50 protein-coding genes and 1 pseudogene (1 of these 51 only partly in view) are annotated in these 56438 nt (G+C 66.8%); 30 read left to right on the top strand and 21 right to left on the bottom strand.

Annotated features, from left to right (window positions below; translation table 11 throughout):
- The first annotated feature begins 51 nt into the window (after positions 1-51).
- Positions 52-753 (top strand): tellurite resistance TerB family protein, encoded by a 702-nt coding sequence (locus A7V84_RS14165; RefSeq protein WP_033535024.1) that lies wholly within the window; start codon positions 52-54, stop codon positions 751-753.
- Between the two features lie 12 nt (positions 754-765).
- Here the strand turns inward: A7V84_RS14165 and A7V84_RS14160 are convergent, their stop codons facing one another.
- From A7V84_RS14160 to A7V84_RS14145, 4 genes are all read right to left on the bottom strand, one after another.
- Positions 766-1725, bottom strand: a complete 960-nt coding sequence (locus tag A7V84_RS14160) for a Bug family tripartite tricarboxylate transporter substrate binding protein (protein WP_033535023.1) — start codon at positions 1723-1725, stop codon at positions 766-768.
- A 112-nt stretch (positions 1726-1837) separates the two neighbouring features.
- The gene (gene nadC / locus A7V84_RS14155; RefSeq protein ID WP_025515690.1) at positions 1838-2728 is read right to left on the bottom strand and encodes a carboxylating nicotinate-nucleotide diphosphorylase; all 891 of its coding nucleotides are present in this window, start codon (positions 2726-2728) and stop codon (positions 1838-1840) included.
- A gap of 97 nt (positions 2729-2825) precedes the next feature.
- A complete protein-coding gene (locus A7V84_RS14150; RefSeq protein WP_101605099.1) occupies positions 2826-3752 on the bottom strand; it encodes an NUDIX hydrolase in 927 nt (308 codons plus the stop codon).
- A gap of 67 nt (positions 3753-3819) precedes the next feature.
- Entirely contained in the window at positions 3820-4635 is an 816-nt protein-coding gene (locus A7V84_RS14145; RefSeq protein ID WP_033535021.1) for a winged helix-turn-helix domain-containing protein, read from the bottom strand.
- Positions 4636-4721: 86 nt separating this feature from the next.
- Between A7V84_RS14145 and A7V84_RS21190 the strand changes: the two genes are divergently transcribed.
- The 4 genes from A7V84_RS21190 to A7V84_RS14135 all read left to right on the top strand — a co-directional run bounded on the left by A7V84_RS21190 (position 4722) and on the right by A7V84_RS14135 (position 6324).
- Entirely contained in the window at positions 4722-4901 is a 180-nt protein-coding gene (locus tag A7V84_RS21190; protein WP_127070893.1) for a hypothetical protein, read from the top strand.
- A 6-nt stretch (positions 4902-4907) separates the two neighbouring features.
- Positions 4908-5126, top strand: coding sequence for a hypothetical protein (locus A7V84_RS21365; RefSeq protein ID WP_127070895.1), 219 nt, complete (start codon positions 4908-4910; stop codon positions 5124-5126).
- Positions 5101-5874, top strand: a complete 774-nt coding sequence (gene nudC, locus A7V84_RS14140) for an NAD(+) diphosphatase (RefSeq protein WP_063491544.1) — start codon at positions 5101-5103, stop codon at positions 5872-5874. The genes A7V84_RS21365 and nudC overlap by 26 nt, the downstream gene beginning before the upstream one ends.
- Before the next feature lie 84 nt (positions 5875-5958).
- Positions 5959-6324 carry a cupin domain-containing protein gene (locus A7V84_RS14135; RefSeq protein ID WP_025515684.1) on the top strand — a complete coding sequence of 122 codons (366 nt, stop codon included), beginning with the start codon at positions 5959-5961 and terminating at the stop codon, positions 6322-6324.
- A 20-nt stretch (positions 6325-6344) separates the two neighbouring features.
- On the opposite strand, the gene A7V84_RS14130 is transcribed toward A7V84_RS14135, so the two are convergent.
- Entirely contained in the window at positions 6345-6782 is a 438-nt protein-coding gene (locus tag A7V84_RS14130) for a universal stress protein (protein ID WP_025515682.1), read from the bottom strand.
- Positions 6783-6994: 212 nt separating this feature from the next.
- Here A7V84_RS14130 and A7V84_RS14125 point away from each other — a divergent pair, with 212 nt between their 5' ends.
- A complete protein-coding gene (locus A7V84_RS14125; protein ID WP_063491545.1) occupies positions 6995-7942 on the top strand; it encodes a M14 family metallopeptidase in 948 nt (315 codons plus the stop codon).
- 28 nt (positions 7943-7970) lie between these two features.
- Here A7V84_RS14125 and A7V84_RS14120 read toward each other — a convergent pair whose 3' ends face one another.
- Together A7V84_RS14120 and A7V84_RS14115 are read right to left on the bottom strand one after the other, a co-directional pair.
- Positions 7971-8627: a DsbA family oxidoreductase gene (locus A7V84_RS14120; RefSeq protein ID WP_033535019.1), complete on the bottom strand. Its 657-nt coding sequence runs from the start codon at positions 8625-8627 to the stop codon at positions 7971-7973.
- A 105-nt stretch (positions 8628-8732) separates the two neighbouring features.
- Positions 8733-9716 carry a zinc-dependent alcohol dehydrogenase family protein gene (locus tag A7V84_RS14115; RefSeq protein ID WP_063491546.1) on the bottom strand — a complete coding sequence of 328 codons (984 nt, stop codon included), beginning with the start codon at positions 9714-9716 and terminating at the stop codon, positions 8733-8735.
- A gap of 96 nt (positions 9717-9812) precedes the next feature.
- Here A7V84_RS14115 and A7V84_RS14110 point away from each other — a divergent pair, with 96 nt between their 5' ends.
- The 6 genes from A7V84_RS14110 (at position 9813) to A7V84_RS14085 (ending at position 14897) form a co-directional block, all read left to right on the top strand.
- Complete coding sequence (locus A7V84_RS14110) at positions 9813-10706, top strand: LysR substrate-binding domain-containing protein (protein ID WP_025515674.1); 894 nt, start codon at positions 9813-9815, stop codon at positions 10704-10706.
- Between the two features lie 122 nt (positions 10707-10828).
- On the top strand, positions 10829-12019 hold the full coding sequence (locus A7V84_RS14105; RefSeq protein WP_025515673.1) for a mandelate racemase/muconate lactonizing enzyme family protein: 1191 nt from the start codon (positions 10829-10831) through the stop codon (positions 12017-12019).
- Positions 12020-12058: 39 nt separating this feature from the next.
- Positions 12059-12721: a 4-carboxy-4-hydroxy-2-oxoadipate aldolase/oxaloacetate decarboxylase gene (locus A7V84_RS14100; protein WP_025515671.1), complete on the top strand. Its 663-nt coding sequence runs from the start codon at positions 12059-12061 to the stop codon at positions 12719-12721.
- Between the two features lie 14 nt (positions 12722-12735).
- Positions 12736-13131 (top strand): carboxymuconolactone decarboxylase family protein, encoded by a 396-nt coding sequence (locus tag A7V84_RS14095; protein WP_033535018.1) that lies wholly within the window; start codon positions 12736-12738, stop codon positions 13129-13131.
- Between the two features lie 57 nt (positions 13132-13188).
- A complete protein-coding gene (locus tag A7V84_RS14090) occupies positions 13189-14187 on the top strand; it encodes a Bug family tripartite tricarboxylate transporter substrate binding protein (protein ID WP_063491547.1) in 999 nt (332 codons plus the stop codon).
- A 17-nt stretch (positions 14188-14204) separates the two neighbouring features.
- Complete coding sequence (locus A7V84_RS14085; RefSeq protein WP_063491548.1) at positions 14205-14897, top strand: RraA family protein; 693 nt, start codon at positions 14205-14207, stop codon at positions 14895-14897.
- A 17-nt stretch (positions 14898-14914) separates the two neighbouring features.
- Here A7V84_RS14085 and A7V84_RS14080 read toward each other — a convergent pair whose 3' ends face one another.
- From A7V84_RS14080 to A7V84_RS14070, 3 genes are read right to left on the bottom strand one after another with little or no spacing between them, the layout of a single operon-like run.
- Complete coding sequence (locus A7V84_RS14080) at positions 14915-15826, bottom strand: DUF1932 domain-containing protein (RefSeq protein ID WP_063491549.1); 912 nt, start codon at positions 15824-15826, stop codon at positions 14915-14917.
- On the bottom strand, positions 15826-16611 hold the full coding sequence (locus A7V84_RS14075) for an RraA family protein (protein WP_082832936.1): 786 nt from the start codon (positions 16609-16611) through the stop codon (positions 15826-15828). Before A7V84_RS14075 ends, A7V84_RS14080 begins: the two co-directional genes overlap by 1 nt.
- 9 nt (positions 16612-16620) lie before the next feature.
- Positions 16621-17592 (bottom strand): Bug family tripartite tricarboxylate transporter substrate binding protein, encoded by a 972-nt coding sequence (locus A7V84_RS14070; protein ID WP_033535016.1) that lies wholly within the window; start codon positions 17590-17592, stop codon positions 16621-16623.
- A 142-nt stretch (positions 17593-17734) separates the two neighbouring features.
- Between A7V84_RS14070 and A7V84_RS14065 the strand changes: the two genes are divergently transcribed.
- On the top strand, positions 17735-18646 hold the full coding sequence (locus A7V84_RS14065) for a LysR family transcriptional regulator (RefSeq protein ID WP_025515658.1): 912 nt from the start codon (positions 17735-17737) through the stop codon (positions 18644-18646).
- 10 nt (positions 18647-18656) lie between these two features.
- Here A7V84_RS14065 and A7V84_RS14060 read toward each other — a convergent pair whose 3' ends face one another.
- The 3 genes and pseudogenes from A7V84_RS14060 to A7V84_RS21515 form a co-directional block, all read right to left on the bottom strand.
- Positions 18657-19502: a beta-keto acid cleavage family enzyme gene (locus A7V84_RS14060; protein ID WP_051348260.1), complete on the bottom strand. Its 846-nt coding sequence runs from the start codon at positions 19500-19502 to the stop codon at positions 18657-18659.
- Positions 19499-19927: pseudogene (locus A7V84_RS21705) on the bottom strand (aminotransferase class III-fold pyridoxal phosphate-dependent enzyme); the annotation flags it as partial. The pseudogene A7V84_RS21705 and the gene A7V84_RS14060, both read right to left, overlap by 4 nt.
- Before the next feature lie 214 nt (positions 19928-20141).
- Positions 20142-20378: an MlrC C-terminal domain-containing protein gene (locus A7V84_RS21515; protein ID WP_063491551.1), complete on the bottom strand. Its 237-nt coding sequence runs from the start codon at positions 20376-20378 to the stop codon at positions 20142-20144.
- Between A7V84_RS21515 and A7V84_RS21510 the strand changes: the two genes are divergently transcribed.
- Both A7V84_RS21510 and A7V84_RS14040 read left to right on the top strand, forming a co-directional pair.
- Positions 20368-20910 (top strand): LysR family transcriptional regulator substrate-binding protein, encoded by a 543-nt coding sequence (locus A7V84_RS21510; protein WP_063491552.1) that lies wholly within the window; start codon positions 20368-20370, stop codon positions 20908-20910. The genes A7V84_RS21515 and A7V84_RS21510 overlap by 11 nt on opposite strands.
- A 263-nt stretch (positions 20911-21173) precedes the next feature.
- On the top strand, positions 21174-23477 hold the full coding sequence (locus tag A7V84_RS14040) for a mechanosensitive ion channel domain-containing protein (protein ID WP_157988194.1): 2304 nt from the start codon (positions 21174-21176) through the stop codon (positions 23475-23477).
- Positions 23478-23488: 11 nt separating this feature from the next.
- On the opposite strand, the gene A7V84_RS14035 is transcribed toward A7V84_RS14040, so the two are convergent.
- Positions 23489-24907, bottom strand: a complete 1419-nt coding sequence (locus tag A7V84_RS14035; RefSeq protein ID WP_257792242.1) for a glycoside hydrolase family 32 protein — start codon at positions 24905-24907, stop codon at positions 23489-23491.
- 259 nt (positions 24908-25166) lie between these two features.
- Here A7V84_RS14035 and A7V84_RS14030 point away from each other — a divergent pair, with 259 nt between their 5' ends.
- Positions 25167-26030 carry a hypothetical protein gene (locus A7V84_RS14030; RefSeq protein ID WP_025515648.1) on the top strand — a complete coding sequence of 288 codons (864 nt, stop codon included), beginning with the start codon at positions 25167-25169 and terminating at the stop codon, positions 26028-26030.
- A 190-nt stretch (positions 26031-26220) separates the two neighbouring features.
- On the top strand, positions 26221-28077 hold the full coding sequence (locus tag A7V84_RS14025; protein ID WP_231886782.1) for an esterase/lipase family protein: 1857 nt from the start codon (positions 26221-26223) through the stop codon (positions 28075-28077).
- Positions 28078-28088: 11 nt separating this feature from the next.
- Here the strand turns inward: A7V84_RS14025 and A7V84_RS14020 are convergent, their stop codons facing one another.
- On the bottom strand, positions 28089-28952 hold the full coding sequence (locus A7V84_RS14020; protein ID WP_033535015.1) for a DMT family transporter: 864 nt from the start codon (positions 28950-28952) through the stop codon (positions 28089-28091).
- A 119-nt stretch (positions 28953-29071) separates the two neighbouring features.
- On the opposite strand from A7V84_RS14020, the gene A7V84_RS14015 reads away from it, so the two are divergent.
- Entirely contained in the window at positions 29072-30454 is a 1383-nt protein-coding gene (locus tag A7V84_RS14015) for an aminotransferase-like domain-containing protein (protein ID WP_025515644.1), read from the top strand.
- Here the strand turns inward: A7V84_RS14015 and A7V84_RS14010 are convergent.
- A complete protein-coding gene (locus A7V84_RS14010; RefSeq protein ID WP_033535013.1) occupies positions 30444-32426 on the bottom strand; it encodes an alkyl/aryl-sulfatase in 1983 nt (660 codons plus the stop codon). The genes A7V84_RS14015 and A7V84_RS14010 overlap by 11 nt on opposite strands.
- Before the next feature lie 146 nt (positions 32427-32572).
- On the opposite strand from A7V84_RS14010, the gene A7V84_RS14005 reads away from it, so the two are divergent.
- Positions 32573-33334, top strand: coding sequence for a hypothetical protein (locus tag A7V84_RS14005; RefSeq protein ID WP_025515639.1), 762 nt, complete (start codon positions 32573-32575; stop codon positions 33332-33334).
- 2 nt (positions 33335-33336) lie between these two features.
- On the opposite strand, the gene A7V84_RS14000 is transcribed toward A7V84_RS14005, so the two are convergent.
- On the bottom strand, positions 33337-36897 hold the full coding sequence (locus tag A7V84_RS14000; protein WP_063491553.1) for a BTAD domain-containing putative transcriptional regulator: 3561 nt from the start codon (positions 36895-36897) through the stop codon (positions 33337-33339).
- A gap of 150 nt (positions 36898-37047) precedes the next feature.
- Entirely contained in the window at positions 37048-37992 is a 945-nt protein-coding gene (locus A7V84_RS13995) for an AraC-like ligand-binding domain-containing protein (protein WP_025515636.1), read from the bottom strand.
- A 98-nt stretch (positions 37993-38090) separates the two neighbouring features.
- Between A7V84_RS13995 and A7V84_RS13990 the strand changes: the two genes are divergently transcribed.
- From A7V84_RS13990 to A7V84_RS13965, 6 genes are all read left to right on the top strand, one after another.
- On the top strand, positions 38091-39569 hold the full coding sequence (locus A7V84_RS13990; protein WP_231886781.1) for an MFS transporter: 1479 nt from the start codon (positions 38091-38093) through the stop codon (positions 39567-39569).
- Positions 39570-39603: 34 nt separating this feature from the next.
- Complete coding sequence (locus A7V84_RS13985) at positions 39604-41061, top strand: flavin-containing monooxygenase (protein WP_063491554.1); 1458 nt, start codon at positions 39604-39606, stop codon at positions 41059-41061.
- An 11-nt stretch (positions 41062-41072) separates the two neighbouring features.
- Positions 41073-42050 carry an alpha/beta hydrolase gene (locus tag A7V84_RS13980; protein WP_063491555.1) on the top strand — a complete coding sequence of 326 codons (978 nt, stop codon included), beginning with the start codon at positions 41073-41075 and terminating at the stop codon, positions 42048-42050.
- Between the two features lie 38 nt (positions 42051-42088).
- Positions 42089-43246 carry an iron-containing alcohol dehydrogenase gene (locus A7V84_RS13975; RefSeq protein ID WP_063491556.1) on the top strand — a complete coding sequence of 386 codons (1158 nt, stop codon included), beginning with the start codon at positions 42089-42091 and terminating at the stop codon, positions 43244-43246.
- A gap of 403 nt (positions 43247-43649) precedes the next feature.
- The gene (gene mdlC / locus A7V84_RS13970; RefSeq protein WP_025515626.1) at positions 43650-45284 is read left to right on the top strand and encodes a benzoylformate decarboxylase; all 1635 of its coding nucleotides are present in this window, start codon (positions 43650-43652) and stop codon (positions 45282-45284) included.
- Between the two features lie 132 nt (positions 45285-45416).
- Positions 45417-46361 carry an AEC family transporter gene (locus A7V84_RS13965; RefSeq protein ID WP_033535006.1) on the top strand — a complete coding sequence of 315 codons (945 nt, stop codon included), beginning with the start codon at positions 45417-45419 and terminating at the stop codon, positions 46359-46361.
- Positions 46362-46464: 103 nt separating this feature from the next.
- Here the strand turns inward: A7V84_RS13965 and A7V84_RS13960 are convergent, their stop codons facing one another.
- From A7V84_RS13960 to A7V84_RS13950, 3 genes are read right to left on the bottom strand one after another with little or no spacing between them, the layout of a single operon-like run.
- Positions 46465-47775, bottom strand: a complete 1311-nt coding sequence (locus A7V84_RS13960; protein WP_063491557.1) for a TRAP transporter large permease — start codon at positions 47773-47775, stop codon at positions 46465-46467.
- A 24-nt stretch (positions 47776-47799) separates the two neighbouring features.
- On the bottom strand, positions 47800-48309 hold the full coding sequence (locus tag A7V84_RS13955) for a TRAP transporter small permease (RefSeq protein ID WP_025515620.1): 510 nt from the start codon (positions 48307-48309) through the stop codon (positions 47800-47802).
- Between the two features lie 3 nt (positions 48310-48312).
- Entirely contained in the window at positions 48313-49305 is a 993-nt protein-coding gene (locus A7V84_RS13950) for a TRAP transporter substrate-binding protein (RefSeq protein ID WP_063491558.1), read from the bottom strand.
- 529 nt (positions 49306-49834) lie between these two features.
- Between A7V84_RS13950 and A7V84_RS13945 the strand changes: the two genes are divergently transcribed.
- The 5 genes in view from A7V84_RS13945 to A7V84_RS13925 are tightly spaced (at most 3 nt apart) and all read left to right on the top strand, a layout consistent with a single transcriptional unit that may run on beyond the window.
- Positions 49835-51517: a thiamine pyrophosphate-binding protein gene (locus A7V84_RS13945; protein WP_025515617.1), complete on the top strand. Its 1683-nt coding sequence runs from the start codon at positions 49835-49837 to the stop codon at positions 51515-51517.
- Positions 51514-53589, top strand: coding sequence for a hydantoinase/oxoprolinase family protein (locus tag A7V84_RS13940; protein ID WP_033535003.1), 2076 nt, complete (start codon positions 51514-51516; stop codon positions 53587-53589). Before A7V84_RS13945 ends, A7V84_RS13940 begins: the two co-directional genes overlap by 4 nt.
- Before the next feature lie 3 nt (positions 53590-53592).
- Positions 53593-55212, top strand: coding sequence for a hydantoinase B/oxoprolinase family protein (locus tag A7V84_RS13935; protein WP_063491559.1), 1620 nt, complete (start codon positions 53593-53595; stop codon positions 55210-55212).
- On the top strand, positions 55209-56426 hold the full coding sequence (locus tag A7V84_RS13930; protein ID WP_063491560.1) for a pyridoxal phosphate-dependent aminotransferase: 1218 nt from the start codon (positions 55209-55211) through the stop codon (positions 56424-56426). Before A7V84_RS13935 ends, A7V84_RS13930 begins: the two co-directional genes overlap by 4 nt.
- Positions 56423-56438 carry the 5' portion of a LysR substrate-binding domain-containing protein gene (locus tag A7V84_RS13925; RefSeq protein ID WP_063491561.1) on the top strand. The gene runs 956 nt beyond the window's last position, so 16 of the gene's 972 nt are visible here — the first part of the coding sequence; the start codon lies at positions 56423-56425; the stop codon falls past the right edge of the window. Before A7V84_RS13930 ends, A7V84_RS13925 begins: the two co-directional genes overlap by 4 nt.

Below are 56438 nucleotides of genomic sequence, written 5' to 3'. Positions count from 1 at the left end.
TTTCGCGCGCCGGGGCAGTCGTACCTTACCCAAAAATTCAGGAGGTTCTCCATGAGCGCACGGCAACTGCTCGACCAATTGCTGCAATCCGGCCGCGGCCTGATGCAGCAGACCACCGAACAGGTCCAGAACACCGCCAAGAGCGGCAACGGCGGCTCCTTTCTCGCCGGGCTGGGTGGCGGGGCCCTGGGTGCGGGCGCGCTGAGCCTGCTGCTGGGCAGCAAGAAAGCCCGCAAGATGGGCGGCAAGGTGGCGATGTACGGCGGCATGGCCGCCCTGGGCGCGCTCGCCTACCGCGCCTATGGCCAATGGCAGGAGAACCAGGCCCGCCAGCAGAACACGCCGGCGCCGGCCGCGCCCCGCACACTGGACCGCCTGCCCGCCCCCGAAGCCGAGAAACACTGCAATGCGGTCCTGGTGGCCATGATTGGCGCCGCCAAGGCCGACGGCCACATCGGCGCCGAGGAGCGCGCCCTGCTCGAACAGGAACTCTCCCGCCTGTCGGGCGACGCCGCCGACCGCCGCTGGCTGGAGGCCGAACTGAGCCAGCCGCTCGATCCGGCCGCCGTGGCGCGGGCCGCGTGCACGCCGGAGATGGCCGCCGAGATGTACCTGGCCAGCGTGCTGGTGGTCGACGAAGAAAGCTACATGGAGCGCGCCTACCTGGACGAGCTGGCACGCCAGCTCAAGCTTGAGCCCTCGCTGCAACGCGAACTGGAACAGCAGGTGAACCAGGCGATGCGCGCCGCCTGATCTGCGTGCCGCTCAATCGGCGCGCAGACCGATGCTGGCCGTCAGGGCGCGAAACCGCTCGATGTCGTCCAGCACCAGTTGCTGGAACGCCTGCGGGCTGCTGCTCACCGGGTTGAACCCCAGGGCCTGCAATTCGGCGCGCATGCCCGGGTCCGCCATGATGGCCACCAGGGTGCGATTGAGCAGCCCGATCACCGCCGGCGGCGTGCCCGCGGGCGCGAGCAGGCCATGCCATTGATCCAGTTCGTATTCCGGCCAGCCCTGCTCGGCCACGGTCGGAACATCAGGCATGAGGGGCGAGCGCTGCGCCGAGGTGACGGCCAGGGCGCGCAGTTTCCCCGAGCGGATGAAAGGCGCCGCACTCGAGGCCGTCACGATGCCCATGGGGACCTGTCCGGAAAGCACGTCCGTGAGGGCCGGGCCGCAACCCCGGTACGGCACCTGCTGCAAGGCCGAGCTACTCAGCTGGCGCAGGCGTTCCCCGGCCAGGTGTTGGGGCGTGCCGTTGCCGCAGGTGGCGTAAGGCACCGGATCTTCGCGCAGCCCCAGCCGCAGGGCCTGGGGCAGCGATTCCAACGGCGAACCGGGCGGCGTGATGATCACCGAAGGCACGAAGGCCACGTTGATCACGGCGGCGAAATCCCGTTCGGGCGAAAACTCCAGATGTTGGAAGACCCCCGGGTTGATGGCAAAGGAGCTGTTGACCATCAACAGCGTATGGCCATCCGGCCGGGCCTCGGCCACCGCTCGCGCGCCGATGTTGCCGCTGGCGCCCGGGCGGTTCTCCACCACCACGCTTTGTCCCAGCTTCTGCTGCATCACCGCCCCCAGCTTGCGGGCCAGCAGATCCGTGCCGCCGCCCGGCGGGAAAGTCACGATGATGGTGATGGGCCGGGAGGGAAAGGGGGCTTCGGCCAGCGCGGAGCCGGCCAAGGCCAGCATCGCAAAAAGACTGAAGATCAAACGTCGCATGGTGGTGAGTTCCGTTGCGTGAGGATGCAGGCCGCCCCACCGGCCCGCCAGGGCAGTGTGAAGCGCAGGTTCAGGTAGACAGGGCCTGCCTCGCCGGGCAGGCCCCGCGGGATCAGCTGTCCAGACCGATGTCCAGGACGCGGGCGCTGTGGGTCAACCAGCCGATGGCCATCAGGTCCACGCCGGTTTCGGCAATGGCCGGCGCCGTCTCGGGCGTGATGCGGCCCGAAGCCTCGGTAATGGCACGGCCCGCCACGCGGCGCACGGCTTCACGCAGGGTGTCGTTGTCCATGTTGTCCAACAGCAGCACATCGACGCCGGCTTGCAGGGCTTCATCGAGCTGGGCCAGGGTATCGACCTCGAGTTCGATCTTCACCATGTGGCCGATGTGCGCGCGAGCCAGCGTCAGCGCCTGGGCCACGCCGCCGGCCAGGGCCACGTGGTTGTCCTTGATGAGCACGGCATCATCCAGGCCGAAGCGGTGGTTGCTGCCCCCGCCGACGCGCACCGCGTATTTCTGCACCGCACGCAGCCCCGGCATGGTCTTGCGGGTGCAGGTGACCTTGCAGCGGGTGTGCGCGATGGCATCGGCGATCGAGGCCGTGGCGGTGGCCACGCCGCTCAGATGGCCCAGGAAATTCAGGGCCGTGCGTTCGGCGGTCAGCATGCCGCGTGCGGGGCCATCGATGCGGGCGATCTCGGCGCCAGGCTCCAGGCGCGCGCCATCGGCCAGCAAGGCGTGAAAGCGGATCTCGGGATCGATCAGGCGAAACGCCAGGCGGGCCAGGTCCAGCCCTGCCAGCACGCCAGCCTGGCGCGCCACCAGCCGGGTCTGCCCCCGCGCCTCGGCAGGCACGATGGCATCGGTAGTGAGATCCCCGGCACGGCCCAGATCTTCGAGCAGGGTGGCACGGACAAGCGGCTCCAGCATGACCTGCGGCAGGGCCGGCACGACCTGCGCCGTCTCCGGGGCGCGAGTCGGGCTGATGATATTTATGCTCATTTTGAGTATATATGAAGATAAAAAAAAGCGGTTGCGCGTTTATTTATGCTAAACCTGAGCATAAGTGTATGTCAAGCACGCCAGCCGCAGGCGAGGCTCAGAACTGGCGCGCCAGAGGCAGCTTGCTGCCGGAAATCGCACGTTCGAGCATGACGTCGCTGCGAAAGCGAAACAGCTTGGCCGGGCGGCCAGCCGAGCCGCTCGCCATGCCGCCGGTCTCTTCGACCAGATCCTGCTGCTCCATCATGCGGCGGAAATTCTGCTTGTGCAGCCCGCGCCCGGCCAGCGCCTCGACGGCGGTCTGCAGTTGCAGCAAGGTAAATTCGGCCGGCATCAGCTCGAACACCACCGGCCGGTATTTGATCTTGGCACGCAGACGCGCAATGCCCGTGGCCAGGATGCGCCGGTGATCATGGCGCATGAACTGGCCGGGCAACTGCCCGCCGGCCTCCGGCACCAGGCCCGCCTCGTAGAGCAGCTCGTAGCGTTGCAACACCATGTCTTCGTTCCAGGGGGCCCCATCCAGGCCGAAGCTGTAGGCCAGGCGCTGGCGGCGCTGGGCGCGCAGGGCAGGATCCGCCCCCGCCCACTGACGCAGCTGCGACTCGATGCCGGCCAGCATGGCAGGCATGCCGCCCCGCCAGTCTTCCCAGGGGAAATAGTGATACCAGTCCTGCCAGCCGACCTGCGCCACCCCGGTGGCGCCCGCCTCGCGCGTGAGTCCCAGATAACTGACCGAGATGACCCGCGCGCCCGCCTCGTTGGAGCGATCGCGGTCGGCAAAGGTGTAGAGCTGCTCGACATAGCCCAGGGGGTGATGGGTCTGCATCTCGACCCAGGCACGCAAACCGGCCTGCAACGAGCGGTGGCTCAGCTCAAAGGGGCCGGCCGGCAGCATCTGGCCACAGTCGGTCGTCAGCACGCGCGGCTGACCCGCCGTCACCGCAACGAGCACCGCCACGAGTTCGGCGGAAAGCGAACGATCGGAAGAATGAGTCAAGGCAGCCCCGGAAAACACGGCCATTGCGACACATCCGCAATGAGACCGTCACCGATTATAGAGCCGTGCCTGATCGTCGCCGGGCGGTCGCTTACTCGCCGCCGCTGAACATGTAACCCCAGCCATGCACCGCCCGGATGGGCAGGCGCAACTGGCGCTGGGTGGCCTTGCGACGCAGGCGGCAGATCAGGACATCGACATAGCGCAGGCGACTGCGCTCGGCACGCCCGGGACGCACATCGACCACCTCGAGCAGGTCTTCCCGGCTCAGGCGCTGGGTGGGCGCCTGCACCAGTGCCTGCAACAAGGCGCGCTCGGTGCCGGTCAGGGTCAGGCGGGCATCATCGGGGCTGGCAAGCACCCAGCCGTCTTCAAGCAGACGCCAGCCCCGCTCCAGGCCGACCGCCTCGGAAGGGGCAGCCGCCCCGGCCGGGGTGGCTGCCTGGATACCGTCAGCCAGCATGGACAGCGCGCGCGCCGGCGCAGCCTGGGCCATGCCGCGGCGCGCCAGCGCCTGCAGCACGGCGGCGATTTCCTCATGGCTGGCGTGTTCTTCGAGACAGTTATCGACGCCGCACAGCAGCAGCTGCACCCGCGCTTCGGCCGACAGCGGTGCCGTCAGGGCCACGATGCCCACGCCCGGCGACAAGGTGCGCAAACGCGCCGCGGCCGCCAGCACTTCGTTCTGGCTCGCGTGCAGAATGGCAAAGCCATAGCGTGCGCAAGCCTGCAGCTCGTACATGGCCGGCAGAGTCTGGCAGCGGCTGACCATGAAGCCGGAAGCCACCAGCGCCTGCGACAGCGCAAACCCCTGGCCGGGATCGGCCGACAACAACAGCACGCCCGGGCCCAATCCTTCCGCCACGCTTTCGGGCACGTGCGCATAGGCATCAAACGAGGCACGCATGGCAACCTCCCTGCTGTTTGCCGGCAATATCCGCGCCCGGCGCCGGACCTGAACGCTCTGGCTGACGCAAGAGATTGCCGTGAATCGTGAAAAAGATCGCCATGCCACCCTGCCTCATTTTGCACCTGCGCGTCGGCATTCCGACCGGCCCCTCAGCAGGCGAGCAGGCAGGAATGAATCGAAAATTATTGTTTCCCCAGGTATACACACAAGCAGGCACGGCACGCTCTGCGAAAACGCAAGAAAAGTACACAAAACGGCAATGAGTGTGATTGATTCGCGCTGCCGGCCAGCCTGCCAGACACGGCAAAGCCAGGAAAAACATTCTCGACAGGATTGCAACAATTGAGGAATTTTATTTCATTTTGATTCAAAAGCGCCATCCCTGGCTGTCGCCGCACAGGCTGCAGACAGGCAAAAACGCTAGACTGACAGCCTTCTCCCGCCCCGACCAGGAAGGCCAGCGTGAACTTCATTTTCCGCGGCGATGAGCTGCTGATCCGCGAAACCACCCTAGAACTGCCGGACGCCACTATCTGTCACCTGCTGGGCATCCGCATCGAGAGCATGCAGCCGTTGTGGTTTCAACGCGAACCTCAGCATCGCAGCATCCAGATCGCGCGCGATGTCGAACCGCCGGCCGGGTATGCCTTTCTGAAGCTGCGCGCCCTGCTCGGGCAGTTGGGCGAACAGGCGGCGCTGGCCGGGCGCGCCTTCCAGATTGCCGAGTGGGTCCGCACTCATCGTTATTGCGGCGCCTGCGCTACACCGATGCAGCATTCGGCCCGCGAACTCTGCCTGCAATGCCCGAACTGCGGCCTGCACGCCTATCCGCGCATCTCGCCGGCCATGATGGTGCTGGTACGTCGTGGCCAGCACATCCTGCTGGCGCGCCATACCCGCTACGCCACCGCGCGCTATACCGCGCTGGCCGGCTTCGTCGAGGCCGGCGAGAGCATCGAGGAGGCCGTGCACCGCGAGGTCGCCGAGGAGGTGGGGCTGCGGCTGCAGAACCTGCAGTATTTCGGCAGCCAGTCCTGGCCCTTCCCGCACTCTTTGATGGTGGCTTTCACGGCCGACTATGCCGGCGGCGAACTGTGCATCCAGGAAGACGAGTTGAGCGATGCGCGCTGGTTCGGGCCGGGCGATGAACTGCCTGCGCTGCCCATGATGGAGTCCATCGCCGGACGCCTAGTGCGCGCCAACCTGCCGCCCGGCCTGCGCGTGCCACAGCCCTGAGCGCGAGCGCTTGCCCGGCCGGGCCGGCTACGGCTACGATCGGCGGCCCGGGCCGGTCTGTCGGCCCTACCTGAGGCTACATCGATGTCCGACGCTCTGCCCGGCCTGGTCCGTATCCCGACCGGCCCCCTGCAAAATCCAGAAATCAGCCAGCCGCGCCGCCCGATCGAAGGCGATACGCAATTCCGCAGCGTCAACGCCTTCGAGGCGAACGCAGGCCGGATGCTATCCGGCGTCTGGGAAAGCACGGCCGGCAAGTTCCGCTCGGATACGACCGGCTATGTCGAGTTCGGCTACATCCTGGAAGGCCAGGCGCGGCTGGTCGATCCGGACGGCACCGTGCACGAGCTCAAGCCGGGCGATCCGTTCATCATGCCGGAAGGCTTCAAGGGCCATTGGGAAGTCGATCACTTCGTCAAGAAGGTCTACTTCATCAGCCATACCGGCTGAACCGCGCCGGCCCCTGAGGCCTAGCGATACACCAGCACAGGCAGCTCGGAGTGGGTCAGCACCTTCTGTGTGACGCTGCCCAGCAACAAGGCCGACAGGCCGCTGCGCCCGTGCGAGGCGATCACGATCAGATCGCAGCCGCGCTCGACCGCGGCCTTGACGATGGCCTCATGCGGCAGCACGCTGACGGCCGTCACAGCTTCGCACGCCAGGCCGCTGTCCTTGGCGCGCTCGGCTGCCTCGGACATCCATTGTTCAATCTGGGTATGCTCGGCGCGCTCGTATTCCTGCAGCGTGGCGCGCAGCTGCACCGACTCGCCAGCCGGCGGCTGCAGCGGTTGCACCACGCGGATCAGAGTGACGCGCGCACCCAGCTTGCGCGCCAGGCCCAGGCCGCGCTCGACCGCGCGCTCGGCCAGTTCGGAGCCATCGGTGGGGATCAGGATGTGTGAATACATGGGGGCAACCTCAGATCGGAAAGGTGGCGGGCCCGCGCCCGGGGAGCCAAACGGTAACGCGACTGACGTCAGCGTATCTTGCGCCCGATCAAGTCACAGGACAAACCTTTTCCCACAACAGCCCTCGGGCGCCGGATCCATCCAGGGAAACCCTGAATTCCGGGGCGTCAAACGCGCGCTATCCTGAATCGTGTCCCTTTTCAGGCGTCGCCATGTCCACCTTCGTGTCAGAAGAACCGCCCCTGGAAGTCCTGCCTCGCGATATCACCGCCTACCGGCAGGGCAATACCGGCATCGACTATGTGCACCGTTTCGAGTCAGGCCAGCCTGGCCCGCATGTGCTCATCAACGCCCTGACCCACGGCAACGAAATCTGCGGCATGGCCGCCGCGGTACATATCCTGGAGCAGGGCCTGCGGCCGCTGCACGGCACCTTGACCGTCAGCTTCGCCAACGTGCAGGCCTACGAGGCGTTCGATCCGGCGCGCCCCTACGAGAATCGCCAACTGGTGCACAACCTGAACCGGATCTGGTCGCCGGAGATGCTCGACGGCGCCGAGGACAGCCCCGAACTGCGCCGCGCCCGCGAGCTGCGCCACGTCGTCGCCGACGCCGACTATGTGCTGGACATCCATTCGACCAGCCAGGCGGTGCCGCCTTTCTGGGTGTATTACGACCTGCCCCGCAACGTGGCGCTGGCCACCGCCGTAGGCGCGCCCGCCGTGCACCTGCTCATGCCTCCAGGCAAAGGCCCGGGTTCGCCCGTGATCGGCCATGACCGCCACGGCCGGGCCGACTCCAGCAGCCTGGGTTCTCTGGTGGTCGAGTGCGGCCAGCACTTCGCCCGCTCGGCCAGCGAACTGGCGATCGACACCAGCTTGCGTTTTCTGGGGCACCTGGGGCTGATCGAGGCGCCCGAAAGCCTGCAGCATCCGCCCGAGCCGCAGCGCTTCCGCCTGCTGGAAATCCACCTGGTGAAGTCGGAGAGCTTCTGGTTCACCCGCCCGCTGGTGGGTTTCGAAACCTTCCACAAGGGCGAGCGGATCGCGCGCAATGGCGATGAGGACATCATCGCCCCTTGCGACAACTGCACCATCTTCATGCCGACGCGCCAGCCGATCGTGGGGCGCGAAGCGGTCTACCTGACGCTGCCCGTCTGAAGCGCCAGCCCGCTCTGCGGGCCGGCGCTCAGCCTTCGGCCTGCTGCGCCAGCTGGCGCAGCGCCTGCTCGAACACCTCCGGCGGCTGGCCGCCGGAGATCAGGTATTTGCCATTGAGCACCACCGATGGCACCGAGGTGATGCCGCGCTCGCGCCAGACGGCCTGCTCGGCGCGCACCTCGTCGGCATAACGGCCGCTGGCCAGTACCTCGCGCGCCTGTCCGGCGTCCAGCCCGGCCTGTGCGGCAGCCTGCGCCAGCACCTCGGGATCCGCCGTATCCAGATTGGCTTCGTGGTAAGTCTGCAAAAGCGCACGCTTGAGCGCGATCTGCTCGGCCTGACCGAGTTCCCCTGCCCACTGCAACAGACGATGCGCATCGAAGGTGTTGTACGAGCGCTGCGCGTCGACCTTGCCCATGGGCATCGCCACGGCAGCGGCACGTTCGAGGATGGTCTCGCGGTTGGCCAGCACCTGCTCACGGGTGAGGCCGTACTTTTCCATCAGCCGTTCCAGCGTATTGCGGCCGCCCGCCGGCATGTCCGGATTGAGCTCGAAAGGGCGCATGCGCAGCGCCACATCGGCCTCACCCTGCGTGCGCTGCATCGCGGCCAGCAGCCCGCCCAGGCCGACCGCGCACCAGGGGCAGGCAACGTCGGAAACGAAATCGATGGTGATCTTGGGCATGCGGGGCTCCGGGTGACTTGATCAAGGCGGGGGACGCGCGGGACGCAGACCGACCCTCGCGCCTCGATCATCATAACCTTGGGATACGCCCCGGCAGTCGAGCGCTCAGGCGATGTCGATCACGACCTTGCCCAGCACCGAACCGGACTCCAGCCGGCGATGGGCGTCGCCTGCCTGCGCCAGGCTGAAGTGCGCCGCATCCAGGCAGGGACGCAGGCGCCCGGCATCGACCAGCCCGGCCAATTCGCGCAGAATGCGACCATGGCGCTCGCGCTGCCGGTTGTGCAGCATGGGGATCAGCATGAACACCACATACAGCGACAGCGCCTTGGCGTGCAGCGGGGAGAGATCATGCGTGCTGCGCGCGGCCGTCGCGGCCACCCGGCCCTCGAGGCAGGCGGCCTGGAAAGCGCGATCCAGGTTGGCGCCGCCCACGGTGTCGAACACCATGTCGAAGCCGGCGCCGCCGGTCAGGCGCTGCACGTAATCGGCCACCTCTTCCTGGTCGGCGCGGATGACATCATCGGCCCCCAGGGCGCGGGCAAAGTCGGCCGACTCCTGCGACAGCACCGTCGTGGCCACGCGCGCGCCACGGGCCTTGGCCAGCTGGATCGCAACGTGCCCCACGCCGCCGGCGCCGCCGTGCACCAGCACATGCTCGCCCTGGCTCACGCCGCTGCGCGCCATGGCATCCCAGGCCGTGATGCCCACCAGCGGCAAAGCGGCAGCTTCGCGCATCGACAGACTGCGCGGCTTGGGCGCGACCAGACGCGCGTCGGCCACCACATACTCGGCCAGTGAGCCGCCCACGCCTTTGACGCCGGTCGCGCAGCCATAGACCTCATCACCGGGAGCAAAGCCGTTCACACCCTCGCCCACCGCCTCGACCACACCGGCCAGGTCGCAACCGATGGAGGAAGGCAGCTCCGGGCCGATCGGCAAGCCCTGGCGGATCTTGATGTCGATCTGGTTGACCGAAGTGGCCGCCATGCGGATGAGCAGATGGCCGGGACGCACCTCGGGCCGCGGCATCTCCTGCAGTTGCAGCACGCCGGCGTCGCCGTGGGAAGTCAGGATGATGGCTTGCATGATGGGCTCCTCGAGGGTTGGATTTTGATGGCATGATAGGAAGCCCAGATTCAAATCAAAAACGAATAAATCAAATACCATCCAGAAAGGTTTCTAATGAACCAATCCCGTCTGCCCGATCTGGAAATCGATTTGCTGCGCGCCTTCATCGCCGTGGCCAACAGCGGCAGCTTCACGGCGGCCGCCGACGCCATCAATCGATCGCAGTCGGCCGTCAGCCAGAAGATCCTGCGGCTCGAAGAGCGGCTGGGCTGCCGGGTGTTCGAGCGCACCAGCCGCTCCCTGCTGCTGACCCAGGCCGGCGAGCATCTGGCGGGCTATGCGCAGCGCATCCTGGAGCTCAATGACGCAGCCATGCGCGGCATCGCACGCCCGGCGCTGGGCGGCAATATCCGTCTGGGCATCTCGGAGGATTTCATTCCCGGCCAGCTGCCCGCCCTGCTGTCGCGTTTTTCGCGCCTGCACCCGGGCGTGCATCTGGCGCTCAAGACCGGCCTGAGCTGCGATCTGCTGCAAGCCTATGACGAAGGCGAACTGGATGTGGTGATCGCCAAGAAAGACCGCTCGGCCCAGCGCGGCCGGGTCATCTGGCGCGAACCGCTGGTCTGGATGTGCGCCGCCGATTTCGAGCTGGATCCGCAGGCGCCGCTGCCGCTGGTGCTGCTGCGTTCGCCCTGCACCTACCGCCAACTGATGCTGGAAGCGCTCAGCGCGCGCGGCCAGGACTGGAATATCGTGTGCACCGCCAGCAGCCTGATGAGCGTGCAGGCCGCCGTCGCCGGCGGGCTGGGACTGACGGTGCTGGGCCGCTCGTTCATGCAGGCAGGCATGCGCACCTGGCAGACGCCATCAGGCTGGGCGCCGCTGCCCAAGACCGAGATCACGGTCATCGGCGAGGAATCCGCCGACAGTGAGATCGTCGCCCCGCTGGTGGACTTCCTGACGGAATACCTGGCGGCAGGCCGGGCTCAGGCTCCGCTTCCCTCCTGATGAAAAAAAAGCATCGCAAAGACAGAATTTAATTCGCTTTAATTCGCCACATGGCAGTGGCAGACTGCCATCCCAAGACAGACGCGCCCGGTGCGAGGCGCCTGTGACGGAGACAGTCAGCCATGAAAATTGCGCGTATCGAGACCTTCTTCTTCTACCCGGCCAGCGGCAAAAACCTGCTGTTCTGCCGCATCGAAACCGATGACGGTCTGTATGGCTGGGGAGAATCGTATGTGGGGGTGAAGAAGGAAAAAGTCGTCGACGAGTATCTGCGTTCGATGGCCCCCTACCTGATCGGCCGCAGCCCCCTGAACATCCGCCATGCCGGCCAGGTCATGTTCGACGACTTCGCCATCCGCCGCTCGTCGGTGGACTTCCTGTGCGCCTGGAGCGCCATCGAGCTGGCGCTGTGGGACATCGTCGGCAAGAAAGCCAACCTGCCGGTATGCAATCTGCTGGGCGGCGCCTGCCGCGAGCAGGTGCGCATCTACGCCAACGGCTGGTGGTACGGCGTGAGCAACATCGACGAGACCGTCGAACGCGCGCTGCAGGTCAAGGAGATGGGCTACACCGCGATGAAGTGGGACCCCTTCCCCGGCCCCTGGCGCACCTTCATTTCGCGCGCCGAGGAAGACTACGCCGTGGCCAACGTGCGCGCCATGCGCGAAGCCCTGGGCCCGGATGTGGACCTGCTGATCGACGCCCACCGCCGCGTGGCGCCGCATCATGCCGTGCGGGTAGCCCAGCGCCTGGCCGAGTACGACATCTTCTGCTACGAAGAGCCGTGCCTGTCCGACAACATCGAACTGGTGGCGGAAGTGCGCCGTGCCATCGGCGCGCCGGTGGTCACCGGCGAGACGCTCTACACCAAGGAAGATTTCGCGCAGGTGCTGGCGCAACGCGCCGCCGACATCCTCAATCCCGACATCTGCGCGGTGGGCGGGTTGCAGCAGATGCTGGACATCGCCGCCATGGCCCAGCCCCACGCCGTGGCCATCAGCCCGCACAACTACAACAGCACCATCGTCGGCCTGGCCGCCACGGTGCATTTCTCCGCACTGATCCCGAACTTCCTGATCGCCGAGTGCTTCATCAACCTGCAGTCGGCCTGCGAGCGCATCGCGCGCCCCGGCATCGCCATGCAGGCTGGCTGGGCCGACATTCCGCAGGCCCCCGGCCTGGGCGTGGACATCGACGTCGACGAATTGCGCAAACACCCCTATCAGGACTTCCCTCACAAGGACATGCGCCAGTACTGGGAAGAGTTCCCGCGCAAGAACTACGTCTGGGGCGTGGCCAACGTCACGCGCTGATGCCCCATCACCATTGCCAACACCCGAGGAGACAAGAACATGCCCGATACCAAGATCGACTACCCGGCTCTCTATGAGGCCTATGCCAAGGTGGCTTCGGCCACTGCCCACGAAGCCATGGGCCGGCGCGGCGCGGTGCAGTCGACCGTCAAACCCATCCGCCTGGGCATGCGCCTGCTGGGCCGCGCCTTCACCTGCTCCTGCCCGCCGGGCGACAACCTGACCCTGCATGCCGCCCTGAAAATGGCCCAGCGCGGCGACGTGATCGTCTGCGACGCCGGCGGCTACACCGAGCAGGGCCTGTTCGGCGACGTGATGGCCAGTTGCGCCATGGGAATGGGCATCGCCGGCCTGCTGGTCGACGGCGGCGTGCGCGATTCCGCCACCATCCATGAAGTGGGTTTCCCGGTGTTTTCCTGCGGCGTATCGATCAAGGGCGCCGTCAAGGAGACCCTGGGCACCCTGAACCAGCCGGTCGTGATCGGCGGCGTCACCGTGCACCCGGGCGACCTGGTGATCGGCGACGATGACGGCGTGGTCATCGTCCCCATCGGCGAGGCTCGGGCGCTCATCGCCGCCTGCGAAGAACGCGAGGCCAAGGAGACGCGCTTTCGCTCCGAACTGCTGACCGGCAAAACCACCTGGGACATGCTCAACCTGGGTGACATCATCAAGCGCAAAGGCATCACGCTCGATATCTGACCCCGGAGGACACCATGCCCAAACCCCAAGCCATCGAATACGCAAACGCCTCGCCCGCCGTACGCGAGATCTTCGACGACATCAAGGCCACCCGCAAGGTCGATGACGTCAACAATGTCTGGAAATACCTGGCCAACGATCTGCCGCTGCTGCGCCGCACCTGGGCCGGCGTGAAGGAAGTGATGGGCCCCGGCGTGCTTGACCCGGTGGTCAAGGAAATGCTGTACCTGGCCGTGAGCATCACCAACAACTGCGGCTATTGCGTGGCCAGCCACAGCGCCGGCGCCTACAAGGCCGGCATGACCGACGCCATGTTCGGAGAGTTGATGAGCATCGTCGGCATGGCCAATGAAACCAATCGGCTGGTGACTGGCTACAGGGTGCCCATCGATCCGATGTTCGAGCAGTAAAACCCATAACGCGGCGCACGGGCCCCGCGGCCCGAGCAGCCGCTGGAGGAGACCCACGTGTTCCAACATCCGCGCCGCAAGGCGCTATGCGCAGCCCTGGCCGCCGCCCTGCTGGCGGCCGGCGGCCTGACGTCGCAAGGGGCCCGCGCCGCCGGCTACCCCGAACGGCCCATCCGCATCCTGGTGCCTTTCGCACCGGGCGGCGGCCAGGATATCTTTCTACGCCTGATCGCACCCCGGGTGTCGCAAGCCCTGGACCAGCCACTGGTGGTCGAGAACCGCCCCGGCGCAGCCGGCAACATCGCCGCCACCGAGGCCGCGCGCGCCACGCCCGACGGCTACACCCTGCTGCTGGGCACCGCCGCCACGCACGGCATGAACCAGTCGCTCTACAAATCGCTGCCCTTTGACGCGGTCAAGAGCTTCACGCCGATCACACAGGTGGCCGAGGTACCGCTGGTGCTGGTGACCCACCCCTCCGTGCCGGCCGCGGACGTCGCCGAACTGGTGGCCTATCTGAAGCAGCGCCCCGGCGAGGTTTCCTATGGATCCTCGGGCGTCGGTGCGCCGCTGCATCTGGCCGGCGAACTGTTCAAGCGCGCCGCCGGCGTGGACGCCGTGCATATCCCCTATCAGGGTTCCGGCCGGGCCATCCAGGATCTTCTGGCCGGACGCACCCTGTTCATGTTCGACACCTTTGCGGCCACCAATCCGCATGTCGAGGCCGGCAAGCTCAAGCGCCTGGCCGTGGCCAGCGTGAAGCGTTCGGCGGCCGCCCCCGAGGTGCCGACCATGGCCGAGGCCGGCTACCCGGACGTGAACGTGTACTCCTGGAGCGGCGTCTTCGCGCCGGCTGGCGCGCCCGAGGCGGCTGTCCAGCAACTGGCCAAAGCATTCTCGGACGCCGTGGCCGCCCCCGCCATCGCCGGTCAGCTCGCCAGCATGGGTTTCGACCCGGTGAAGGACTCTTCCCCCGAGAAACTGCGCGACCACGTCGCCGCCGAACTGAAGAAGTGGGATGAGGTCGTGCGTCAGACCGACATCACCCTGAACTGATCTCCAAGGAGAAATCTATGCCTTCCCCGAATCATGCCGCTGGCCAGCGGGATGCCGCTCTGGCCTGCCTGCAGGATCTGCCCGTCAGCCTGCTGTTCGACGCCAAGATGGCCCTGGGTCTGCCCGACACCACGCTCGATCCGTGCGTGCGCCTGCTGGCAGGCCATCGCATCCTGGCGCGCGCCCATACCATCGGCCGCATCCCGAAATCCCCCAATGCCGGCCAGGAGGAGATCGACCCGGGTCTGTCCTTCGCCATCCAGGAAGTGATCGACGCCTGCGGGCCCGACTCGGTTCTGGTCATCGCCACCCAGGGCATCGCATCACATGCCAACTGGGGCGGCAACATGGCCGTGCGCGCCAGCATCGTCGGCGCCCAGGGGCTGGTGACCGACGGCGCCGTACGCGACCTGCACGAGATGGAAGAACTGGGCATGAACATCTTCGCCCAGGGCACGTCGCCACGCGCCGGCCAGCACCGCCTTGCCACCACCCTGCGCAACCAGCCGGTGATGTGCGCCGGGGTCTATATCCGCCCGGGCGACATTCTGGTGGGCGATGGCGACGGCGTGATCGTGATCGATCCGGCGCAGGCCGAGCAGATTGCGGCCAAGGCCCATGAGCTGCTGCGCATCGAAAGCGACATGCAGAATTACATGCGCAATGGCGCCAGCTTGCTGCAAGCCGTGAAGAAATACCGGATCCGCTGAGCGCGGATCCGGCAGGATCACTCCCCGCAACGGCGCTCAGGCGCCGTTGCACCCATGACAGGATCCAGCGCCGCCAGAGCGGCATCCAGATCGGCGGGCAAGCGGCCGCCGAAGGCATCGCTCACGCGCGCCTGGGCGGTACGCGCCAGGACGTCGCGCGTGGCGCGGGCCATCGATGGCGGCACGCCGAGCTCATCGAGCACCTGCACGGACATGTCGAGCTCGTGCATGCGGCGCTCGGCATGCAGCACATGCGTGGTCACCAGCAGTTGCGCCATCGAGGCGGCCGACCGGCTGTCCAGCATGGCGCAGAAGCTGTCCAGCACCTCGGTCTCCACCCCCATGCGCCGCGCCGCCACCAGCGCCTCGACATACAGGGTCTCCAGTCCCTTGGCCAGTACGCTGCGCACGATCTTGATAGCCGCCGCATCGCCGCAACGCTGGCCGATGGCGCGCAGGTTCATTCCGAAAGGCGTCAGCGCCGCAACCACGTCCCCGGCACGGACACCCGCCAGCACGATAGGCACGCGAATGCCGTCGGCCGCCGCGCCCAGCACGGCAGCATCGACGAAGTCGCGCCCGCTGGGCTGCAGGGCCTGCTCCACGGCGCGCTTCTGTTGCGGCCCCATGGAGTTCAGGTCCACATAGATGGCGTGCGGCGCCAGATGCGGTGCGCAGTCGGCGGCGGCCTGGCGGGCCGCCTGCGAGGTGACGGCGGAGAAAACGATATCGGCTTGCCCCAGCCCTTCGGGCGCGGCGACAAAGGTCGCGCCGGCCGCCTGCACGCGCACCGGCGCCTGGGTGTCGGCGGGCACGCTGTAGGCCAGCACCCGCGGCACCCCGGCCGCGCACAGGCCCTGCATCAGCGCCGTGCCCAGTTGCCCGGCGCCCACAAAGCCCACCACGATCCCGGATCGGCCGGCCGCCATCACCATTTCTCCGGCGGCAGGATGCCGGCCGTTTCCCGTGCCGACGCGCCGCTGCTGAGCGCAGCCAGCAGATGCTGCTCCAGGCCCGCGGCAGCCTGGGCACGGGCCAACACCTCGGCCGCCACGTGCTGCGGCACCACGATCAGGCCATCGGCGTCTCCCAGCAGCAGATCGCCCGGGCGGATCTGTACGCCGGCAATATCCACCGGACCGTTGAACTCGGCCAGCTCGATACGGTGTTTTCCGGTGCGCGGCGTGATGCCGCCGGCCCAGACCGACAGGCCCATGGCCCGCATGTTGGCCACGTCACGCACACAGCCATCGGTGACCAGGCCGGCCAGGCCGGCCTCCTTCATGGCCACGGCCATCAGCCCGCCGAAATTGGACGCATCGCGAATGCCGTGCGCCTCGATCACCATGACGTCGCCCGCCAGGCACAGCGTGATCTGGTCGCGCCCGCCCAACTGGGGCGGCGGCGTGCCCTGGGCCAGGGTGAAGCCGCTGTTGGAGCGCGCCGGCACATGGCGAATGGTCACGGCCGGCCCGACCAGGCGCTGGCCGGGATCCAGCGGCGCCAGCGTGCTGGCCGGAATGGCCGTGTCGAAGCCATAGGTATCCAGGATGTCGGCGACCGTCGAGGTCAGATCCGGCAGCGCCTGATAGCCGGCGATCAGCGCCGCATCGGGACGCGGAAAGTCCACCAGCCGGATGCGTTCGGCCGGAATCAGGCCCAGCAGTCGGTCGCCATAGGCCGACAATTGTTCGGCCACGCAGGGATGGGTCATGGGATTGCCTCATTGCACAGTGATGCCGGCCCGCTTGACCGCGCCGGACCAACGCGCCAGATCTTCATCGAGCACTTTGGCATAGGCTTGCGGGGTCGAACCGATGGGGATGATGCCTTGCGCCTCCAGACGCTCGGCGAAAGCCGGATCGCGCGAAATCGCGGCGATGGCGGCACTCATTTTGTCCACGATGGCTGCCGGCGTGTGCTTGGGCGCCAGCACGCCCAGCCACCAGTCGATTTTCAGCGAGGGCAGCCCTGCCTCATCCAGCGTCGGCAGCTCGGGCGCCACGCGGCTGCGCTGATCGCCCGTGACCGCCAGCCCGCGCAGGGTGCCGGCTTTCATGTGCTGGATCGCCGAGGTGATGACCAGAAACGCCGCATCGACGCGCCCGCCCAGCATCTCGGTGACCAGCTGCCCCTGACCCTTGAACGGGATGTGCAGCATGCTCATGCCGGTTTCCATGTTCAGATAGGCATTGGTCAGGTGGGCCGGGCTGCCCACGCCGGTCGAACCGTAGGTGAGTTTGTCGGGGTGGTTCTTGATATAGGCGATGAACTCGGGCAGGGTCTTGGCAGGGACTTTGTCCGTGACCACCAGCGCCACAGACAGGCTGGCCGCCAGGCTGACCGGCTCGAAGTCCTTCACGATGTCGTAAGGCATGCTATCGGAGAGCGCCTTGTTGGTCACCAGCGAGTTCGAGGTGACCAGAAAGGTATAGCCATCCGGCTCCGAACGGGCCACCGACGTCATTCCGATGCTGCCGCTGGCGCCGCCCCGGTTCTCGACCACGAAGGTCTGCCCCAGCCGCTTCTGCAGGGCATGCGCCAACTCGCGTGCAAAGACGTCATTGCCTCCGCCTGGCGGGAAGGGCACCACCAGACGGACCGGCCGCGAGGGCCATCCGGTCTCGGCGGCCAGCGCCGCCCCGCTTACCACCAGTACCGCGCACAACAGGAAAAACCGCTGCAGGATCTTCATGTTCTCCTCCCTTGATGGTCCGGCCTTGAGGCGACCGTTTTTGCTTTGCGGCCATTCTTCCATGCGCGCCAAATCGGATAAAGCGAATTAAACTGCTCGATCCCAATCTCTTTTTTTCATCAGACAGGCAAGAGGAGGTGGTTTGTTGACCCTGAAACAGATCGAGGCGGTGTACTGGGTGCACACCCTGGGCAGCTTTCACGCGGCCGCGCAGCGCCTGAACGCCACGCAGTCGACCATCTCCAAACGCATCCAGACACTGGAAGACGCGCTGGGCGTGGAACTGTTCGACGCCGCGACCCGTACCCAGCTGACCATCAAGGGTCGTGAACTGCTGGCCGATTTCGAGCGCATGCTGGAACTGCAGCAAAGCGTCATCAGCCGGGTGGGAGCCGAGGGCAGCTACTCGGGACGCTTCAGTTTCGGCGTGACCGAGATGGTGGCGCTGACCTGGCTGCCTGGCCTGATCGGCCGCATCCAGCAGGTCTATCCGGAGATCGTGCTCGAACCCAAGGTGGACCTGACCACCAGTCTGTGGCCGCAGATGATGTCGCGCCGCCTGGACCTGGTGATCTGCCCGGCGGTCGATGCGCTCGCGCCGCCCTTCGCCAGCATCCCGCTGGGCTACATGGATTCGGTGTGGATGTGCCGCCCCGGGCTGGTGCCAGCCACGCAGGGCGTCGTGCCCGTCCAGACGCTGATGGAGCATCCGCTGCTGGTCTACTCCGAAGGCTCACTGCTGCACCAGGGCCTGCTGCGCGCCCTGGCGGCCATGCGCCTGCGCCCCAAGAGCACGGTGGTGTGCAACAGCATGATCGCGCTGGCCGAACTGGCCAGCGCCGGCCTGGGGGTGGCCTATCTGCCGCGCGAGTACTTCAGCGCCTACATCCGCTCCAATGAGCTGTGCGCGGTGCAGACCAACCTGGCCCTGCCGCCGCTGGAGTACGTGGCCGTGCACGCCAACAACGCCATCAGCCGGCATATCGCCGAGCTGGCGCGCCAGCAGTGCCACTTCGGTCGCTGGCGCCGCAACGGCCTGGGCGTGCCGCGCTAGAAACGCTGCGCTACGCCGTCATGGCGCGCAGCGCCTGGGCATCGCCGATCCGGTAGCCCAGGCGGGCCAACGGATCGCGCACCGCCTGCAACAGGGCGGCATTGTCGTAGGCGGCGCTGCCATCCGGCATGGCCATATTGTTCTCGAACCCGATGCGGGCATGCCCGCCCAACAAGGCCGCGGCACTGGCGCAATCGGCCTCCCGCCTGCCGAACGCGCACATCGACCAGGGCGGCAGGCCAGCCTGCGGGTCTGCCTGCCGCCAGGCGTCCAGGAAGGGCAGCAGATCCTGCGGGGAAGACACCTGGCCGGGCGTGTAGCGCCCCAGCACGAACAGCACCCAGTGCCGCGAGGGCGCGATCACTCCCTCGCGGCGCAGGCGCAGATAGGTTTCGACGTCCGCGCGGTCATACAGGATGTATTGCGCCACTGTCCCGTGCTCGTGCATCCAGGCGAAGAACCCGGCTGCCGCCGGCAGATGGCTTTCATCGGGCAACACCTCGCGCAAGGCCACGGACGCCGCTTCCGGCCGCAAGGCCTTGACCACGTCGATCTGCTGCGCAGGCGAATACATGCCGACCGCCTCGGTCGTGATCTGGATCACCAGTTCCTGGCCTACCGCGCGGCGCACTGCCTCGGTGGCGGCCTGGTAACGCGTCACATCCAGCGAATGCCGCCCTGCATCATCACGCACATGCATGTGGATCATGGCCGCGCCCGCGCGCAGCGACTGCCGGGCGCAGTACGCCAGCTCATCGGGCGTGACAGGCAATCGGGGATGATCGGCAGCGGTCTTGCGCGCCCCGTTGGGCGCCACCGAGAGAATCAGGGTTTTGTCTTGAGCGGCGTTCATCATGCCTCCTGCGCGAACGTCTGGCCGACCCGCGGCAACACGGCCTGCACCGATGCCGCGAAACGGTCCACGATAGCGTCGATCTGGCTGGCGGTCGTAATGAATGGCGGCGCGATCAGGGCATGATCGCCCCGCACGCTATCTATCGTACCTCCCATGGGGTACACCAGCAGGCCATTGCGCATGGCCGCCGTCTTGAGCTGGGCATGCATACGCTGCTGCGGCGCCAGCGGCGCCTTGGTCTGGCGATCGGCGACGAACTCGACGCCGACGAACAGGCCCCGGCCCCGCACATCGCCCACATTGGGGTGATCGGCGAACGCCTCGCGCAGACCGGCGCGCAGCTGTTCACCGCGCTCCAGCACGTTGGCCAGCAGGCCCTGCCCGGCGATCACCTTCTGCACGGCGAGCGCCGCCGCGCAGAAGGTGATCGCCCTGACCGACAGCAGCGTCTCCCCCATCGCGCTGCAGGCCGACTGCGTGTTGCCGTTCTCGAACGAAAGCCCATCATTCTTCCCGTCCATCAGTGCCGGCGTAGCGGCGGTCGAGGTGCTGGTCGCGCAACTGCTTGCCAAGCAGGGCAAGGGCGCCATCAAGGCCCTGGAAGCCGCCGAGACACAGTTGCAACGCACCGGCGCCCCGCTAGGCCGGCTCAGCGGCATCGAAAGGATAGGTGTGCGCACGGGGCACATGCCGGTACGGCAGCAAGGTCAGATCGGCCGGCCCCCAGTCTGGCGTGTCCACGATCAGAATCGCGGCGCTGGCCGGCTCGAAGAAGGCGCGAAAGTGCGTCTTCGAGCGCAGCACCACATAATCGAATTCATCCAGCGAGCGGCCGATCCGGGTCAGGCAGTCGTCGTCGACCGCCGTGCTCAGCAAGGAAGTCAGGGACTCCATCGCCGGAGAGGCGCTTGCGCTGCTGCGCGAGCGCCGGGTCGATGTGGCGATCACCGCGCGCGGCGACCAGAGACCGGCCGACCTGCTGTACGAAGAGCTGTTCAGCGAACCCTTCGTGCTGTTCCACAGCGCAGCGATCGCTGCGCCGCTGCGGCATTGGGACACCGCAAAGCTGGGACGCCTGCCCCTGATCAGCATGCTGCCCGGCACCAGTGTGCGCGAGCTGACAGAGAGCGTCTTCCAGAAAGAGGCCCAGCGCTTCGAGCCCATGTACTCCCTGCGCGATCTGGGTGCGATCGCCCGCTTCGTGCAGGCCAACTGCGGCATCGCGCTGTTGCCGGAGTCCGCCGTCGACTACAGCGCCCTGCGCGGCGTCAGGAAGACCCGCCTGAAGAACGCCCCCACGCGCTCCATCGGGCTGTTCATCCGCCAGGGGGAACCCTGCGGCCGGCTGTTGCAAACCACCCTGCAGGCGCTGCGCGAACTGGGGCGCGCGCGCCAGCACGAGCCCTGAGCGCATCCGGGAAAGGCGGACGGACGGGTTCATTTTTTTGCGCGAGCCACGTAGGATGCAGGGTTTGGAGGCCACGGCCGCAAGGTGGCCGACACCTGCTTCCTGACGACTCGCCGTGTCGCGGCGCGAGGACTCCGGGCCGCGCTGCCTTGCGGCCCGCCTTCGCTTCCCTCCCGTTTTCACTGGATACGATGACACTACCCCGACGACATACGATCCCCTTTCTTTCTGCATTTCCGGCCCGCTTGCACTGGCATGCGCTCTTGCCCCTGCTGTTCGGCCTGCTGTTCTTCCTGCTGACGCCTGCCGCCGGCCATGCCGAGACTGCGGCTCCCGCTTCGTCGCAGCAGCTGGCGGATCTGCTTGAGGATCCGGCCTCGCGCGAGGCCCTGATCCAGCAGTTGCGCAAGCAGACAGCCGCCAGCGAGTCCGCGCCCCTGACGACCGACGGCACAGCGGACTTCAGCGCCGACCTGGCGCGCTTTCTGGGCTCGCTGGGGCAGGAACTCAATACCGCCGTGGATACTTTCCGCTCGCTGGGCAGCGGCGAGGGGATGTCCGACGTAAGCGCCGAAATCTGGCGCAGCGTCCTGACCAATTTCGCCATCGTCGCCGCCATCACCTTGCTGGCCTGGGCGGTGCTGCGCTGGCTTGCCGGTTTCTACTATGCCCGCGTCGATCGCCGGCTGGCCGATGGCCCAGCCGGCAATGACCCACACCGCCCGCTGCGCTATCGCAACGCTACCGCCATCGGCGCCACGCTGCTGCTGGATCTGGCGGTGGTGGCCCTGGCGACGCTGGCGGGCTATATCGCCAGCCTCTGGCTGGTCGGCCAGCCGGCCAGCATCGGCATGCTGGAAGATGTCTTCCTGAAGACCTTCCTCGCCACCGAGGCGGTCAAGACGCTGGTGCGCATGGTCTTCGCCACCCGCTATCCGCATCTGCGGCTGGTGGACATGCCTGACGACGAGGCCACCTTCTGGAACAACTGGCTGGAGCGCCTGATCAGCGTCAGCAGCTACAGCCTGCTGATCGCCGTGCCACTGATCAAGGCCATCTTTTCGCCGGCCGTGGGGCAGATGCTGGGGCTGGTGATCATGCTCGGCGTGTACATCTACGCGCTGCGCGTGGTGTGGCGCAACCGCAAGCTGCTGCGCGAGCGATTGCTCCTGCGGGCACAGCACGCATCGGCCTTCTTCGGCACCCTGCTGCGCATGCTGGCGCGTATCTGGCATCTGCTGGCCATCGCCTACTTCACGGTGCTGCTCGGCGCCAGCCAGCTGGCGCCCGACCGCGCCCTGCCTTTCATGGTGCAGGCCACGCTGCAAAGCCTGCTGGCCATCGCCATTGCGCTGGTGCTGTCGGCCGTGCTGACCCGAGTGGCGGCGCGCCGCATCGAGCTGCCCGGCGCCTGGCGCAATCGCCTGCCGCTGCTGGAGCGCCGCCTCAACGCCTACGTTCCGGCCGCCTTGAAGGGCTTGCGTCTGCTGCTGCTGGTGCTGGCCACGCTGGTCGTGCTCGACGCCTGGCAGGTGTTCGACCTCAGCGCCAGCCTGGCGTCCGATCGCGGGCGCGCCGCCATCTTCATGCTGGTGCGTATCGGCATCGTGCTGTTGATCGCGGTGGGTTCGTGGACGCTGGTGGCCAGCGTGATCGAACATCGCCTGAGCCTGAACGGCACCTCCCCGGGGCAGCCCAGCGCGCGTGAACGCACCTTGCTCACGCTGTTCCGCAACGCGGCCATGGTTGTCATCGTCACCATGACGGTGCTGGTGCTGCTGGCCCAGATCGGCATCGACATCGGCCCGCTGATCGCCGGCGCAGGCGTAGTCGGCCTGGCCATCGGCTTCGGCGCACAGAAGCTCGTCCAGGACATCATCACGGGCGTGTTCATCCAGCTCGAGAATGGCATGAACCAGAACGACGTGGTCGAGGTCGCAGGCGTCTTCGGCACCGTTGAGAAGCTCACCATCCGTTCAGTCGGCATCCGCACGCTGGACGGCGCCTACCACCTGGTGCCCTTCTCTTCGGTGGATACCGTGGTCAACCACATGCGCGACTTCTCGTATCACGTGGGCGAATACACCATCGCACATCGCGAAAACGTCGATGACGCCGTGGTCCACCTGAAGGCCGCCTTCGCTGAGCTGCAGCAGGACGAGGTGCTGGCGCCCGAACTGCTGGACGACATCACGGTCGCAGGGGTGACCTCCCTGAGCGAGCGCGGCGTCACCATCCGCATCCTGATCAAGACCACCCCGGGGATGCAATGGGCCGTGCAGCGCGGCTACAACCGCCTGGTCAAGAAGCATTTCGATGCCGCCCGCATCGAGCTGCCCTATCCGCACCGCGTGCTGTACTTCGGCCAGGACAAGAACGGCAACGCGCCAGCCATGCGCATGCAGCAGGCCGAAGCCGGCCCGCCGGTGGCGCCGGGACGCGCCGCCGCGCCCGGGCAGACGCCCGGCAGGCTGGCGCGGGCCTCCAGGCAGGCCAGCACCGATGTGCTCGGCAACGAACTGGAGCCGGCCAACAGCCTGGACGAAGAACCGCCCAAACCGGCCTGAGCGCCTTGCCGTCAGGGCGCCAGGGCGCGGGCCTGCAGACTGGCCTGCAGGCCCGCGCCCCCGTCGATGAACACCTCGACGGTCTGCGGCGGCTGCCGGAAAAAATGCAGCAGGCTCATCGCCACGCTTCCTTCCATGCCCAGCAGTTCGAGCGAGCACTGGTCCAGCACGAGATGGGCGTCAAACGAGGTAAACGGCTGCAGCACCGAATGGATCGCCTTGTGCATCCAGAACGGATGCTCGAACCCCCGCAGACCCGAACGGTCGACATAGAAGCCGGGATAGACGCCCTGGCTGAAGCCTGCCTCAAGCCACTCGCCGGCACGATTTGAAATCCGCACTCGGTAGCGGCTGCCCGGACTGAGCGAAGCTGCCAGCTTCAACTCCAGCGCGCAGCCGGCCGGCCAGTCAAAACGAGCCAGGCTACCCGTCGCCTGACGCCACTGGCGCGACAGGTCGGCATCCCCGTCCATCGGCGCCAGGCCGGCAAAGCGCTGCACCACCAGCCAATGATCTCCCTCGCAACGCAAGGCCATCCGCCGCGCCAACGTCATGGCGCCCCGCGCGGGCCAGGCGGGCGTATCGGCGGCATACAGCCAATTGCTCATCCAGGCCATGGCCAACGTCTCGCCCGGCAGGTTGGCGAAGGTCTGCAAGGCATAGCAGTCGGGCCCGCTGTCCAGTAGCCGGGTCGCGCCATCCAGGGGCGTGAAGCGCTGCCCGTCAAAGTCGCCCACGAAATACTGCACCGCACTGCCTCCCAGCGGTGCTCCCGGATTGATGGAGATGAACAGCACCCAGCGGCTGCCGCCGCCCTCCACAGGCAGCTCGACCAGGTCCGGGCACTCGTAATCCAGCCCCAGCAACCCAGCCAGCCCGAACCGGCTGGCCTCGCGCCAGCGCCGCAGATCCGGCGACGTGTAGATGATGATCTGGTGGCGCCGGGCCAGGGCGATCACCATGACCCAGCACCGGCTGGGCGGATGCCAGAACACCTTGGGATCGCGAAACGCGCCGGAACCGATATCCAGCACCGGATTCCCCTCGTAGGGGGTCAAGGGTGTTCCGGCCAGCGGCCCGCAGGCCAGCTCCTGGGCCTGGCGCTGCGGCCCGGCGCGCGTGTATACGGCCACCACGCCGCCCGGCGCGGCCTCGAACAGGCCACTGGTATTGCCGGCGTCGCAGACCATCGAGCCACTGAATGCCTGCCCGCGCGCATCGGGAGCGAGCACCGGCGCGTGCGTACGCCAGCGCAGCAGATCCCGGCTGCTTGCATGACCCCAATGCACATTGCCCGGCCGGGGCGCATCGGGATTGTGCTGGTAGTAGAGGTGATAGACCCCATCCAGGAAAATCAGGCCGTTGGGGTCGTTCATGAAGCCCTGCGGCGGGCTGTAGTGAATCAGGGGTCGATACCTTGAGTCATCCATGGCGTGCGGGCAGGGAGACGGCCGGGCCGTCGATGACAACCAGTATAGGGCGCCCCGGCGAGAGCTCATCAAAGACCGCAGCACGCCAATCCGCGCAAGGCGGCCACAGCCCCGGCGAGATCGGAAATCTTGCGCCTGCCATCAGCATTCTTGGCCCATGGGTCATGGCGGCGCAACACGCCCGCCACACAATGCCTGCAGTGTCCGGAACAAGACACCCATGGCCCGATGCCCGGGCCGATACCAGGAGCCCCGCCCCATGATTTCCCCTCTGCTGCGTGTTCTCGCCCTGCCCCTGCTCGCCTCTGCCGCCACGGTCGCCGCGGCCCAGGGTTCCATCGATAACCAGGCACTGTCGCAGCCGCAGTTCCGCGAGCACAAGGCCACCTATGGCCTGGTCTACCGCCTGCCGCAGGATGTCAATGCCACGCTCGACGCGAAAGTCATGCCGCGCGTGAAGGCTGCCCTGCTCAAGGACGGCCTGAACACCGAGGCCGCCACGCCGAACATCCCCCATGTGACGGTGGTGCATATCCACAGCGCCGATCCGCAGACGCCCGCCCGCATGCTCAAGGCGCTGCCCAAGCCGCCGGCGCCGATCCAGGCCCAGTTGGTCAAGTTCTACACCACCGAAGCCGCCAAGGATGCCGGGCACCCCTGGTGGCTGGATCTCGGCGTGGCCAAGGAAGGCGCGGGTTTCGAGGCCATGATGGCCTACAACACCCAGGCCACCGCTGCCCTCACGCCGCTGCGCGACGGCCCGCTGCCGCGCGTGACCGGCCCCGTCTATGCCAAGATGGGCGAAGCCGGCCGCAAGCTGGTCGCCGAACAGGGTGTCTCAGGCGTGAACGTGGTCAGCGGCGGTAAAGAACTGCGCACCCACAACCCGCACACCACGCTGGTCTACAGCATGGCCCCGTACGCCCAGCACAAGGCTTCGATGGATGCGCTGGCCGCCGAACTGAACACGGTGCTGCCGCAAGGCCTGCCCGCCACCTTCAAGGATGTCTCGATCGTCGAAATCGGTTTCGCCGGCAACGTGCTGCGCGAGATCTATCGCATCAGCCTGGCCGACGGCTCGGTGCTCGATGTCGCCAGTGGCAAGCCGGTGGCACGCCCCTGAACGCCAACAGGCGGCCCGGCCCCGTGCCCGGGCCGCGCCTGCAAGGATCGTCCGGCGAGGCCGTCACACGCACCAGCAGCGCCGCCCGAATATGATATCGGGCGGCGCTCTCCTTGCGTTTAACCCTGCCTTCCCTACGGCGATGCCTCTTTCACGCTCACTCCTGGCGCGTTGTTCCAGCCTCCTGCTCGTGCTGCTGTGCGTCGGCTGCGCGGGCGTCAAGGTCTCCTCCGTCAGCACCCGCGACTACGTGACGCAGCGCCGGGGCGACGTGCTCACCACCGGCAGGCTCAGTGCCGCGGCCGACGAAGCCATCGCCGTGCTGGGCCTGGAAATGAACGGCTGCCGCAAGGCGCAGCCTGCCTGCATCGACGACGTCCGCCGCAACGATGGCCTGGACGATGAGCGCCGGCTGGCCACGCTGTCGGAGCTATGGCTGCTGCGCGCCCTGACGCTGGAGCGCAGCAGCCCGAGCGACGCGGCGCAGCGCGATGCGATGTTCGATGCCTACCTGCAAAGCGCGCGCTACGCCTATGCCTACCTCTTCTTCACGGCGCGACCGCCCAGCGCGCGCGCCTTCGAGGATCGTCAGTCGCAGGTGCGCGACTACTACAACTTCGCCGTGCAGCAGTCGACCACCGTGCTTTTCGAGCGCTATCGCGACACTGCCCGCATCGTCGACAATACCGGCTACATCCAGGTCGGCGACTGGCATCTGCGCGCCGTCATGGATGACCTGCGCCTGCGCGGCGGCGAGATCCAGCCCAAGGAACTGATCCCGGCCTCGACGCTCACTTTCCAGGGGCTGCGCAGCATGTACCGCCGCGACGGCTTCGGCGCCGAGCTGGTGGCCGTGATGGCCGCCAGCGTCAACGAGCGCTTGACCTTCGAAAGCGCCTACAGCGAAACGCCGTTTCCCGCGCTGACGGTGATCCTGACCTTCCGCGGCAATACGCTGCAGGAGGTGCTCGAGACCCACCGCGCCACCCTTACGGTCTACGACCCCTATCGGCGCTACGAAGTGCCGCTGGGTGGCGTGAGCGTACCCCTGGCGGCCAACTTCACCTCCGGCTATGGCCTGTGGCTGGCCCGCTCCGGGTTTGCCACCCAGGCCCTGCGCAATGCGCTGGGCAGCGAAGACAGCCTGGACGCACCGCACATCTACCTGCTGCAACCCTATGACCCCAAGCGCCGCATCGTGGTGATGCTGCATGGCCTGGCCAGCAGCCCCGAGGCCTGGATCAACCTGGCCAATGAGGTCCTGGGCGATGAGGTGCTGCGCCGCAACTATCAGATCTGGCAGGTCTACTACCCCACCAATGCGCCCATCCCGCACAACAACGCCGAGATCCGCAAGGCCCTGCGCCAGACCCTGAATCACTTCGACCCGGATCGCGCTGCACAGGCCTCGCAGGACATGGTCATCATCGGCCACAGCATGGGTGGTGTGCTCAGCCGCCTGATGGTTTCCTCGTCGGGCAACCTGCTCTGGGACGCCTTGCAGGAAAAGCACCGGCTGAGTCCGGATCAACTGGCGCAGGCCCAGGCCGATTTCGGCGACATGATGCGCTTCGAGCCCTTCAACGGCATCAGCCGCGCCGTCTTCATCGCCGCCCCGCATCGCGGCACCGAGTTCGCCGAGAACCGCCTGGCGCGCTGGGTCTCCAACCTGATCACGCTACCGGCCACGGTACTGCGCAAATTCTCGCAGCTGACACAAAGCCCGGACGGCGCACAAGCACCGTCCTCCGAGCCGCTCTACCTGCCGACCGGCATTGACAACCTCAGCCAGAGCGATCCGTTCATCACCCTGAGCGCAAGCATGCCAATCTCGCCTGCCGTGCGCTATCACAGCATCATTGCCAACAACACGCCCAGGCTGCCGCTGACGGAGTCCTCCGACGGACTGGTGCCCTATCGCAGCGCCCACCTGGAAGGCGCGGCCTCGGAGCTGGTGATCCCCTACTCGCACAGCGTGCAGGAAACCCCCAAAGCCATTCTGGAGATCCGCCGCATCCTGCACCAGCACGTGGGCCAGACGCCCTAGCGCCTGCGTCGTCAACGGGCGTACTTCCTCGCGCCCGCCACGCAGACCACGGCCACCAGCGTCGCCAGCAGCATCGCCATGCTGACCTCCTCGTGCAGAAAAAGCGCTGCCAGCCCCAGCCCCATGAAGGGCTGAAACAGCTGCAACTGCCCGACCGCCGCGATGCCGCCCAGGGCCAGGCCGCGATACCAGAACACGAAGCCGATCAGCATGCTGAACAGCGACACATAGGCAAAGCTGAACCAGACGGCCGGCGTGATGGGGGCAAAGGACGCAGGCCTGAGCGCCAGCGTCAGCGGCAGCATAATGGGCAAAGACAATACCAGCGCCCAGCTGATGACCTGCCAGCCGCCCAGCACACGAGCAAGCCTGGCGCCCTCGGCATAGCCCATGCCGCAAACCGCAACGGCAGCCAGCATCAGCAGATCCCCCTGGACAGAGGCGCCGATGCCCGCGCGCGCGGCATAGCCTGTCACGCAGGCCGCCCCCGCCAGCGAGAACAGCCAGAAAGGCCCACGCGGGCGTTCGCCGCCGCGCAACACGGCAAAAATGGCCGTGCTCAGCGGCAAGAGCCCCAGGAACACGATAGAGTGCGCCGACGTCACGTACTGCAGCGCCAAGGCCGTCAACAGCGGAAAGCCTACCACCACGCCCGACGCCGTCAGCGCCAGCGACGGCAGTTGCGCGGGGACGGGCCTGGGCTGGCGCAGCAAGCTCAGCAGGGCCAGTCCCAGCAGGCCGGCAATGGCGGCGCGCGCGCAGGTCAGAAAAAAGGGATCCAGCTGCGTCACCGCCACGCGGGTGGCAGGCAACGAGCCCGCAAAAATCGCGACGCCGATCAAACCGCTCACCCAGCCGCTCGTGGCTTTTTCCATGCAATACGCTCCTTGAGACATCCGGCGAGTACAGCATGGCTATCCTGCAGCGTCCACGCACAGTACAGTACAGATAAGAAGAACTGTTATGTTTTGAATCCAGCACAGTGGAGCGCACCATGGCACGCAACGGCACCCGGATCCAGCGGGTCATGAAAGAGGTGCAGGGCCGGATCACCGCCCGCCAGGCCCTGCCGGGGGCCCGCCTGCCTTCGGTCAGGGCCCAGGCCAGGGCCCTCGGCGTATCCGTCTCGACGGTGGTGGAGGCGTATGAACGCCTGGCCGCCGAGGGCTTGCTGGTGTCGCGTCCCGGCTCAGGCTTCTATGTCAGCGGCCCCATCGCGCCGCTGGCCCTGGCCGAAATCGGGCCACGCATGGATCGCGAAGTGGACCCGCTATGGATCTCGCGCCAGTCGCTCGATGCCAGCCCCGACACCCTGCGTCCGGGCTGCGGGTGGCTGCCGGACAGCTGGATGTATGAACAAGGCGTACGGCGCGCCTTGCGCGGGCTGGCGCGCGCGACCACACCGGCGCTGACCGAATACAGCACGCCGCTGGGCCACCCGCCGCTGCGGCAGGTGCTGGCACGCCGGATGGCCGCCACCGGCATCGATGTCCCGCCAGAGCAGATCCTGTTGACAGATTCCGGCACCCAGTCCATCGACCTCATCTGCCGTTTCCTGCTCGAGCCTGGCGACACGGTACTGGTCGACGACCCCTGCTACTTCAATTTCCATGCCCTGCTCAAGGCGCATCGGGTCAAGGTGGTCGGCGTGCCCTATACCCCCGGCGGCCCGGACCTTGCCGCGTTCCAGGCGGCGCTCGATGCCCATGCGCCGCGGCTGTACATCACCAACTCGGGCATCCACAATCCGACCGGCGCCGTGCTTGCCCCGCCGACCGCGCACCGCCTGCTCAAGCTGGCCGAACCCGCCGGCCTGACCATCGTCGAGGACGACATCTTCGCCGACTTCGAGACCACGCCTGCCCCGCGCCTGGCGGCCTTTGACGGCCTGACGCGCGTCATCCACATCAGCAGCTTCTCCAAGACCGTGTCGGCCTCAGCGCGCTGCGGCTACATCGCTGCGCGCGCCGACTGGATAGAAGGCCTGCTGGACCTCAAGACCGCCACCACCTTCAGCAGCAGCCGCATGGCGGCAGACCTGATCCATCGCATTCTCACCGACAGCGGCTATCGCCGGCACATGGAGGCCACCCGCCTGCGGCTGGCCCAGCAACTGGCACGTACCGCGGCCCGCCTGCGCCGGCTAGGCATCCAGCCCTGGCTGACCCCGGCGGCCGGCATGTTTCTCTGGTGCCGGCTGCCCGAAGGCAGGCGTGCGGCCGACGTCGCCCGCGCCTGCCTGAAGGCCGGCGTGGTCATGGCGCCGGGCGATGCTTTCAGCCCTGCCGCCGAGGCAGGCCGCTTTCTGCGTTTCAATGTTGCCCAATGCACCGACGAGCGGATTTTCACGGTACTGGCCGAGGCGCTCAGGGTGTGACGATGTTGAACCAGAGCGGCGGCTCTTCGAACAGGCCGGCGAACTCGACCAGCTTGCGCGGCGCCCCGGAAATGCGCGCCCGCTTCGACTTGATGGCGCTCTTCCAGTCCAGCGCCCTGGCCTGAATGCGCTTGAAATCGTCGAACGAGACTTCCACCGTCGCCTGTGCCGGCAAGCCATCGCGCGTGCTGTAGTTCAGCACCGAATTGCCGACGCTCAGGGTATAGGTACGATCCAGATCCGGGAAGCGGAAGGCCACGGCCAAGGTTTTGCCTGCCACTTTTTCGGCATCCAGCCGCACGGCCATCAGGTCGAACATCATCTCGGGCGTCAGTGCCGCCAGCATGTCGGCATTGTTGCCCGCCGGCACGGGCACCTCTGGCGTGCCATGGCGCAACTCCAGGGCGCCCTGCAGATAGATCGAACGCCACGGCCCCGATTCGGCCTGATAGCCGAGCTGTTCATAGGTGGCAGCCAGCAGCTCCCGCGCCGCCTTGTCCTGCGGATCAGCGAACACGGCATGCTTGAGCACCATGGCGGCCCAGCGATACTCGCCCTGGTCGAAGTCGTGCCGGGCGCGCTCCATCAGGCGGTCGCGCCCGATGTATTCCACGTACTTGCGCGCGGCCTCGACCGGCGGCAGCACGTCCAGGCTGGACGGATTGCCGTCATACCAGCCCATGTAGTACTGATAGACCGCTCGCGCGTTGTGCTTCAGCGTGCCGTAGTAGCCCCGGGCGGCCCAATCATCGCGCAGGGTCGGCGGCAGCTCGATCCGCTCGGCGATCTCCTCGCCGGTGTAGCCCTTGTTCATCAGGTTGACGCTGCGATCGTGGATGTACTTGTACAGATCTCGCTGCCGGGTCAGGTAGGCCTGCACGCGCTCCTGGCCCCAGACCGGCCAATGGTGCGCCTGGAACTTCACCTCGGCCTTGTCGCCAAACCACTCCAGGGTCTGATTGATGTAATAGGCCCACTGTCTGGCATCACGCACCTGGGTGCCGCGCAGCGAAAGGACGTTGTGCATGGTGTGGGTGGTGTTCTCGGCCATCCACATGGCCTTGAACTGCGGCAGATAGGTGTTCATCTCGACCGGCGCCTCGGTGCCGGGCGTGAGCTGCATCACCATTTCCACCCCGTCGACCACCAGTTGCTCACCGGTCCGCGCCACCAGGCGGGTAGGCGCGATCAGCGAGACCGTGCCCAGCGGGTTGGTCATGCCCAGGCCCGACCCCACGCCGTGCCGCGGCCCACGCGGCAGGAAGGCGCCGTACATGTAGGTGGCGCGGCGCTTCATGGCATTGCCGGCGATCACGCCTTCGCTGATGGCATGCTCGAAGAAACCCTCGGGCGCAATGATCTCCACTTGCCCCGCATCCACGGCCGCCTGGTCCACCACGCCCCTGACCCCGGCGTAGTGATCGATGTGAGAGTGGCTGTAGATCACCGCCTTGATGGGCGCCGGCTCCACGTGCTTCTGAATCAGCGCGGCGGCGGCCGCGGCGGTTTCCGTGGAGGTCCCCACGTCAAAGACGATCCAGCCGGTCCGGCCGCGCACGAAGGTGATGTTGGACAGATCGTAGCCCCGCACCTGGTAGATGCCGTCCGTGACCCGATAGACCCCGTCCAGCAGGTTCAGCTGGGCCATCCGCCACAAGCCGGGGTGCACGGTGGCCGGCGCTGCGCTGTCCTGGGTGATGAAGGCCTTATAGGAATCCAGATCCCAGACCACGTTGCCGCGATTGCCCTGGATGCGCAGGCTGGGCTCGCGATGGATCAGGCCACGCGCGGCATCCTCGAAATCCTGACGGTCTGAAAACGGCAACGTCCGCATCCATTGGGCGTGACGCTGCGCGGTGGCCCGGGATGCCTCGGCGGCCGGCACGTCCTGCGCCGGGGCCGCCTGGGCTGTCGCCAGCCCGGCGCTCATCCATGCCGCCGCCAACAAACGTCTCGCAATTGCCTGTGCCATGGCGCGCTTCTCCTTGAAACATGAAGCGACCGATTCTGCGGCACAGCCTGGCGCGCCTCCAGCCCTGGCTGGCGCCGCGGGCATCGGGCATTAAATGCTTATTCAACGCGGGCTTCCTATCTTCGGCTTTTCGAACAGGAGTCCGCATGAAAAAGCCCATCTACTGCCTGCTGGCAGCCGGCCTGTTGAGCGCCCAGGCAATGGCCCAGTCGCAGAACGAGGCCAACAACCCCCTCAGCCCGCGCCCGCTTGTCAGCCTGCACGACTACTACGTGCCCAAGCTGCACAATATCGACAACGCCTGGGCCAACCAGACCCTGGTGCGAGGCGTGCTGCCCAACAAGACCTTCGGCCGCCCCCAGCTGTGGCGCATCAACATCCCCATCATGGCGCTCAGCCATGACAGGCTGGGGCGCAAATCCGGGCTGGGCGACATCAGCCTGATGGATATCTTCATGCACTCGGGGGAGGATTTTTCTTATGGCATCGGCCCGATGCTGGTCATGCCCACCGCCTCCAACGACTGGCTCGGCCAGGGCAAATGGCAGATCGGTCCGGCTGCTGCGCTGGTCGCCACGCGCAAGTGGGGCCTGGCCGGCGGTCTGCTGACCTTCCAGCAATCGTTTGCCGGCAACTCCAATCGCGACAAGGTCAGGATGGCGACCTTCCAGCCCGCACTGTTCTACAACCTGCCGCAGGGCTTCTACCTGCGCTCCAGCGCCGTGTGGACCTTTGATATGGAAAAGCACACGCGCGCCATACCCATCGGCCTGGGTCTGGGGCGGGTGACGAAGCTGGGCGGACACAGTTCGATCAACGCCTTCGTCGAGCCACAATACTCGGTCGACAAAAAGGGCGCCGGGGTGCCGGTATGGCAGGTCTTCGCCGGCATCAACTTCCAGTTCTGAGGCTAGCCCGGCTGGCGCTGCACCCATTCGCGGCGCGCGGCGAAATCGGGAAAGCACGCACGACGCTGGCGTATCCAGCCCTCATAGGCATACAGGCCCGACTGAAGCACTTCCTGCTGTGCAAGGGCCCAGGCCTGTTGCGCGCCCGCCTGGTCGGCGCGCACCCAGGCAAGATCGCCACGCAGGCAATGGACCTCCGGCAGCAGCAATCGCGAAGCGCGCTGCCGGGCAATGTCCACAACCCGGTCGAGCGCCTGGGCGGCCCGCGTGAGCGCTCCCTGCGCCAGCAGGCAACGCGCCAGGATGCAGAGAAACGCGTCCTCGGCCAGCGGCATGCTGCGGGCGAACTCGGGGGCAAGCGCCAGCAGCCGCTCCAGATCCTGGCCGATCTCCTCTCCCTTGACCAGGCGGCAGTACAGCACATAGGTTTCGGCCACCGCTGCCCAGACACTGCCGGGCCACTGCGGCTGCAGGGCCTGCAACAAGCCCTGGCTGCGCAGGGCCAGAGCAGGCAGGTCGCCCTGCAGATACAGAATGCGCAGCATCTGGATTTCGGCGATGACGGCGGAAATGCGCGACTGGCTCTGCGCGGCCAGCTGCAAAGCCAGCCGTGCCTGTTGCAGACCCGCCCCGTGACGCCCCTGCACCGCCCGGGTCAGGCCCAGCAGGCTGTGCACCATGGCCGGGCAATGGTGCCCCAGAGCGCTGGCCAGCGACGGCGGAGACGCCATCTGCGACAGGGCACGCAAGGCCTCCTCCAGCACTTCCTCGGCCTGCTGCGCCGCGCCTTTCCAGAACAGGTATTGCGCCTCGGCATAGAGGCCCCATCCATACCAGGCGCTCTGCCCCAGGCGACTGGCCTGAGACTGCAACTGCTTGGCGCAGGCCAGGCTCTCGGGCAAGCGGCCCGCCCCGTGCGCCAGCACCCACTCGCCCCACAGTACCGGCAGGGCATCCTGGGGGCTGCCGCCCCGCCTGGCCGCCTCACGGTAGGCCTGCGAGGCGGGCGCCGCGGCCGGGCCGCCATGGCTGAATTCCAGCGCCCCCAGCGTCACATAGCTCTGATGTTCATACTGGCGGCGCAGTTCGACGTCGTTCATGTATTGCAGGCTGCCCAGGGCCTGCGCCAGGTGCTCGGCGGCCTGGCCGGTCTGGCCCTCGGCCAGCGCCGCATCGATGGCGCGCCGCCACCACAGGGCCGCTTCGGAAGAATGGGCCTGGGCCAGACAGGCGGCGATCTGCTCGTGAGCCTGCCGGGCCTGGATCAGGCTCAGCGCCAGCCGGCCATACAACCGCCGGCTTTCCTCCTTGCCGATCAGACGCCGCAAGGCACGCCGCCACAAGGGCGCACACTCGATGCCCTGCGCCGACGCGCTTTGCAGCAGACCGCGCGCCACCAGACCGTCCAAGACCTGCTGCGTGCGGGACGCATCCAGTTCGCAGGCACAGGCCAGCCCCGCCACGCTGGCCTGCTCCCACAGCACGGCGGTGTAAAGGACGCGGCGGGCCACCTCATCCAGCCCGGCGAGCTCCTCCAGCAGCCGATCCGCCAGGCGCGGCAGATACTCCGGCGGCAACCCGAGCCGCATCATGTGCGCCATATCCTTGATGAGCATGGGGTTGCGCCGGCCCAGCTCACGTATGCGGTCGCGGGCGCTGCCCGGCAGACGCCGCCCGCGTGCATAGAAGCTCATGGCCCGATCGGCATCGGCAGGCGTGAGCGGCGACAGGGGCAGCGCTTGCGCCGCCGCAAGCGCCGGCTGATCCTGGCGCGCCAGGATTAGCAACAAGACCCCGGCCGGATGCGCCGCCAGCGCCTTCCACGCCTCGGCCAGCAGGGCGTCCTGATCCCGCGCGAGGCGGTCGGCATGATCCAGCACCACCACCAGCGACCGGCGGCGCGTTGCCGCCCACGCCGCCACGGCGCGCAGCAAACGACAGACGCCCGGCGAGGCCGCCTCGTCCGCCGGCTGCGACAACCGCGCCTGCAGCTCGTCCAGCTCGCCATCGGCGATGCCGGCCCCACCCTGCAGGCAAAGGCGCAGGGCATGGCGCCGCGGCGCATCGGGCCCGGCTTGCACGAACGCGAGCGCCGCAGCCAGCACGTCGGGTTGTGCGAGATCCAGCATCAGAGGCTGGGCGCCCTCGCGCGCCGCATAAGACAGCAACGCCTGGGCCAGGCGCGATTTGCCCAGGCCCAGGCCGCCGCTGATCCAGAAGGCCTGCTTGTCGGCCCGCTCGCGGCAGCGGCCCCACTGCTGCACCAGAAACTCGAACGCCTGCTGGCAGCCATAGACCGGATCATTGGGCCAGGGGCCCTCGCCCAGCGCAAAACAGGGGCCTGCGGCATCGCGCCGCTGCTCGATCTGCCAATCCGACAGCCTGGCGGCCGCCTGCGGACTGAGCAGAATTTCGCCGCGCCGCGCCTTCCAGGCCAAGGGCACGACCATTTGACCGAACAGGCTATGGGCGTTGACCTGCTGCTCGTCGACCAGAGCCAGGCTGACATGCACAGCCTGACCGATGCGGATGTTCTCCGGTGCGCGCAGCGCGCGGATGGCGCAGGCCAGCGCCAGCACGCGCGCCACCGGCGCGGACTGCTCCTGCGGAAAACCGAAGTGCGCCAGCAACGTGGATCCGCTGGCCTGACTGAGCCAGGCGCCGTGCTGACGCAACATTTCCACCAGCTGATCGTGCCAGGAATCCAGATAGGCGACGGCCTCATCGGGGACCAGATCGCCGTCGAGATCGCTGGCAGCCTGCTCGCCAGGCTGCCAGGACAGGGCCACCGCCAGCGTGGTGACCGTGCGGTAATCCTCGCTCTGGCGCGGCGTGGCCTCGACGCCACGCATCGGCCAGGCCGCATCGACCAGATCGCGCGTCTGGCTGGCGGGCGCGACACCCAGGTGCTGGCGCAGGGCCTGCTCGCACTGGGCATAGGCCTGCAAGGCCGCCGGACGCTCGCCGCGCTGCATCAGCACGCCGATCAGCAAGCGGTGATACGCCTCCTGCTCGGGGGACTGCTGCACCCATGCCTTGGCCGCCTCCAGGGCCTGGTCGAGCTCGCCGCAAGCCTGCAGCGTCTCCATCTCCTGCACGCGCAGCCGCAGCAGCTCCAGCGCCAGGCGGTCGGCCCAGCTCTGGCGCCAGGCCATGAAAACGTCGACTTCAGGGACCTTCAGGCCATCGAGAAAAGGCCCTCCATACAGGCTCAGCCGCTGCGGCCCGGGTGACGGGCCGCCGGCCAGAAAATCCAGCACATCGACCCGCACCGCGCCGGCCGACACCGCAATCGCACCGTCGTGGCTGCTCAATACCTGCTGCGCGGCCTCTCCCAGCGCCCTGCGCAAACCATGCAAGGCATGCCGCAACCGCGCAAGCGCCTGATCCCGCGGGGCATCCGGCCAGAGCATCCGGGCCAGCACGTCGCGGTGCATGGCGCGCCCTTCGGACAGGCACAGCACGGCTGCCAGCAGCTTGACCTTGTCATAGCGAAGCAAAGACGTGCGGTCGCATTGATCGACCATCAAACGGAAGGAACCCAGCAGGCCCAGGGCAATCATTGGACGATGCTCCGACCGGGCGCATCCGCAGCGTCCCGGCCTATCGTGTCAAAGAGACGGTTGCGACGAGACCGAGGCTCGTAAAGATTCGCAATTTATGCCCGATTGTACCGACACAATACTGAACGACAAGCCGGCCCGACCACCCGGCTAGCCGCGCCGGATTTCACTCGGCCGCAAGCCGTATTTCGCCTTGAACGCATTGCTGAAGTGCGATGAGCTGCTGAAGCCATGGGCGTAGGCAATCTCGGTGATGGTGCGCGAACGCCCCCCGGACCCGGCCGCGATCTCGTCGTAACACTTCTGCAGCCTGAGGTTCCAGATCCACTCGGCCGGCGAGCTGCCTTCCTGACGAAACAGATAGTGCAACAGGCGCACGGAGATGCCGTGCTGTCGGGCGATGGTTTCCAGCGTGAGCTCGGGCTCGCCCAGCCGGCTTTCTATCCAGGCCTGGATGACCCGCAGCCTGGCCTGCTGATGGCGTTCCGGGTCAGCCCGGCGCCCGGCGTCGCGGTCAATGGCCAGGGCCACGATATTGAGCAGATCCTCCCCCAGCCGGGCCTGGTCCCGGACGTCGATGGCCTGGCTTTCGGCCGCCAGGCTGACGCACAACTGGGCAGCCAGCTTGCCCACGCCGCTGGCGATGCCGACATTGCCCGCCACCAGATCCTCCTGCCCGGGCAGACGGCTCTTGAGCGTGGCGCGGGGAATCTCCAGGTACAGCGCGTGGATGTCGTCCAAGCACTGCAGATCATAGGGTTCGCCGGAATAGAACAGCGCCGCGACAGCCGGGTTGGACGGCAACTCGCGGCGCGCCTGCTCAAGCCGGGCCTGGCCGCGTTGCAGGATCTGCAGATAGAAGCAATCCTTGTCCAGACGGGCCAGATGTTGCCGGCGCCGCCGCACCACATGCCCGGGCAGCGAGATATCCGTGATGGAAACCGGCCCGAAACAGCCCTTGCGCAGTATGCCGTGGTGACCGTTGGTGTCGGGCAGTTCGGCATCCAGGGCGATATAGGCGCGGCACAGGGCGTCCTGCCACATGTCGCGACGCCGCTGCAGGGCATGCTGTCGCGGATCGAAAACCAGCTGCATCGGCCTCTCCTCTTGTTCTCCCGCCCCTTGCATTTCTGCGCAAGTGGGCTGCGCTTTGGCGCAAGACCCGGTGCTTCAGGCGGCGATAGTCTCTCGCCATGCATCGCATTCTGTTCGAAATCGCCACCTTGCTCAAGGTGTGGCGACAGATGCGCAGACAACACAAACAACAGCAGGATCTTGAGGAGACAACAGGCATGGCCAGCAATAGCGACGCCGCCGTATCGGCGGCCGGCATTCCCGACACCACACAGACACCCCCCAGCGAGGTCAAGCGGGTGGTTGCCGCCTCCATGGCCGGCACCGTCGCGGAGTGGTACGAATTCTTCATCTATGGGGTGGCCAGCACGCTGGTCTTCGGGCCGCTCTTCTTCCCCAAGGTCGACAGCCCGCTGACCTCCATCATCGCGGCCTTCGCCACCTATGCCGTGGGCTTTGTCGCCCGTCCCCTGGGCGGCATCGTATTCGGTCATTTCGGCGACCGCCTGGGCCGCAAGAAGCTGCTGCAGTTCAGCCTGCTGCTGGTCGGCACCTCGACGTTCCTGATGGGCTGCCTGCCCGGCTTTGCCACCATCGGCTTTGCCGCTCCCGCCCTGCTGGTCATCCTGCGCTTCATCCAAGGCTTTGCCGTGGGCGGCGAATGGGGCGGCGCGGTACTGCTGATCTCGGAGCACTCTCCGCCGCATCAGCGCGGCTACTGGGCCAGCTATCCGCAGTCGGCTGCCTGCATCGGCAACGTGCTGGCGTCCATCGTGCTGTTCGGCCTGTCGGCCATGCTGTCCAAGGAGGCCTTCCTCGACTGGGGCTGGCGCGTGGCCTTCTGGCTGTCGGCAGCCATCGTCTTCATCGGCTACTACATCCGCCGTTCGGTCGAAGACGCACCCATCTTCGTGGAAACCTATCGCCAGCACAAGGCGGCGCGCCAGAAGGCCGCCTCGCTCAAGGATGCGCTCAAGGCCTATCCGCGCACGTCCTTCTTCAGCATCCTGCTGCGGGTCGGCGAGAACACCGCCTACTACATCATCGTGGTGTTCTCGATCACCTATCTGACCGTGCATGCCAAGCTGCCCTCGCAGCAGGTCATGTTCATCATGTTCGTGGCAAACATCTTCCAGTTCTTCGCCATGCTGTTCGGCGGCCACCTGTCGGATCGCATAGGCCGCAAGGCCTGCATCGGCATCGGATACGCCGGACTGCTGCTGTGGGCCTTCCTCTATTTCCCCGGCCTGGATTCCGGCTCCAATGCCCTGATCCTGGGCGTGATCTGCCTGGGCCTGTTCTGTCAGGCCTTGTGCTACGGCCCGCAGGCGGCCTACTTCTCGGAGATCTTCCCAACGGCCATGCGCTACTCCGGCGCGTCGTTCTGCTACCAGATCGCCACCGTAGTGGCCGGCTCGATCGCCCCCCTGACCGCGACGGTGCTGCTGCGCGATTACGACAGCACCGGCCCCATCGTCATCTACCTGGCCGGCACCGCGGTGCTCTCCCTGTTTGCGCTGGCCATGCTGTCGGAGACACGCAACATCTCGCTGCATGACGTCGACCGCGCCCACGCCCAGCGCCAGGCCCGCCCCTGACGCGCGCGCGTCGCAACCCTCTCACCACTTTCCTATGACTGACCGCATCCCGCATTTCAAGACCCTCATTCTCGGCGCAGGCTTCGGCGGCCTGGGCATGGGCGCGCAGCTCGTGCGCCATGGCGATGACGACTTCGTCATCGTCGAGAAATCGGCCGCCCTGGGTGGCGTCTGGCGCGACAACGCCTATCCCGGCGCGGCCTGCGATACCGAGGCCCATCTCTACTGCTACTCGTTTTTCCCGCATCTGCGCGTCAGCCGCATGTATGCCGGGCGGGAAGAACTGCTGGGCTACCTGCAGCGGCTGGCCGATGCCTACGACCTGCACCGCCATCTGCGCCTGAATGAGGAAATCAGCGCAGCGCGCTGGGATGAAGCGGCAGGCTTGTGGCGCTTCCAGGTCGAAGGCCGGGAACGCTACACGGCCGATTTCTTCGTGCCGGCCTGGGGCCAGCTCAACCAGCCTTCGATTCCCGCCTTCAAGGGGCTGGGAAGCTATCGGGGCCGCGCCTTTCACTCGGCCCACTGGGACGAGCGCGTCGAGCTGGCCGGCAAGCGGGTCGCCTCGGTCGGCAACGCCGCCTCCGCCGTGCAGTATGTGCCCGAGATCGCCCCCGAGGTCGCCCACCTGACGGTGTTCCAGCGCTCGGCCAACTGGATCATGCCGCGCAACCAGGTGGTCTTCACGCCTGAGCAGCTGGACGCCTACGAGGCCGAGCCCGCGACCTTCGAGGCCTCGCGCCAGCATCTGCATGCCTTCCGGGAAGCAGGCTTTCAGCGCACCCAGTCCGGCAGCCCCGACCAGGCCGAAGGCCGTCGCATCGCCCTGGAGCACCTGGCCAATCAGGTCAGCGATCCCCAGCTGCGCTCCAGGCTCATCCCGGACTATGAGTTCGGCTGCAAGCGCATTCTCCGTTCGGATGACTTCTATCCCGCCCTGTGCCGGCCCAACGTGAGCCTGGAGCTGCGCCCGATCGCCGGCTTTCACGAGCACGGCATCCTGACCGCCGACGGCGAAGCCCTGCCCTTTGACGTGGTGATCTTCGGCACCGGCTTTGCCAGCCAGGCCTTCCAGGGCGAGCTGGCAGTGCACGGACGAGCCGGCGCCACGCTGGAACGCGCCTGGCAGGACGGCGCTCAGGCCTATCTGGGCATGACCGTGCCCGACTTTCCCAATCTGTTCGTGATCTATGGGCCCAACACCAATCTGAACCACAACTCCATCATCACGATGCTGGAGATCCAGCAGAGCTACATCATCCAGGCGCTCGGCGCGGCCGGCAGGCAAGGCCGCGCCATGGCGGTCAAGCCCGAGGTTTTCGCTGGCTTCAATGCCCGGGTGCAGGCCGACATGGGCCGCTCGGCCTTCTCTTCCGGCTGCTCCAGCTGGTACAAGAACACATCGGGCAGGGTCATCAACAACTGGTCCGGCACGGTGGATCAGTATCGCGCCGCCGCGCAGTGGAAGGCGGCGGACTATCACTGGCTATAGGCAGGCATCGCATGCAGGCTCCTCCTCCCATCCCCTTGTCGCAGATCGCGCCGCACGCCCGCGAACTGATACGGCAATTCCGCGACAACGGCGCCGTGTCCTTCCAGGACGTGCCGCCGGATCAGGCCCGCTCGAACTACCGGCGCGGCTGCGCCGCCAACGGCCTGCCTTGCATCGACCTGCCGCAGGTCAGGGATCACACGCTGTCCGGCGAGCACGGTGCGGCGCTGCGCCTGCGCGAGTACCGCAGCCGCCCCGGGGAATCCACGCCGGCCATCCTGTTCCTGCATGGCGGCGGCTGGGTCGTCGGCGATCTGGACACCCACGATACGCTGTGCCGGCTGCTGGCCCACGAAAGTGCAGCCACCGTCTTTGCCCTGGAGTACCGGCTGGCGCCGGAACATCCCTTTCCCGCAGCGCTGCACGATGCCGCCACCGCCTTGCGCTGGCTGGCAGAACAGGCCGACGCGCTGGCCATCGACATGACGCGCCTGGGCCTGGCCGGCGATAGCGCTGGCGGCAATCTGGCTGCCGTGCTGGCCAACGAGGCGTCGTTGCGCCCATCCGGCTGCAGGCCCTGCGCGCAGGCGCTCTTCTACCCGGTGACCGATCTGCGCTGCGCCACCCCCTCCTATGGCCGCATCACGGCCGGCTTCCCGCTGACTGCTGCCTCCATGCACTGGTTCCGCACGCATTACGTCGGTCCGTCGACAGCCCTGGACGATCCCCGGCTGTCGCCCCTGCTGGCCAGGCGGTTGTCATCGGCGCCCCTGTTCCTGTTGAGCTGCGGCCTGGATCCCCTGGCCGACGATGCCATCGCCTACGCGGCGCGGGCCGTCGAGGCCGGCGCCATGCTGGAGCACCACCATCTGCCAGATCAGCCGCACGGCATTCTCACCTCGGCCGGGCGCAATGCCACCGGACGGGCGATGGCACAGCGCGCAGCCCGCTTCCTGCGCGCCATGCTGCACCGCGACGCGTCTGAATGACGCGCCGACCGCCCGCCCTCTTCCCTTCAGGACACCCCATGACCGCTTTCCGGTTCCAGACCGTTCCCACCCTTGTCGCCGAGTTCGGCGCGGCCCGCCGACTCGGCATCCTGCTGCGCGAGCATTATCCCGGCCTCACGCGGCTTTGCATCGTGACCGATGCCTTCCTTCACCAAAGCGGGCTGCTGGCCCCGGCGCTGGCCAGCCTTGGCGAAGCCGGCTGGCAGGTCAGCGTGATCGACAATGTCGTGGCCGATCCGCCCGAGCAGGTGGTGCTGCAAGCCGCGGAACAGGCGCGCCGCGCGCGTGCCGAGCTGATCCTGGGCCTGGGCGGCGGCTCATCGATGGATGTCGCCAAGCTGCTCGCAGCGCTGGTGGCGGGCTGCCAGCCGCTGGCCGAGATGTATGGCCTGAACCGCGTGCGCGGCCCGCGCCTGCCTTTGGTGCAGATGCCCACCACGGCCGGCACCGGCTCGGAAGTCACCGCCGTCTCGATCGTCACCACCGGCGCCACCACCAAGATGGGCGTCGTCTCATCCGTCCTGCTGGCCGATCTGGCCATCCTGGATGCCGAGCTGACCCTGGACCTGCCGCCGTCCGTCACGGCGGCCACCGGCATCGACGCCATGGTCCATGCCATCGAGGCCTATACCTCAAAACACCTGAAGAACCCGCTGTCGGACATGCTGGCCCTGCAAGCTCTGGCGCTGCTGTCGCGCCATCTGCTGGCGGCCTGCGAAAATGGCCATGATCGCCGGGCGCGTGAAGCCATGATGCTGGGCGCCATGCTGGCGGGTCAGGCTTTCGCCAATGCACCGGTTGCGGCCGTGCACGCACTGGCCTATCCCCTCGGCGGTGTGTTTCACGTACCCCACGGCCTGTCGAACTCGCTGGTGCTGCCACCCGTGCTGAAATTCCACGCCCCGGCGGCACACCTCCTGTACGCCGAACTGGCCGACGCCTTGCTGCCAAGCTCCGCCGGCAGTCCGGCCGGGCGGTGCGACGCCTTTATCGACCACCTCGAACGCCTGATCGCCGCCACGGGCATCCCGCGCACCTTGCGCGAAGTCGGCGTGACCCAGGCGGATCTGCCCCGGCTGGCCCACGATGCCATGCAGCAGACCCGCCTGCTGGTCAACAACCCCCGGGAATTGAACGAGGCCGATGCGCTGGCGATCTATAGCGCCGTCCTGTAGGCCGCGCACGCGCTGGGCGCGTGATTTTCCTGGTGGCCGCGCCTTGCGTTCTCGGTTTTCAAATAACCGGCATACAGGCGCGCCATACTGAGAATTCATTGATTTGCCAATAACCCCGATTAAGTCGCCGTTTACTAAAAAAACGCCACGGCAGGGTTATCCAGCAAACCTTGGAAAAAATCAAGAAACCCCTTTCGTTTCATAGTAAAACGGACAGACTCCGGGCCGGCCGGGAGGCAATCGCCTCTGTTTCCGAAAATACCTCCATTACGGCCCTGCAAACCCCGGAAGATAATCACCGCGGACATCTACGTTTCATGTCATGCCGGTACATTGGCAGCTGCAAGGTTATTCAGAAGGCAAAGACCGTCTTTCCCTCTCATCCCTCATCGTCGGAGCCAGCATGTCAGACAAGACCATTCGTGAAGTCACTTTTCAACTACTGCGCGACCTCGGCCTGACCACCATATTCGGCAATCCCGGCTCGACCGAGGAAACCTTCCTGAAGGATTTCCCGAAAGACTTCCGCTATATCCAGACCCTGCATGAATCCTCCGCCGTTGGCGCTGCCGACGGCTTTGCGCAGGCCAACCGGCGCCCGGCGCTGGTCAACGTGCATACCTCGGCCGGCCTGAGCAATGCGATGAGCAACATCCTGACCGCCTCGCAGAACAAGACGCCGCTGATCATCACGGCGGGCAATCAGACGCGCGACATGCTGCTGATGGAGCCCTGGCTCACCAACGTCGAACCCGCGCTGCTGCCCAAGCCGTGGGTCAAATGGAGCTATGAGCCGGTGCGCGCCGAAGACGTGCCCGCCGCCTTCATGCGCGCCTATGCCATGGCCATGCAGCCGCCGGCTGGCCCGGTGTTCCTCTCCATCCCGCTGGATGATTGGGACAAACCGGCCACCGGCCCGGCCGTGCTGCGATCGGTCACCACCCGCATCGCGCCCGACCCCGATCGCATCGCCGAGTTCGCCGAGGCGCTGTCGCGCGCCCGCCATCCGGCCCTGATCTACGGATCGGCCATCGCGCGAGGCGATGGCTGGCAACAGGCCATTGCCTTGGCAGAGAAGCTGCAGGCGCACGTCTACGCCGCCCCGGCATCCGAGCGACCGCCCTTTCCCGAAACGCATCCGCTCTACAGCGGCGGTCTGCCCTTTGCCATCGGCCCCCTGTCCAAGAAGCTGGCCGGCCATGACCTGGCCATCGTGATCGGGGCGCCGGTCTTCCGCTACTACCCCTATGTCGAGGGAGAGTACATCCCCGCCGGCATGCGCCTGCTGCACATCACGGACGACCCCTCCGAGTCCGGCCGTGCACCGGTAGGCGACAGCCTGCTTGGCGATGCGGTGCTGTCGCTGCAGGCGCTGGAGAAACTCGTGCAGGGCCGCAGCGCGCCGGCCGCGCCGGTCGTCAAGCAGGCCCACGGCCTGGCGCCGCACCCGGCCGCCAGCGCCGATGCGCAGGACAAGCCCGGCAAGCTGTCGTCCCTGGCCCTGTTCAAGGGCCTGCGCGCCGCCACGCCGGCGGACACCGTGCTGGTCGAAGAGTCGCCCTCCAACCTGGGCGAACTGCACACGGCCTGGCCGATCGACCGTCCGGACTCTTTCTATACCTTCGCCAGCGGCAGCCTGGGCTGGAACCTGCCCGCCAGCATCGGCATCGCGCTCGCCGAGCGCGACAGCGGGCGCCACCGGCCGGTACTGGCGATCATCGGCGACGGCTCCTTCCAGTACTCGATCCAGGGCCTGTGGACAGCCGTCCAGCATCAACTGCCGATTCTGTTCGTGGTGCCGCGCAACGAGCAGTACGGCATCCTGAAGTCGTTCGCCGTGCTGGAAGAAACCCCCGGCGTACCGGGCCTGGATCTGCCCGGCCTGGATTTCGTGGCCCTGGCCAAGGGATACGGCGCGCATGGCGTGCGCGCCGAAACCCTGGACGAAGTGCGCGCCGCTTGCGCCGAGGCCTTCACGCGCAAGGGTCCCACCGTGCTCGAAGTGCCGGTGCTGCCCACCATCCCGCCCTTGCTGTGAGTCACCGGGCTGACTGACAGCCGGCACCGCGCGTCGGTGCCGGTCTGCGGCCGCCGGCTGGCCTCTCCCGTCGCGGTATCGGGGGTGGACGGCAGGCGCCTCCCCCTTGCTGCTGATCGGAGATAGAACGTCATGCTGGAAACCATCATCACGGCGTTGCTGCCCATCGTCGTCACCCTGATGCTGGGCTACTTCGCAGGCTGGGAGCGCAGCTTTTCCCAGGACCAGGCCACGGTGCTGAACCGCATGGTCATGCTCTATGCCCTGCCGCTCATGCTGTTTGCAGGCATCCTCAGCACCTCGCTGTCGGCCATTACCCAGAACATCCCGCTCTTTGTCTGGACCGCGGTCGGCATGGTCGGCGGGCTGATACTGGTGTTCGTGCTCTCGCGCTTCGTGTTCCGCTCCAGCGCGCAACTGGCGGCCTTGCGCGCCATTGCCATCGCCGGGCCGGCCGTCCCCTTCGTCGGCACGCCGGTGCTGGGGGTGCTCTACCCCAACGGGGCCGACATCGCCATCGCCACCGGCAGCCTGCTGATGAACCTGGTGCAGGTCCCCCTGGCGCTGATCTTCCTGGTCGGCGGCCAACAGGATGCCTCCGCCCCACGCAAGAGCGCGCTCGCCATCGCCGGCGCCAGCCTGCTCAACGCCATCCGGCAACCCGTGGTCTGGGCCCCGGTGCTGGCGTTCATCCTCTTGCTGAGCGGGCTGGAGCTGCCGCGCTCGCTCAAGGGTTCGTTCACGCTGCTGGGCCAATCCACCGGCGGCGTGGCCTTGTTTGCGGTAGGTATCGTGCTGTTCTCGCAGAAGGTCAGTGTCTCGCTGCCCGTCATTGTCAACGTTATCAGCAAGAACCTGCTGCTGCCCGGCATCATCCTGGCGCTCATGCTGGTCTTCGGCGTGCCGGTCACCGAACGCGGCCTGGTCAGCGTCACCCTGGCCATTCCCACCGCCTCCATCGCCGTCATCTTCGCGGTCGAATACAAATGCGGCACCCAGGAGATGGCGTCAACCCTGTTCTGGAGCACCCTGCTCTCCATCCTCACCATGGGGATGTTCATCTGGTTCACGGCCTGATCCCCGCGGCAGCCCCTCATCGGGTTGCCGGGCCAGGGCCCCGGGAAAAAGCGCCGCCGGCCAATGGCCGGCGGCGCTTTTCCATGACGAACGACCCGCCACCCTAGCGCATCATCATGTCGGGCACCAGAGTGACGATCTGGGGAAACACGGTGATCAGCACCACGGCCAGCAGCAGCAAGCCGATGAAAGGCAGTGATGCCAGGATGATCGTCCAGATGCTGCGGCCCGTCATGGATTGCAGCACGAAGAGGTTGAAGCCCAGCGGCGGCGTGAGCTGCGCAATCTCGATCACGATGATGATGTAGATGCCGAACCACAGCAGATCGATGCCCGCTGCCTGCACCATGGGCAGCACCACCGCGCTGCTGAGCACCAGGATCGAAATGCCCTCCAGAAAGCAGCCCAGCACCAGAAAGCACGCCGTCAATACCAGCAACAGCATCATGGGCGACAGATCCATGGCCTGCACGCTGGCGGCCAGCACCTGCGGAATGCCGAGAAAGCCGACCGTAATGGACAACACCGCCGCGCAGACCACGATGAAAGAGATCATGCAGGATATCTTCATCGCCGACAGCAGGCTCTCTCCCAGGCTGCGCCAGCTCAGCCCGCCTGTGGCTGCCGCCAGGACAAGTGCGCCCAGCACGCCGAAGGTGGCCGCCTCGGTCGGCGTGGCCACGCCGCCATAAATCGTGCCGATCACGGTCACGATCAACAGCGCCACCGGAATGAGGCGACGCGAATTCCAGAGCTTGGCGCGCAACGGCATGGGCGGATCACGCGGCGGCACCTGATCGCGATGCATCATCGACCAGAGCATCACGTAGCCCATGAAAAGCGCCATCAACAGCAGGCCGGGCAAAATGCCGGCCATGAACAGCCGGGCCACCGACTGCTGGGCCGTGACGCCGTAGACAATCATGATGATGGACGGCGGAATCATGAGCCCCAGGGTGCCCGATCCCGCCAGAGTGCCCAGCATCATGCCTTCGGGATAGCCGCGCCGCTTCAGTTCCGGCAACGACATGCGCGCCACCGTCGCGCACGTGACGGATGACGAGCCCGCCACGGCCGCCATCATGCCGCAGCCCAGCACATTGACATGCAACAGCCGGCCGGGCAGCCAGTTCACCCAGGGTGCGAGCCCCTTGAACATGTCCTCGGACAGCCGGGTCCGGGCCAGAATCTCGCCCATCCAGATGAACAGAGGCAGGGCCGTCATCGCCCAGGACCAGCTGCCATCCCAGATGGTGGAGACCACCAATGTCCCGACCGGCGCCTCCGTGAACAGCACCAGACCCAGAATGCTGATGGCCAGCAGCGACAGCGATACCCACAATCCGCTGGCGAGCAGCAACAGCAGGGCGACCAGCATCAAAAGGCCGGCCAGCAAAGTTGTCGATTCACCCATTACGTTCTGCCTTTGGCTGCCGGTTCATTCACCCAGCACCGCATCTTCGTTGTGTTCATAGCCGGCCTTGCGACCATGCGCCACCTGCCAGGCGGCGTCCAGCAGGGCCACCGTCAGGATCAACAGGCCGGCGGCCATGCCGGCCTGCGGAATCCAGAAAGGAATCGCCAGCACCCCGGGGCTGATGTCGTTGAACTCATGGGACTCGTAGGCGAAGATCACGGCGTACACCGAGACATAGCCCGTGAGCGCCGCGCCGACCAGGCAACTCCAGAGCTCAAGCGCCTTGCGTGCCGCCCCCTCGAGACGGCTGGCCAGCAGCTCGATGCGGATATGGCCTCCCTCGCGGAAGGTGTAGGCCAGACCCAGGAAGGTCGAGGCCGCCATGAAGAACCCCGATATCTCGGTCGAGTCGACCGTCATGCCCCACACGCGCCCGGCCACCTGGACCACGACGGCCAGCGCGATGGCTGCCAGAAAACAGGCGGCAGCCAATCCGCTGGCCTTGTACAGGCCATTCAGAAAGGTCCGCATGGCTCAGCCCCCGGCCTTCTGCTTCATTTCCAGATAGGTATCGAGCACTTTCTGCTGCTCGGGATTGGCGGTCTTGCGCCAGTCCTCGATCATGGCCTGGCCGACCTCGGAGAACTTCTTGAGGATCGATTCGGGCGCCTCGGAAACCTCCATGCCATGCTCACGCAAGGTGGCGATGGTGTCGTCGCTGGCCTTGCGGCTCATTTCGAACCCGCGCTTGCTGGCGCGCTCGCCGGCCTCGAGCACGATTTTCTGCAGATCATCATCCAGGCGCTTGAGGGCGCGCTCATTGACGACGAGCATGTTCTTGTTGTGCAGCGTTCCGGTGTACATGAAGTACTTCACGTTATCCCAGGCCTGGGTGTCGATGCCGGTCTGCGCACTCGTGAACAGCGAATCGATCAGGCCGGTGGCGAAGGCCTGCGGCACTTCGGCAAAGGGCAGGATAGTGGCCTGGAATCCCAGCATCTGGCCCATCTTCAGGGTCGGCTGGGAGTAGATGCGCAGGCGCTTTCCCTTGAAGTCCTCCGGCGAGGCGAGCGGCGTCTTGGTGTACAGCCCCTGGCCGGGCCAGGCCACGAAGGCAATGGCGCGCATATTGTGGCGCCCCAGGATTTTCTCGAGGTAAGGCTGCTGCGCCTGCATCAGCATCCAGGCCTCATCGTAGTTGCCGGCAATGTTGGGCAGGCCATCCAGGGCGTAGACGGGATCCTCATTGCCATGGACGCCCAGCCGTACTTCCCCGGCCTGGATCTGGCCGGTCTGCACCGCACGCTTGATGGCGTCGTGCTTGATCAGCGTGTCATTGGGATGCAGGTCGATCTTCAGCCGTCCGCCGCTTTCCTTCTCGACCTCGTTGATGAACTGGCGGATGTTCTGGGTAAAAAAACTGTTTTCAGGGTAGCCGGACGCCATGGTCCAGGTGGTCTGGGCATGGGCTGCCGCAGCCGGGAGCGCCAGGCTGAGCGTGGCTATCCATTTTGCAATCGTTCGCATGATTAATTCCCCTATTTTTCGCCTTGTGTGGCGGCGGTCTCTGGGACCTTTGTGGAACAGCTCGATCGTGCATTGAAGCCTTGTGGATGCACGGACGTGTTGCGGACCTCGCCGCCCGGCCGGGCTCTGCTGCAGGGCCGGCCGTCAAGCGGGGTTGTCGCTTGCGCGAAGTGCACGGCGTGGCATCGCGATCGTTGTTGCGCCCCGGCCGGCGGCAGCGTTCCGAACGCTGCGCGTCCCCGCTCTGCGGATCTGGCAGCCCAGGAGACCCCCGGAAACGGCCCGCTCCCAAGGCCGCCAGCCCTGCCTGGCAGGGGCGCTCCGGCAACTCCCAAGCACGTCGCCACGCAGACAAATTCTTGCGTTGATTCCTCTGGGAAGCAAACAAGTAAAACTTGCCAAAAAAATCAATTTCTTGATTTTCAAGATGGCGCACTCATCGCATGATCTCCTGCTGTGAGGCGCGCCTGGCTGAACCGTCCGCAGCGCGCCCTGACCACACCAACCCGAGTAAACGATGGGGGACACCATGCAAAGAAACGGGGGAAAGCTGCTCGTCGACAGCCTGGTCGCGTTGGGAGCGACCAAGAGCTTCGGCGTGCCGGGGGAAAGCTACCTGGCGGTGCTGGATGCGCTGCATGACACCGCCGGCACATTGGATTTCGTGCTGTGCCGCAACGAAGGCGGCGCCGCCTTCATGGCGGCGGCCTATGGCAAGCTCACGCGCACGCCCGGCATCTGCTTCGTCACACGCGGCCCGGGCGCGACCAACGCATCGATCGGCGTACACACGGCGCTGCAGGACAGCGCCCCCATGATCCTTTTCGTGGGCCAGGTGGGCACCGACATGAAAGGGCGCGAAGCCTTTCAGGAGGTCGACTATCGCGCCGCATTCGGGCCCCTGGCCAAGTGGGCCGTCGAGATCGACCGGGTCGAACGCATCCCCGAGATCCTGTCGCGCGCCTGGACCATGGCCATCTCGGGTCGTCCGGGGCCGGTCGTGGTCGCGCTGCCCGAAGACATGCTGACCACGCTCACGACCGCCGAGCCGCTGCGCGGCCCGGTACAGGTGCATGAGCCGGCGCCGGCGGCCGCCTCCATGCAGGCGCTGCGCGCGCACCTGCTCAAGGCGCAGCGCCCGGTGATCCTGCTGGGCGGCTGCAACTGGGACGAGTCGGGAACCGGGCCCATCCAGCGCTTTGCCGAGGCCAGCGACATCCCGGTGGTGGCGGTGTTCCGCTATCAGGACCAGTTCGACAATCACTCGCCGGTATTCTGCGGCGAGGCCGGAGTGGGCATGAGCCCGTCGGTCAGGACCCTGATCCGGGACGCCGACCTGATCCTCGCCATCAACAACCGTTTCGGAGAGAACTCCACCGAAGGCTACACCCTGCTATCGGTGCCAGAACCCGGACAGACGCTGGTCCACGTCCACGCGAGCGACCTCGAACTGGGCAAGATCTATCGTCCCGCGCTGGCCATCCAGGCCGGCCCCAACGCTTTCGCCCAGGCACTGGGGGCACTGGAGCCCGTGCAAGGAAGCTGGGCGTCCTGGCGCGCCCAGGCTCGCCAGGCCTACGAAGCGGCCTTCGAGCTGCCCGATCTGCCCTCGCCGGTAGATATGGGCAAGGTCTGCGCCTACCTGAGGCAAGCCCTCCCGGACGACGCCATCCTCACCAATGGCGCCGGCAACTTCACGGTGTGGCCGGGCAAGTTCTTCCGCTATGGCCCCCGGGCCCGCCTGCTTGGCCCGCAATCGGGCGCGATGGGCTACGGCCTGCCGGCAGCGATTGCCGCCAAGATCGTCCACCCGGAACGGACCGTGGTGTGCTTTGCCGGCGACGGAGATTTCCAGATGAACTGCACCGAGCTGGCCACCGCCCTGCAGGCCGGCGCCCAGCCCATCGTCCTGGTGCTCAACAACGGCATCTACGGCACCATCCGCGCCCATCAGGAGCGCCATTATCCGGAACGGGTGAGCGGCACCACCATGAGCCGCAATCCGGATTTCGTCGCGCTGGCCAAGGCCTACGGCATGCACGCCGAGCGTGTCGAGGCCACCGGCGAGTTCCCGGCCGCCTTCGAACGCGCGCGTGCCTCGGGCAGCGGCGCGCTGCTCGAGCTGGTCATCGCTCCCGAAGCCATTACCCCCCGCCAGACGCTCAACCAGATCCGCCAGCAGGCGCTCGCAGCAAAGGAAATCACCTCATGATGGGCCAAGACATACGCCTGGGCGCCGACATCGGCGGCACCTTCACGGACGTCGCGCTGGATGTGCGCGGCACGCTGTACTCCACCAAGGTACTGACCAACTATGCGGCGCCGGAACAGGGCATCCTGGATGCCATCGCCATCGTTGCCGGCAACGCTGGCATCTCGCTGGCCGACATCGACCTCATCATCCACGGCACCACCCTGGCGACCAACGCCCTGATCGAGCGGCGCGGCGCGCGCACCGCGCTGATTACCACCGAGGGGTTCAGGGACGTGATCGAGATGCGCACGGAGAACCGCTTCGAGCAGTACGACCTGAACATCACGCTGCCGCCCCCCCTGATTCCCCGCGAGGATCGCTACAGCGTCGCGGGCCGCATCAGCGCCCAGGGCGAAGAGCTGCAGCCGCTGGACGAGGCGGCGCTGGAAGACATCGCCCGCCAGATCAAGCACGCTGGCTACGAAGCCGTTGCCGTGGGCTTCATCCACTCATACATGAACGACGCCCACGAGCGGCGCGCGCGCGAGATCCTGCAGCGCCACCTGGACCTGCCCATTTCCCTGTCGGCCGAGGTATCGCCGCAGATGCGCGAGTTCGAACGCTTCAACACGGTGTGCGCCAACGCGTATGTGCGACCGCTCATGGCGAGCTACCTCCAGCGCCTGCAGATCCGCCTCAAGGAAATGGGCGCCGTCTGCCCGGTCTACATGATCCACTCCGGCGGCGGCCTGATCTCGGTCGACACGGCGGCCCAGTTTCCGGTGCGCCTGGTCGAGTCCGGCCCGGCCGGTGGCGCCATCTTCGCCGCAGACATCGCGCGCCGCTTCGGCCTCGAACGTGTCGTCTCGTACGACATGGGGGGCACCACCGCCAAGATCTGCCTGATCGAAGGCTATCAGCCGCAGACGGCGCGTACCTTCGAGGTGGCGCGCACCTATCGCTTCTGCAAGGGATCGGGCATGCCCATTTCCATCCCCGTGATCGAAATGATCGAGATCGGCGCAGGCGGTGGCTCCCTGGCCTGGGTAGATGCCCTGGGACGCATCCAGGTCGGCCCCGAGTCGGCCGCCTCCGAACCCGGCCCGGCCTGCTATGACCGCGGCGGGCAGCGCCCGGCCGTCACCGATGCCGACCTGCTGCTGGGCAAACTCGACCCCGACAACTTTGCCGGCGGCAAGATCCCGCTGTCCGCGCAGGCATCCCGCCAGGCGGTGCTCAAGGAAGTCGGCCAGCCGCTCAAGCTCGACGCCCAGAACGCCGCCTTCGGGATCTGCGATGTGGTCGACGAGAACATGGCCAACGCCGCGCGCGTGCATGCCGTGGAGAACGGCAAGAACATCGCCGAGAACACCATGATCGCCTTTGGCGGCGCTGCCCCGCTGCATGCCGCCCGGCTTTGCGAGAAGCTCGGCATCGACCGCTGTCTGGTGCCGCGCGGCGCCGGCGTCGGTTCGGCCATCGGGTTTCTGAAGGCGCCGTTCGGCTACGAGGCGGTTGCTTCCCAGGTGGCGCGCCTGAAGGGCTTCGACAGCGCCGCCCTCAATCTCCTGCTCGACGACCTCAAGCGCACCGCCGAAGGCTTCGTGCGGGAAGGCACCCAGGCCGACATCGAGCGTGAAATCACCGCCTTCATGCGTTATGCCGGCCAGGGCTGGGAAATCCCCGTGAGCCTGCCGGACCGCGCCTTCAGCGCCGATGACGAGGGCATGATCGAAGCGGCGTTTCGCGATCGCTACGCGCAGTTCTTCGGCCGCGCCGTCGAAGGCCCGCCGATCGAGTTCGTCACATTCTCGGTCAAGGTGCAGGAGATCCATCCTGCCGCCAAGCCCCAGGCGCTGCAGGATCAGGGACAGGCCATCGCCGCCGACCGTCGCCGTCCGGTCTTCGACCCGGCGCTGGGCTGCGAGCAAGACAGCGCCATTGTGGAACGCGACACCCTGGCCGCCGGGGCGCGCATCAGCGGCCCGGCGATCATCGTCGAGCGCGAAACCTCCACGGTGGTCACTTCCCCCTTCGACGCCATCGTGCAAGCCGACGGCACCTTGCTGCTCGTTCGCAAAGGACACTGAACCATGAGCCAGATAGACGAAATTCGTATGCAGGTGATGTGGAACCGCCTGGTTTCCGTCGTCGAAGAACAGGCGCTGACCCTGCTGCGCACCGCCTTCTCCACCTCGGTGCGCGAAGCCGGCGATCTTTCGGCAGGCGTCTACAACGCCGGCGGCGACATGCTCGCACAGGCGGTCACGGGCACGCCTGGCCACGTCAACACAATGGCCGAGGCCGTTCGCCACTTCATCGACGAGATCACGCTGGATAACATGTACCCCGGCGACACCTATGTCACCAATGATCCGTGGAAAGGCACCGGCCACCTGCATGACATCACCATGGTCACGCCTTCATTCCGGGATGGCAGGCTGGTGGGCTTCTTTGCCTGCACGGCCCACGTCGTCGATGTCGGCGGACGCGGCTTCGGCGCCGACGGAAAATCGGTCTACGAAGAAGGCATCCAGATTCCCATCATGAAGTTCGCCGAACGCGGCCAGGTCAATCAGGACCTGATCCGCATTCTGCGCGCCAACGTACGCGAACCCAACCAGGTCATCGGCGACTTCTATTCGCTGGCCGCCTGCAACGACGTCGGCCACCGCCGCCTCATGGAGATGCTGACGGAAGTCGGGCTGCCCGACCTGGAAAGCCTGGGCGCCTTCATCCTGACCCATACCCATGCCGCCATCATGGCCCGCATCGCCGGGTTGCCCCAGGGCACCTGGTCCAACGACATGATGACCGACGGCTACGATGATCCGATCAGGCTGGCTGCCGCCGTGACCATCGCCCGGGACGGCGTGAACGTGGACTTCAGCGGCTCCTCGCCCGCCAGCCGCTGGGGCATCAACGTGCCCCTGATCTACACCAAGGCCTATGCCTGCTACGCCATCAAGTGCATCGTGGCGCCCGACATTCCCAACAATGCCGCCTCGCTCGCAGCCTTCTCCGTGACTTCTCCGCCCAACGTGCTCAACGCCCAGCGCCCGGCTCCGGTATCGGTGCGCCACGTGATCGGCCACCTGGTTCCCGATGTCGTGCTGGGCGCCCTGGCCCAGGCGCTGCCCGGCCAGATCCTGGCCGAAGGCGCAGGCGCGCTGTGGAACGTGCACATCTCCGCCCGGCCGGTGGAGGGCCAGCCGGGCCGCCGCGCCGAAGTGCTGATGTTCAACTCGGGCGGCATGGGCGCACGCCCGGGCCTGGACGGTCTGTCGGCCACGGCCTTTCCCTCGGGCGTGCACACCATGCCCATCGAGGCTACCGAACACACGGGGCCCATCGTCATCTGGCGCAAGGAACTGCGGCCCGACTCGGGCGGAGCCGGACGCTATCGCGGCGGGCTGGGGCAGGTCATCGAAATCGCGCCGGCCGAAGGACATGAGTTCGACTTCTCGGCCATGTTCGACCGCGTCACCGCCGCGCCCCGCGGACGCAACGGCGGCGCGCCGGGCGCGGCCGGCCAGGTGGCCCTGGACGATGGCACGCCCTTGCGGCCCAAAGGCTGGCAGCACGTGCCGGCCGGACGCCGCCTGGTGCTGAACCTGCCCGGCGGCGGCGGTTATGGCGATCCGGCCGAGCGCAGCGCGGATGCCATCGAGCTGGACCGGCTGCGCGGCTACGCCACGGGAGAAGCGTCATGAGCCTGATCGCCCAACGGCTGTCCGCCGTCAAGCCTTCGGCCTCCATGGCCGCCTCCCTGGCGGCTCGCGAGCTGGCCGCCACCGGCGTGGACGTCATCGATCTGAGCCTGGGCGAGCCGGATTTCTCGCCGCCGGCGCACGTCATCGACACGGCGTTCGCCGCGGCCCGCCAGGAGCGCATGCTGTATACGCCCGCGCCGGGCACGCCCGCCCTGCGCCACGCGGTGGCGGCGAAGTTGGCGCGGGAAAACGGCCTGCGCTACGACATCGACGAAATCGCCGTGGCCGGCGGCGCCAAGCAGGTCATCTTCAATGCCCTGATGGCCACCCTGGACCCGGGCGACGAGGTGATCCTGCCTGCGCCCTACTTTGTCTCCTATCCCGAGATGACCAAGCTGCTGGGCGGCGTGCCGGTCACCCCGGCCTGCTCGGCGCAGGATGGCTTCCGGCTCACGCCCGAAACGCTGCGCCGCGCCATTTCGCCGCGCACCAAATGGTTGTTTCTGAACCTGCCCGGCAACCCCTCCGGCGCCACCTACAGCGCCGCGCAGCTGCAGGCCCTGGGCGAGGTCCTGGCGCAGCACCCCCAGGTGCATGTCCTGTCCGATGAGATCTATGAGCACATCATCTTCGACGGCCGCGCCTTCGTGTCGTTTGCGCAGGCCTGCCCGGCCCTGCGCGAGCGCACGCTGATCGTCAACGGCGTCTCCAAAGCCTACGCCATGACGGGCTGGCGCATCGGCTATGGCGCAGGCCCGCGCCGCCTCATCAAGGCCATGGCCGACATTCAGGGGCAATCCTGCACGGCCGTCTGCACCGTGGCGCAGATCGCCGCCCAGGCTGCGCTCGAAGGGCCGCAAGACTGCGTCGCGCAATACCGCGCCGCATTCGAGCGACGGCGCAATCTGGTCGTGCAGGACATCGCAGCCATCGAGGGACTCACGCTGTCGGCGCCCGAAGGCGCGTTCTACGCCTACATCGGCTGCGCAGCGTTGATCGGTGCGAGCACGCCGCAGGGCCAGACGCTGGACGACGACGTCGCCATCAGCCGCTATCTGCTGGCCCGGGCGCATGTGTCGTCGGTGCCGGGCACGGCTTACGGCCTGTCGCCCTTCTTTCGCATCTCCACGGCCGCATCCGATGCTACGCTTGTCGAAGCGCTTCGCCGCATCGACAATGCCGTCGCCTCTCTCACTCTGCCCTTACGACGATGATACGCAGCCCGC

This window comes from Bordetella trematum, assembly GCF_900078335.1.
Taxonomy (GTDB): domain Bacteria; phylum Pseudomonadota; class Gammaproteobacteria; order Burkholderiales; family Burkholderiaceae_B; genus Bordetella; species Bordetella trematum.
Note: the sequence above shows the minus strand (reverse complement) of the source record. Positions and strands in the feature narration are given on the sequence as shown.

Excerpts from the sequence above, each read along its gene's own strand:
- A7V84_RS14165 (WP_033535024.1), top strand. The coding sequence starts at position 52 with ATGAGCGCACGGCAACTGCTCGACCAATTGCTGCAATCCGGCCGCGGC.
- A7V84_RS14160 (WP_033535023.1), bottom strand. The coding sequence starts at position 1,725 with ATGCGACGTTTGATCTTCAGTCTTTTTGCGATGCTGGCCTTGGCCGGC.
- nadC (WP_025515690.1), bottom strand. The coding sequence starts at position 2,728 with ATGAGCATAAATATCATCAGCCCGACTCGCGCCCCGGAGACGGCGCAG.
- A7V84_RS14150 (WP_101605099.1), bottom strand. The coding sequence starts at position 3,752 with ATGGCCGTGTTTTCCGGGGCTGCCTTGACTCATTCTTCCGATCGTTCG.
- A7V84_RS14145 (WP_033535021.1), bottom strand. The coding sequence starts at position 4,635 with ATGCGTGCCTCGTTTGATGCCTATGCGCACGTGCCCGAAAGCGTGGCG.
- A7V84_RS14135 (WP_025515684.1), top strand. The coding sequence starts at position 5,959 with ATGTCCGACGCTCTGCCCGGCCTGGTCCGTATCCCGACCGGCCCCCTG.
- A7V84_RS14130 (WP_025515682.1), bottom strand. The coding sequence starts at position 6,782 with ATGTATTCACACATCCTGATCCCCACCGATGGCTCCGAACTGGCCGAG.
- A7V84_RS14125 (WP_063491545.1), top strand. The coding sequence starts at position 6,995 with ATGTCCACCTTCGTGTCAGAAGAACCGCCCCTGGAAGTCCTGCCTCGC.
- A7V84_RS14120 (WP_033535019.1), bottom strand. The coding sequence starts at position 8,627 with ATGCCCAAGATCACCATCGATTTCGTTTCCGACGTTGCCTGCCCCTGG.
- A7V84_RS14115 (WP_063491546.1), bottom strand. The coding sequence starts at position 9,716 with ATGCAAGCCATCATCCTGACTTCCCACGGCGACGCCGGCGTGCTGCAA.
- A7V84_RS14110 (WP_025515674.1), top strand. The coding sequence starts at position 9,813 with ATGAACCAATCCCGTCTGCCCGATCTGGAAATCGATTTGCTGCGCGCC.
- A7V84_RS14105 (WP_025515673.1), top strand. The coding sequence starts at position 10,829 with ATGAAAATTGCGCGTATCGAGACCTTCTTCTTCTACCCGGCCAGCGGC.
- A7V84_RS14100 (WP_025515671.1), top strand. The coding sequence starts at position 12,059 with ATGCCCGATACCAAGATCGACTACCCGGCTCTCTATGAGGCCTATGCC.
- A7V84_RS14095 (WP_033535018.1), top strand. The coding sequence starts at position 12,736 with ATGCCCAAACCCCAAGCCATCGAATACGCAAACGCCTCGCCCGCCGTA.
- A7V84_RS14085 (WP_063491548.1), top strand. The coding sequence starts at position 14,205 with ATGCCTTCCCCGAATCATGCCGCTGGCCAGCGGGATGCCGCTCTGGCC.
- A7V84_RS14080 (WP_063491549.1), bottom strand. The coding sequence starts at position 15,826 with ATGGCGGCCGGCCGATCCGGGATCGTGGTGGGCTTTGTGGGCGCCGGG.
- A7V84_RS14075 (WP_082832936.1), bottom strand. The coding sequence starts at position 16,611 with ATGACCCATCCCTGCGTGGCCGAACAATTGTCGGCCTATGGCGACCGA.
- A7V84_RS14070 (WP_033535016.1), bottom strand. The coding sequence starts at position 17,592 with ATGAAGATCCTGCAGCGGTTTTTCCTGTTGTGCGCGGTACTGGTGGTA.
- A7V84_RS14060 (WP_051348260.1), bottom strand. The coding sequence starts at position 19,502 with ATGATGAACGCCGCTCAAGACAAAACCCTGATTCTCTCGGTGGCGCCC.
- A7V84_RS14035 (WP_257792242.1), bottom strand. The coding sequence starts at position 24,907 with ATGGATGACTCAAGGTATCGACCCCTGATTCACTACAGCCCGCCGCAG.
- A7V84_RS14030 (WP_025515648.1), top strand. The coding sequence starts at position 25,167 with ATGATTTCCCCTCTGCTGCGTGTTCTCGCCCTGCCCCTGCTCGCCTCT.
- A7V84_RS14020 (WP_033535015.1), bottom strand. The coding sequence starts at position 28,952 with ATGGAAAAAGCCACGAGCGGCTGGGTGAGCGGTTTGATCGGCGTCGCG.
- A7V84_RS14015 (WP_025515644.1), top strand. The coding sequence starts at position 29,072 with ATGGCACGCAACGGCACCCGGATCCAGCGGGTCATGAAAGAGGTGCAG.
- A7V84_RS14010 (WP_033535013.1), bottom strand. The coding sequence starts at position 32,426 with ATGGCACAGGCAATTGCGAGACGTTTGTTGGCGGCGGCATGGATGAGC.
- A7V84_RS14005 (WP_025515639.1), top strand. The coding sequence starts at position 32,573 with ATGAAAAAGCCCATCTACTGCCTGCTGGCAGCCGGCCTGTTGAGCGCC.
- A7V84_RS14000 (WP_063491553.1), bottom strand. The coding sequence starts at position 36,897 with ATGATTGCCCTGGGCCTGCTGGGTTCCTTCCGTTTGATGGTCGATCAA.
- A7V84_RS13995 (WP_025515636.1), bottom strand. The coding sequence starts at position 37,992 with ATGCAGCTGGTTTTCGATCCGCGACAGCATGCCCTGCAGCGGCGTCGC.
- A7V84_RS13990 (WP_231886781.1), top strand. The coding sequence starts at position 38,091 with ATGCATCGCATTCTGTTCGAAATCGCCACCTTGCTCAAGGTGTGGCGA.
- A7V84_RS13985 (WP_063491554.1), top strand. The coding sequence starts at position 39,604 with ATGACTGACCGCATCCCGCATTTCAAGACCCTCATTCTCGGCGCAGGC.
- A7V84_RS13980 (WP_063491555.1), top strand. The coding sequence starts at position 41,073 with ATGCAGGCTCCTCCTCCCATCCCCTTGTCGCAGATCGCGCCGCACGCC.
- A7V84_RS13975 (WP_063491556.1), top strand. The coding sequence starts at position 42,089 with ATGACCGCTTTCCGGTTCCAGACCGTTCCCACCCTTGTCGCCGAGTTC.
- mdlC (WP_025515626.1), top strand. The coding sequence starts at position 43,650 with ATGTCAGACAAGACCATTCGTGAAGTCACTTTTCAACTACTGCGCGAC.
- A7V84_RS13965 (WP_033535006.1), top strand. The coding sequence starts at position 45,417 with ATGCTGGAAACCATCATCACGGCGTTGCTGCCCATCGTCGTCACCCTG.
- A7V84_RS13960 (WP_063491557.1), bottom strand. The coding sequence starts at position 47,775 with ATGGGTGAATCGACAACTTTGCTGGCCGGCCTTTTGATGCTGGTCGCC.
- A7V84_RS13955 (WP_025515620.1), bottom strand. The coding sequence starts at position 48,309 with ATGCGGACCTTTCTGAATGGCCTGTACAAGGCCAGCGGATTGGCTGCC.
- A7V84_RS13950 (WP_063491558.1), bottom strand. The coding sequence starts at position 49,305 with ATGCGAACGATTGCAAAATGGATAGCCACGCTCAGCCTGGCGCTCCCG.
- A7V84_RS13945 (WP_025515617.1), top strand. The coding sequence starts at position 49,835 with ATGCAAAGAAACGGGGGAAAGCTGCTCGTCGACAGCCTGGTCGCGTTG.
- A7V84_RS13940 (WP_033535003.1), top strand. The coding sequence starts at position 51,514 with ATGATGGGCCAAGACATACGCCTGGGCGCCGACATCGGCGGCACCTTC.
- A7V84_RS13935 (WP_063491559.1), top strand. The coding sequence starts at position 53,593 with ATGAGCCAGATAGACGAAATTCGTATGCAGGTGATGTGGAACCGCCTG.
- A7V84_RS13930 (WP_063491560.1), top strand. The coding sequence starts at position 55,209 with ATGAGCCTGATCGCCCAACGGCTGTCCGCCGTCAAGCCTTCGGCCTCC.